The sequence below is a fragment of the Luteibacter sp. OK325 genome (assembly GCF_003050935.1).
GTDB lineage: Bacteria > Pseudomonadota > Gammaproteobacteria > Xanthomonadales > Rhodanobacteraceae > Luteibacter.
In genome coordinates, this window is sequence record NZ_QAOX01000002.1 from 806,402 (window position 1) to 864,072 (window position 57,671).

Consider the following 57,671-nt stretch of genomic DNA (forward strand, 5'->3'; position numbering starts at 1 on the left):
AGGTACTGAAGTCGGCCATGAGTGATCTCCCGATGCGGCGTAGTGGGCCCTGGTGGGATCACTATCGGTTCGCATCGGCACGCGCGGGATCGGGAAAACACTGATTACCGCGCGTGCGAATCCTGATCGCGTCATGTCATGGTTCGAGGGCGGTGAGTCCTTCGCGCAGGGCGTAACGCGTGAGCTGCGCAATGCCGTTGATGCCGAGCTTGGCCATGATGTGCTCGCGGTGCGTGCCGACGGTCTTGACGCTCACGTGCAGGCGCACCGAGATGTCCCGTGCACTGAACCCTTCGGCGAACAACTGGGTGATTTCCCGTTCGCGCGGACTCAACGGCTCGCGCGGCGCGAAGGAAGGTGAGCTCGTGCGTCGCATGCCATCCACCAGCAGATGGGCGATATCCGGGCTGATGAAGAAACGCGAACGCATGACGCTGTCGATCGCCTCGTGCAGCACCTCGAAACCGTCGCGTTTGAGCACATAGCCGTGCGCGCCGGCGTCGAAGGCGGCGCGTACCCAGCGTGAATCGTCGTACGACGATAAGCAAAGCAGCCGCGTACGTGGACATCGCGGCGCGATGCGGCGTATCGCTTCCAGGCCGCTCAGGCCGCGCATGGCGCAGTCGAAGACGATCAGTCCGGGCTGGCAGCGAAGCGCCACGCGCACGCAGTCGCGTCCGTCGGCGGTGCTACCGATCACCTCGTAGCGTGGCAGCGCGGCCAGCAGCGACGCGACGCCCTCGCGCAGCAACGCCTGCTCGTCGGCAAGCAGCACGGTCAGCGGCATCACCGGAAACACCCAGCCAGGGTGGGCACGCGGTCAAAACGTAAAACACCGCCACGAGGGGCGGTGGTGTGGTCATGCGAAGACATCCTGGACCCCCTTGAAGACCCTCTGCCAGCTCCCCTGCCGGATGGACGGCCGCCGGGCTCTCCCGGCGGCCGTTACGCGCGCGGGCGTCGGACCTTAAAGATTGCCGATGCCTGTCGTGATCTCGTCGACACCGTCCTGCTTGGCGAATTCCTTCCATAGGTCGCTACCCGATGGATTGATCGGCGAGATGCCGTCCGTCCCGCCACCGGCGAAAGCGGTGCTCTTGCCCACTTCGTCGAAGAGGAGGTCGCGCTTGGTGGCCAGCACGCGGGCGCCGGTATCGTTGGCCAGGCGTTGCGCGGGCGCCCACAGCTCGTTGGTGTCGCTCAGCGTGCCGCCGCTCTTGGTGACTGCGCTCTCGCAGTTGGCCATCACGACACGCTGGACGCCGAGTCGGGTCACGCACTGGGCGAGCGATTTCAGTATGTCCACCCCTTTGATCTCGTCGCGGTGGCCGACCACGATCAACAACGAAAATTCTTTCGAAGTGACGTTGCCGAGCGCGGATCCGTCGACCCAGTTCGATACTGCGGGATACAGCGCTTGCAATCGCTTCGCTTCGCGCTCGCCGTCGGCGGAGCCGCTCGGCCAGGTAATAAGAGTCTTTGCCATGGGACACGCTCCAGTCGGTGGGTAGGTGCGAGAACCGTAGTTCGGTGCACCCCACCGGCCGTATCGGCCAAATGCTGATTTTCGCGACGGGAACTACTTAGATGAGAACTGCGCCTCACATGTTGATGCGCGTGGCCTCGGCCGGGAGCACGGTCAGTTCGCGCCAGTCCAGTTGCTCGAGCAGGAAGTTGTAGTCATCGTCGCTGAGCTGGAATGCTAGCCGGCAGCGCTCCAGCTCGGCACGCTGGGCCGCCACCGCCGCCTGGGACAACGCGCAATGACGGTCGAAGGCCTCGGTGCGGGCCGGCTGATCCAGCGCATCGGCTTCGATGCGGTAGAGCGCTGCGAGGCGTTTGCCCTCCTCGTCCGCTTCGATCGCCATGCGCTCCAGTGCCGCCTTGACCAGTCCCAGCCGCACCGTCCGCAGTTCCTGCTCGCCCACCGATCGCTGGTCGAGCCCGAGCAGGCGGATCACCGGGGCGAGGGTCAGTCCCTGCACTACCAGCGTCACCAGCACCACCGCGAAGGCGCTGAGCACCACCGTATCGCGTTGGGGGAAGTCGTCCGGAAGGATGAAGGCGGTGGCTAAGGTGACCAGCCCACGCATGCCACACCAGCCGGCCAATGTCGCTTGTTGCCAGCTGGCGGGTGGCTCCTGTCCGCGACGTGCCCGGTACCAGACGACGGTGCGGTTGAAGGCCAGCGTAAAGACGACACGCACGACGACCACGATGGCGGTGACGATCCCCGCGAAGATCAGCGCCTGGCGAAGATGCTCGCCGCTCATGTCGCCGACGATGCGTCGCGCCTGCAGGCCCATCAGCAGGAACGCGGTGACATTGAGGACGAACACCACTGCACCCCACACCGCATACGACTGCACGCGCAGCCTTGGCGAACTCGGATCCGAGCGTCGGGCGGCGACGGTCATCGCCATGGCGACCACGGCCAGCACGGGCGAGACATGCAGGTGCTCGGCGACGATCCACACCAGGAAGGTCGTGATGAACTGGAACAGGTTGCTGTCCAGCGTCCCGGTGATGAAGCGCGTGGCGTATGGCAACAGCACTCCCACCATCATGCCGAACAGCACGCCTCCCGGCGCCGCCAGGCCAAAACCCAGCACCTGTGCTGTCGTGACCGCGCCCGCCGTCTGCACCGACAAGGCCACGCCGAACAGCAGTAGCGCCGCCGCGTCGTTGAACAGGCTCTCGCCACGCAGGACCGCGTCGGTGCTACGCGGAATAGCCATGCCGGAGAGGATCGCCGTGGCCGCCGCGGCATCCGGTGGCGCGACGATGGCACCGAGCACCAGCGCCGCGGCGAACGGCAGGCCGGCGAGCGCCCAGCCGGCCCAAGCGACGAACAACGCCGTCAGCAACACGCCGCCGAGGGCTAGCGCGAGCAGCGGCAACCAGAAGCGCTTCGCGCGGGAAAACGGGAAATCGAAGGCCGCATCCATCAACGCCGGCGCGATGAACAAGGGCAAGGCGGTGCGCGGATCGATCGGAAAATCCGGCGCACCCGGCAGCAAGGCCACTCCCACTCCCGCCAGCGCGAGCATGGACGGATACGGCAACGAAAGGCGTCGGGCCACTTGCAGAAGCACGATGGCCGCCGCGAGCAACAGAAGCAGGCTCTCGAATAGAGTCAAGGGCGGCGCCTCCCAAGGTACGGTGCTTGGAGGTTACGTCTCTGCGACCGATGAGGCTACTTCGCGGCAAAACCCCGCTTCACACCCCTGCCCAGCCACCAGCCGATCACGGCACCGGCGAGCAACCAGCCGAAGGCCTGCTCGATCAGGGTGCCGAAGGTAAACGCCGCGGGGAACCGGTACCAGTTCCAGAACGGCACGCTGAGCGACAGCCAGGCGAAGACGCCGAAGGCCAGGCCGGTATATAGCCCCCGGATGGCGTTGACCGTGGAGCGGATAAGGACCAGGGCGATCAGCAAGGCGGCAAGCGTGTCGGACAACCACTGATGGAACAGGTTGTAGCCCATCTGCATATAGTCGCGGCCATAGGGCGCATAGACGATGAAGGCGAAGGGCGAGGCTTTGGCCTTGGTAGAGAAAGCTTCGACGGCCTTGGGATCGTCGTGCTTGGCCATGTCGAAATACGGCAGGATGAAGATCGCATGCTCGTTCGGCAGGTTCTCGTGCAGTGCGGCCAGAACCTTGTCTTCGTTGAGCGGCGCCCGGACCGACATCTCGCCGATCGGCAGCACCATGTGCGCGAACGCACCCCACAGGAACATCACTAATCCGCCAAGCAAGGTGGCAATGGCAATGCGCATGATCCTTCTCCGTGGCCGTGGTGGGTCGAGGGTACGACCGGATCGGGCCTCGGGGATATCGGTCTTTTGGGAGGGTGTCAGGCACCCCGACGACGCGCCGCGGCAGCGCGCTTCCTGTAGGAGCCGATTCATCGGCGAAAGGGTGCTAGCCCCATCCCTGCCCGCTGCCGCGGGATCGCCGATGAATCGGCTCCTACAACTGCACGGGTGCGGGGAGGGTCGCGTCAGGACTTCTTTTCACGCGCCGCCGCGCGAGCCGCGCGCAACGCCGCCAGCTTCTCGCCCAGCTTCAGTTCCAGGCCGCGATCGACCGGCTCATAGAACGTCATGCCAACAAGTTCATCCGGCAGGCACTGCTGGTCCAGCGCTACACCACCCTCGGCATCATGGTCGTACTGATAACCGCTGCCGTAGCCAAGGCCTTTCATCAGCTTGGTCGGCGCGTTGCGCAGGTGCATCGGCACATCCAGCGTGCCCATCTGCTTCACCGTAGCCTTCGCCTTGTTGAACGCCATGTACGCCGCATTGCTCTTCGGCGAGATGGCCAGCCAGATCGCCAGCTGCGCGAGGCCAAGCTCGCCCTCAGGACTGCCAAGGCGCTCGAAGGTATCCCAGGCATCGAGTGCCATGCGCCACGCACGTGGCTCAGCAAGGCCGACGTCTTCGACGGCCATGCGTGTCATGCGGCGCGCGAGATAGAGCGGATCGCAGCCGCCGTCGAGCATGCGGGTAAGCCAGTACACGGCGGCATCCGGATCGGACGAGCGCACGGATTTGTGCAGCGCCGAGATCTGGTCGTAGAACTGCTCGCCGCTCTTGTCGAAACGACGCGTGCGATCGGCCAGCACCTGCTCGAGCGTGACATCGTCGATATGCCCGCCGTCGGCCAGTTCGGCGGCGATTTCCAGCAGGGTGAGCGCGCGACGCACGTCGCCATCGGCGGCGCTGGCAATCAATCGCAGCGACGCGTCTTCAACGGTGAGGTTGAGATCACCCAGGCCGCGTTCGCTGTCGGCAAGCGCACGACGGAGCGCGGCGACGATGTCGTCCGGACTGACCGAATCGAGCACGTGCACGCGGCAACGCGACAGCAGCGCGGAGTTGAGCTCGAACGATGGGTTCTCGGTGGTCGCGCCGACGAAGATGATGACGCCGCGTTCGATGTGCGGCAGGAAGGCATCCTGTTGCGCCTTGTTGAAGCGATGCACCTCGTCGACGAAGAGCACGGTGCGGCGTCCCTGCGCGAAGTTGCCTTCGGCTTCGGCGAGCGCCTTGCGCACGTCCGGCAGGCCGCTCATCACCGCGGAAATCGCGCGGAAGTCCGCGTCCGCATAGCGCGCCACCAGCAGGGCCAGCGTGGTCTTGCCGCAGCCGGGCGGCCCCCACAGGATCATCGAATGGACCTTGCCCGCTTCGAGCGCGCGGCGCAGCGGCTTGCCTTCGCCGGCCACGCGCTGCTGCCCGACGATCTCGTCGAGGCTGCGCGGGCGCATGCGCTCGGCCAGCGGCTTCAGGGCTTCGGGTTCGGCGAACAGGCCGGGGGACTGAAAGGACATGGGACTCGGTGCTGACGGTGAACGCCTAGTATCGCGCGTTCACCGTGCAGGCGGGCTCAAGGCGTTTCACGGGGGCCGCCAGGCGGCTTCCGCAGCAGGCTCAAGGCCATGCCGCCCACCACAAGCACGCCCAGGCCGAGGACCACCCAGAGGATCACTCGGGTCCAGTCGAAGGGGGCATTCGGCACGGCCAAAGCCTCTTCGCCCGCCATGCGCTCGGCTGGGCCGGTGCTGGCCTCGCTGGGCCGCCAGCCTTCCGGCTGCTGCTTGCGCAGGCCCGCCAGGGCATCGGCGACGGGCCACGCAGGGCGGCGCGCCAGGTGGCTGCCGGCGAGTAGCCGGTAAGGTGCCTGACCCTCCGGGAGGAAGACGAAGCGATCCGGCACCCACCCCAGCGCGAGATGCGGCGGATCGCGCAGCGGCGTGGCGGAGTGCAGGCGAAGCGCGTCACGGCGGCCGGCCGGGATCCTGAGCAGGGTGATCCCGTCGCCCTGCCCGGCGGTAACCACGAGCGTACCGAGCGACTCGCTCAGGTGATCGCCCTCGAGGGACATCGCATCGACGCGCGCCACCGCATCGCTACCGCGCTGCAGACGCAATGCGTTGATCGGCAGCGCGGCGGGAAGCTTGTAGTCGTAGTCGACACCCTGCCCGCTGGCCTGCGTGCTGGTCGGCTGCACCTCGACCCACTGGCGTGGGGCTTCGTCGGCGCTGAGTTTTTCTTCCACGCGGCCGTTGAGGGTCGCGGTGGCCTCGCCTGCCGTCGCCCAGTGCACGCTGCCGCTGACAATGCGCACACGGAAATAGCGACCCGCCGCACCTTCGATCTTCACCGTACTGACGTCCGGCGTGTTGCCGCTACGACCCATCGACAGGATCGTGGCCTGGCGGACCAGGCTCGTCCACGACTGCAGGTCGTCGCTGACGTCGATCGAGACGTTGTCGAGCTGGACATCCGCACCCTCGCTCACCTGGGTGGGCGGGAAGGTGATCTGCGAGAGGGTGATGGGTGTATGCGCATCGATCAGCCACTCCTTCACCGGGCCCGGCGCGTTGTCGTTGCCGGGCTGGATGACGATGTCGCCATTGGTGCTGCGCTCGATGCGCGGCCCGGGCGAGCCCGCTTCGGCCGGCGGCACGGCGAGCAAGGGCAAGCTCAGCGTTACCGGGCGCGATACGGACTGCAGCGGCTGGTACGGCGCCGAGGGCACTTGCTGCCCGGACGCATCGACGACCACGACGTCGCCCAGTGCCGCATCGGGCCGCGTCCACAGGTAAGCGTCCTGCGGTAGCGCTACGACATACGCCGGCGCACCGGGTGCCGCCTTGATCGGATACGCGAAGGCGAACTGGTCGGCGGGCGCGGCGGCATACGCGCAGGAGGCGACGAGGGCGAGGGCCAACAGACCGTGGCGAACGTCAGGACGCATGCGAGGACTCCGGAGGGGATTCGGCACTTTGCCGCGGCGGCGCAGGTGCGAGGTAACCGATGACGGTGCAGAGCAGGCCATAGGCGATGAACGAAGCAATGCCGAACAGGTTGCCCAGGTGCCCGCGATCCACCAGCAGCAGCTTCGCCAGTACGAGCGCCATGGTCGCCGCACCGGCGATCCACAACAGGCGCTGGCCGCGTTTCGAACCGAGTACCCAGGCGACGACGCCGATGATGCTCCAGACCACCGTGAGCGAAAGCTCGGCGAGGCTCGAGCCCGGCATGGCGTTATCCCACGGCACGCCGCCGAGATGATGCACGGAGCGCAGCGTCATGCTCGTGGCGATGATGAAGAACATCACCGCCAGCACCGCAGGGCGAACGCGACGCACGCTGGCCGGCATGCTCGCATCGGAGATGCCGCGCGCGGTGAGCAGGAGCACGGCGATCAGCAGCAGGTCGACCGGGTTGAGTACGGGGATGAAGACCAGCGGATTCGACGCGCCCGCCGTGCCCAGCGCGATGACGCCGGCGAAGAACAGGGCCAGCGCAGCACAGGCGCCCACGGCGTTGCGAATCGCCTCCGCATAGACACCCAGCGGCGCGGCGATGATCCGCGGGCGCCACAACACCAGCGCCGCCAGAAGCAGCGTCGGCATCGCGGCAGCGAGCACTTCCCAGCCCTGCCCCATGGTCTTCACGTAATCGAAGGCGAGCACGATGGCGGCCGTGCCAATGGCGAGCCAGCGCACCCAGCCAATCGTCGCGGCGAGGATCGACGCCACGCGATGCGCGGCGATGGCGCGCAGCGTAAACCAGCCTGTCACGAGCATGACCAGCACACCCGCGAGTGGCCACCCGGCAAGCGGCTGGATGCTCTCGTTTGCGACGGAGAGTCCCACCACCATGCCCGCGAACAGGAACAGCGGCGCACCGAAAGCAAGCACCACACCGAGATCGAGCTTGCGTACACGCTTGCACGCTTCAGCCAGCAAGCACGCGGTGACCGCGAGCAAGGCCAGCCAGTAACCAAAGGCCAGCGGCCGGTCGATCACGAAGGTATCGATCTCGTTGATGAAACTCACCAGCCACCAGATCACCGCCCAGATCAGCAGGCCGACACGTGCGAGACCGGACACGCCACGCGACATGCCATGTCGGTCGAACTGCCACACGCCGACGCCGGCACCGACTACCAGCAGCAGGCTGCCGATGAAAGCCGCATTGAGGATGGGAAGATCATTGGCGTGATGCGTGAAGAGCGCCGCAATGGCCCACGCCACACCGGCGGCCAGCTGCAGGAACACACCGGCCCAACGCGGCAGACGCCGCGCCTGACGGAAGCCCAGCCAGATCAGGCCCGCACCTTCGAGCGCGAACACGCTCGCGGTCACGCTGGCACTGAGTGCGAGCGGCACGGCAATCGTCGCGAAGGCCACGGCCAGCACGGCCCAGGTATCGCGCAGCAAACCCATGTCGTCGCGCTTGCGAATGGCGAACGCGATGGCGACATAGATCGCCGCGGCGACCAGTGCCCAGATAGCCAGCGGCATCGGCGCCCAGTCGAGCAAGGCACCTTGCAGCAACAGGCTGGCGATGGGGTTGCCGAACATCAGGCAGCCATCGAGGATCGCGCGGTCACGCTTGGGTGAACGCAGCACGTGCAGCCAGGGCACGGCGAGATAAAGCAGGAAATGCAGGATCAGGAACGGCTCGGTGCTGGCGAACAACGCCGGCCGATAACTCAGTACACCCCACGCGGTACCCACGCCAAAGGTTGCGATGAAGCCGAGCACGTTGAGCACGCGCCAGGCCTTCTTCCAGGCGATACCGAGAATGCCAAGGTTGAGGACGGCGTAATACGAGAACAAGGCGACGTGATTGCCCTGCCCCGTCGACGCGATGATCGGCGCGGCGAAACCGGCAATCAGACCCAGCACGGCAAGCGCCAGCGCATCCTGCAACACGGCCAATACGCCGAGGCCGGCAACGAAGACGATAAGCAAGGCAAACGTCGCCGTTGCCGGCAACAAGCCGTAAAGCCGGTACGCGGCAAACACCGTCATCACCAGCACGCCCAGCGCACCACCCTGCAACGACAACGCAAACGCACGTCGCTTGTCCCGCTGCATCCAGCCGAAACCCACACCCGCAATGGCAACCAGCGCCACCAAGCTAAGGCGAACCGACATCGGCATATGGAACAGCCCCTGGTCCGAGGCGTACTTCAGGAACGCAGCCACACCGGCAAACAACACCAGCATGCCCACCTTCACCGGCACATTACCCTCGGTAATCCACCGCTTCGCCGCATCCGCCAACCGCTCAAACCAGGTCGGCCCACTCGGCACCGCTGGATTAATGTGGGAGCCGGCTCCGCCGGCGATCGGAGAAGCCTCAGGCCTCATGTCCAGGCCGGCTCCGCCGGCAACAGGCACAGCAGGGGCAGGCTCTGTGTAGGAGCCGGCTCCGCCGGCAACAGGCGCCGAATCAGGCCACTCCGCCCGGGTATCCGGCAAGGCCTCCGACGAAGAAGACCTCGGCTCCATGTGGGAGCCGGCTCCGCCGGCGACAGGCACCGCAGCACCAGGCGTCAACTCAGCCAACCGCCCCCGAACCGCATCAAGGTCACGCTTGAGCCCCGACATCCGCCCCCAGAGCAACCCGATCGCAAAGCCCGCGACCGCGCCCTCCCAGCCCTGCGTAACCAGCGCCCCGACGATCGCGCCAATGATGGCCCAGACGACAATCATGCCTACCCCTCTCCCCGTACATCCTGTGTGCGGGGAGTCTGGCATGAAACGCCGGCTCCGTAGGAACCTGCGACTGGAAGCGGGGCCCCCTGATTACCGGCAGCTGGCAGGCAGGTACTGCTTCTGGATATCGTCCGACCCGCAACGCCAGTTCACCTGCGACCCGGACACCCACGGGGTCAGCCTGAGCGAATCATTGTGGATGTTCCGATTGGCATCGTTGGCGTAGATGACGACGATCGTGCCGTTATCCACCGTCACGCTGGCGGTGTACTTGCCACGGATGTCGTCAGGCAACGCAAGCCCGGCCGCCACGTTGTTCACGGGCATCTGGCCGTGACTGGTATAGAACTCCGCAACGGCCGTCTTGGCACGGTCGGCAAGAACCACGCCTTCGCTGACCTGCACACGCGTCAGATAGCTGTTGTACGCGGGGATGGCGATCGCCGCGAGGATCCCGAGCACGAACGGGAAGATCATCAGCAACCAAAAGACCCCCGTGGGTGCTTTGGGCACGGTCTGGCCGGTGTCCTTCCAGCGCGCCAGCCAGGTGAATTGGCCCTGGAGGTAGAACACCTGGAAAAAGAACAGCGTGATACCGCTGATCTCCACCGGCAGCCCGCGCCGCGCGCCTTCTTCCCGCAACGACCGCGCCACGGAGAAGCAGCCGACGATGACGACGATGCACGCCGCGATGGTCAGCAAGCCACCAAGCATCGGCGCCTTGAAGGCCGGGCCAGCGAACGCACCGACGATAGTGAGAACGACACCAGCCACGAACAGTTCCCTGGCGCTGCTCGACCGGTCGATCTTCTTCACCCAACTCGACTGCACGAACATCCAGACCCAGGTGAAGATGCCGATGGTCATCAGGCCCAACAGGAATACGAGGAACCAGTGCATCGACGGCGGACGGGGAAAGCTTGCGCGATCACCCTGCGGGGCCGAGGCGCCATAGGGCGCACCTGCTGATTGGAACGGCGGTGGGGGCGGGGGCGCAGACGCACCATCGACGACCGTATCGCCAAAACGAAATGTCGAAAGAGGCACCCAGTTCGTCATGCCGCTCCGCCATGCCAGCGTCTCGGGCGTGACCTGCCCTTCGCGAAGCCACTGGTGGATGTTTGCTTCGGTATAGGGACCGTATTTCTGGCCGTTGCGGCCGATCCAGATCGAGTCGTTGTTCGTCATGGCGATGTCGCATCCCTCTGAAGTCTGTCGTCCGATTGAAACGCGAGGCGAGCCCACGCGCGTCGCGCACACGGGCACGGCGGAGCACATTACTGAGAGTGCAGTTCGAATCAGCCAGAAAGGTGAGGTGGCGCAACGCGGCGAACCCTCGACGGGTGCCGCTCCTTCCCTGTTGCGTCTTCGCTTTCCCCTGCGACGCCCCTGCCGTCACCGGGATGTACTTTCAGGGCGAACAGCCAGCACGTCAACCCTGTGGGAGCCGATTCATCGGCGATCGGGTTTACTGGGGACCTTGCCCGCTGCCGCGGGATCGCCGATGAATCGGCTCTCACATTTCGCCGATGAATCGGCTCCTACATTTTGCCGCTGAAGCGGCTCCCACAGTTCTGCGGGTTATTTGACCGGCTGGGTCTGCAGTACCGGCGCGTCACCGATCACATCGGCGCCCTGCGGCGGCACGAAGTCGAATGTACCCGGCGCGACGGGACCGTTCTTCACCCAGCCGGCGAACTGGATCGTCGTGGTGTTGCCGAGCTGATCCTTGAACACCATGCGCGCCAGCCCACCCGTATCGAACCCGAGGTCGGCGAAATCGAACTGCGGATCTTTCCCGGTGGACTGCAGCCGCAGCCATACCAGGCCGTCGTGCTCGCCCTTCTCGGTGACCTTGAAGTCCTTGTCCATCTGCGACAGGTCGGTGAGCACAGTGAGCGGACTCTGTGCTTCTTCGCTGCTTTGCTTGCGCACGGTGACCTGCTCGAGGTCCGGGTCGTACAGCCACACGCGGCTGCCGTCGGCGACGATGGTCTGCTTGTACGGCGCCAGGGTTTCCCAGCGGAACTGGCGCGGCGCTTCGAGCGCCATGGTGCCCGTGGTGGTCTTGCCCGGGTCGCCGTTCGCATTGGTCAGGGTCTGGCTGAAACGGCCCGTGACCGAATGCAGCCCCTTGGAAAAGGCATCCAGCCGCTCACGCGCGGGGCCCGCGGCAGCAAAGGCCGGCAGGCTGAGGAGGGACAGGGTCGCGACAAGCAGGAAGCGTTTCATCAGGCGATTTCCGTAGGGTTCGGCGCGATTGTCAGCGATCGGTTTCGAACAGCGACTTAAGCATGTCGATGGCTTCGGCAGGGCTGATCTCCCCTGCCTCCATCTTCTCGCTGATATCGGCAATGGCCTTGCCGTCGCGATGCCAGAACGGCGCGGCGCGCGTGGCGTGGTGCACCGGGCGCGCTTCCTGGCCCAGCACGACGATCTCGGCGATCTCCTCCTGTTCGGCGAAGATCACTTCCAGCGCGTCGTCGACGCCGGCGGTGTGGCCGGTGGGATAGTCGCGGGTGACGAAGCAGGCGCGGCCATCGTCGGCGCGCAGTTCCAGCCCGGGAATGGACGGGTTGAGTTCGAAAATGCTCTCGACTTCGTCCAGCACCTCGGCGGTGGGCGCGAGGTCACCGGTAACGAGCAAGCCCCAGGGGCGCTGGCGTAGCGCACCCGGCTTCATGGCGTTCATCGGGTATCAGTCCTTCGGAGGCGGCGGCGCGAGGACTTCGCGGTTGCCGTTGTGCTGCGGCGAGCTGACGATGCCGTCCTGCTCCATCTGTTCGACGAGACGGGCGGCGCGGTTGTAGCCGATGCGCAGGTGGCGCTGCACGCCGGAAATGGAAGCGCGACGCGTCTCGGTGACCACGCGCACGGCCCGGTCGTAGAGGGCGTTGTCACTGTCGCTGTCGCCTTCGGCGTCCTGCGGCAGGCCGGAGTCGTTGATGATCTTGCCGTCGGAGGTGGACTGCACTTCCTCGAGCACGCCGGTGATGTAGTTCGGCGCGCCCTGCGCACGCAGCCACTCGACGACGTTATGCACTTCGTGGTCGTCGACGAAAGCACCGTGCACGCGCTCCGGCGTAGCCGTGCCCGGCGGGAGGTAGAGCATGTCGCCGTGGCCGAGCAGTGCTTCGGCGCCGGACTGGTCGAGAATGGTGCGCGAGTCGATCTTCGACGACACCTGGAACGCGATGCGCGTGGGGATGTTCGCCTTGATCAAACCGGTGATCACATCCACCGACGGACGCTGCGTGGCGAGGATGAGGTGCACGCCCGCGGCGCGCGCCTTCTGCGCCAGGCGTGCGATGAGCTCTTCGACCTTCTTGCCGACGATCATCATCATGTCGGCGAATTCGTCGATGATGATGACGATGTGCGGCAGCGGCTCGAGCGGTTCGGCGACCATGCCCGGCATGTCCGGGTTGGCGCGGAACAGCGGATCGAGCAGCGGCTGGCCGCTGTTCTCGGCGTCCTTCACCTTCTTGTTGAAGCCACCGAGGTTGCGCACGCCCACGGCAGCCATGAGCTTGTAGCGGCGTTCCATCTCGGCCACGCACCAGCGCAGGGCGTTGGCGGCTTCTTTCATATCCGTGACGACCGGCGCCAGCAGATGCGGAATACCCTCGTAAACCGAGAGCTCCAGCATCTTCGGGTCGATCATGATCATGCGCACGTCTTTCGGGCTGGCCTTGTACAGCAGGCTCAGCACCATGGCGTTCACCGCCACGGACTTACCCGAACCGGTGGTACCGGCGACGAGCAGATGCGGCATCTTGGCGAGATCGGTGACCACCGCCTTGCCGCCGATATCCTTGCCCAGCGCCAGCGCCAGCGGCGACTTCATCTGGTCGTACTTTTCCGAACGCAGAATTTCGGAGAGATAGACGATCTGCTTCTTGGTGTTGGGGATTTCCAGGCCGATGACGTTCTTGCCGGGAATCACATCCACCACGCGCACGCTGACCACGGAGAGGCCGCGCGCAATGTCCTTGTCGAGGCTGGACACCTGGCTGCCGCGTACACCGGCGGCGGGTTCCAGCTCGAAACGGGTAATCACCGGACCCGGATAGACGCCCATGACGCGGGCCTCGATGCGGAAATCCTTGAGCTTGAGCTCCACCTGGCGCGAGAGCACTTCGAGGGTTTCCTCGGAATAGCCCGGGCCTTGCGGCGGTGCTTCGTCGAGCAGCGACAGCGGCGGTACTTCGCCGTTCATCGATGCGCCGGTGAACAGGGGAATCTGGTTTTCGCGGGACGCGCGATCGCTCTTGACCACCATCGGGACCGGGGTCTCGATACGCACGGGCTCGCGCCGGGCCTGCTTGATCGCGTCAGCCTTCTTGACCACTTCACGTTCGGCGCGCGCGTTGCGTGCGGCCATGACTTCCGGTGCGCGACGCACCTTGCCGCCGAACCAGCCGCCCATGCGCACGACGCCCTGCCCGGTCAGGTCCATGAGCTTGAACCAGGACAGGCCGGTGGCGAGGGTGACGGCGATGAGGAACACGGCCAACAGCAGCAGCGGTGCGCCCTTGTCGCCAAGGGCGCTGTGCAGGCCGTGGCCCACCCACTTGCCGACGATGCCGCCCGGGCCTTCCGGCAGCACGGGGGAATCGACGTTCAGGTACACCAGCGCGGGGCCGGTGATGAAGAAGAACACAAACCCGATCAGGCGCAGCGAGGGCTCCCACGGCGCGACGAGTCGTTCGCCGCGCGCGCGGAGCACCTGGATGCCGAGGGCCAGCAGGAGCAGCGGAAAGCAGTAAGAAACCAGGCCGAAGATGTACCTGAGCAGGTTGGCGATGTTTGCCCCGACCGAGCCACCGAAGTTGGTGGCCCGCTCGGCAATGCCCATGTGACCCCAGCTCGGGTCCTGGTCGTTGTAGCTGAGCAGGCAGACGAGCAGGTACAGGGCGAGCGGCAACAGCAGCAACGCCCCGGCCTCGCGCAGGCGGCGCTTGAGCTCGTCGCTCAAGCCCTCGCTCTGGGCCTTGACCTGGCTTCTAGCCTGTTTCTTTACGACTTTCGCGCTGCGCGCCACTTAGCAGAGAACCTCGGATCGGGTTTTCGGCATCATGCCATGCCCTGAAGGGCCGGGTGCACGAGCTTGCCACCCTCGACGTTGATACCGCCGGCCAGGGCCGCGTGGTCGCGCCACTCGCTACCGGCGGCCAGGCGCTGCACGTACGGCAGGATGGCGGCCGAGATGGCGGTGGACGAGGTCTGCGGGACGGCGCCGGGCATGTTGGTCACGCAGAAGTGCGTCACGCCGTGGACGTCGTAGGTCGGCTCCTTCCAGGTGGTCGGACGCGAGGTTTCGAAGCAGCCGCCCTGGTCGATCGAGATGTCGACGAGCACGGAGCCCTTCTCCATCGTCTTGACCATGGCTTCGGTGACGACGCGCGGCGCCTTGGCGGACGGGATCAGCACTGCACCGACGACGATGTCGGCATTGCGGACTTCTTCGGCGACCGAGGACTCATAGGCGTACAGCGCGGTGACGTTCGGGCCCATCGCCATCATTTCGGCGAGGCGGTCCTGGCGCTTGTCGAACACGACCACGTTGGCGCCGGCCGAGGCGGCCAGGGCGGCAGCGTTACCACCGGCAGCGCCGGCGCCGAGCACGACGACCTTGCCACGCGGGGTGGAGGCCATGCCGCCGAGCAGCTTGCCCTTGCCACCGTTGGGCTGGTGCAGGAGGGTGGTACCGATCTGGGTGGCGATGCGGCCGGCGATGACGGACATCGGCAGCAGCAGGGGCAGCACGCCGTTCTCGTCCACGGACTCGAAGGCGATACCGGTCAGGCCGATGTCCAGGAGGCTCCTGGTCAGCGCCGGCTCGGCGGCCAGGTGCAGGTAGCAGAACAGCAGGTGGTGCTTCTTGAGCAGCTTGAGATCGCCCTCGATCGGCTCCTTGACCTTGACGATCAGCTCGCCCTTCTCATAGACGGCAGCGGCGTCGGCCACCACGGTCACACCCAGCAGGGAGTAGTCGGCGTCCGAGTAGCCGCTCTTGGTGCCGGCGCCGGACTGGATGAAGACCTCATGGCCACGGCGGACCAGATCGGCGGCCGCGGCCGGGATGAGGGCCACGCGGCCTTCGAGGGTCTTGGTTTCGGAGGGGATACCAATGCGCATCTTATGGAGGATCCTGAATGAGATAAAAGCCGCCCCGTGGGGACAAGGCGACAGCCGTCATTGCATCGATGTCTTGAATCACACCTCGGTCTTCCCCATTCTTCCGGGTCGACACGCCTCGCCACACCGAAACACGCCGCAGTAAACCTCAAGGATTATACATGAGCACCCCCAAGCACAGCCGCCTGCTGATCCTCGGCTCCGGTCCCGCCGGATACACGGCCGCCGTCTATGCGGCGCGCGCCAACCTCAAGCCGACCATGATCACCGGCCTGGCACAGGGCGGTCAGCTCATGACCACCACCGAGGTGGACAACTGGCCGGGTGACGAAAAGGGTGTTCAGGGTCCGGAACTGATGCGGCGCATGGCCGAGCACGCCGAGCGCTTCGAAACGCAGATGGTTTTCGACCACATCCACAGCGTGGACCTGGCCAACCGTCCGTTCCACCTGAAGGGTGACAGCGGCGAGTACACCGCCGACGCGCTGATCATCACCACCGGCGCCACCGCCAAGTACCTGGGCATCGCCTCGGAAGAGAAGTTCAAGGGCCGTGGCGTCTCCGCCTGCGCCACCTGCGACGGTTTCTTCTTCCGCGACCAGGACGTGGTCGTGGTCGGCGGCGGCAACACCGCCGTGGAAGAGGCGCTGTACCTGGCCAACATCGCCCGCAAGGTCTACCTGGTCCACCGCCGCGACAAGTTCCGCGCCGAAAAGATCATGCAGGACAAGGTGTTCGAGAAGGCCGCCGCCGGCAAGATCGAGCTGCTCTGGAACCACCAGGTGGACGAAATCCTCGGCGACGACTCCGGCGTGAACGGCGTGCGCGTCAAGGACGTCAACACCGGCGTGAAGCGCGACCTCGACGCCCAGGGCTTCTTCGTGGCGATCGGCCACACCCCGGCCACCGGCATCTTCGAAGGCCAGCTGGAGATGAAGGACGGTTACATCCAGATCCAGTCGGGCCTGCACGGCGGCGCCACGGCGACCTCGGTGCCGGGCGTGTTCGCCGCCGGCGACGTCGCCGACCATGTCTACCGCCAGGCGGTCACCTCGGCAGGCTTCGGTTGCATGGCGGCGCTCGACGCCGAGCGCTGGCTCGACCAGCAGCACCTGCTGACCTGACCGGAACCGGCCCCGCGCCTCGTGCGCGGGGCAATCGCCGCATGCCCGGCATTCGTTTTCTCGACAGCCTTGGCGGCATTCCGGCCGCCGACTGGGACGCGCTTGTCCCGGATGGCAACCCGTTCGTGTCGCACGCCTTCCTGAGCGGCATGGAAGCGAAGGGCTGCCTGCGCGAAGACTATGGCTGGAAGCCGTACCACCTGGGCATCTTCGACCACAACGAACGCCTGGTCGCCGCCGCTCCCACCTACCTCAAGGGCAACTCGCACGGCGAATTCGTCTTCGACTGGAGCTGGGCCTCGGCCTGGGAACGCGCCGGCGGCGAGTACTACCCGAAGATGCTGGTCGCCTCGCCCTACTCGCCCGTTCCCGGCCCGCGCCTGCTGGTGCGCGAGGGCGTGGAGGCGGAGATCCTGCGCAACCGGCTCACGGCCGCGCTGGTGGACGAAGCGGACCGTCTCGGCCTCTCCTCGATCCACGCCAACTTCCTCGCCGACGCCGACCTGCGCGCCTTCGACGATCGCTGGCTGGTCCGCGCGGATTACCAGTTCCACTGGCATAACCAGGGCTACGCCGATTTCGACGCCTTCCTCGCCTCGCTCAAGGCGAAGAAGCGGAAGAACATCCGCCAGGAACGCGCGCATGCGATGGACTCGGGCCTGCACATGGAAATGCGCGGCGGCGACGAACTCTCCGACACCGAGTGGCGGCAGATCCACGCGCTTTACGAACTCACCTTCGATTTGAAGGGCAACCACGCCGCGCTCACCGCGCGCTTCTTCCAGCACCTGGGCCGTACGCTCGGCGCCAGGGTGCAGGTAGCCATGGCACGCGACGACCACGACATCGTCGCCATGGCGCTGTTCCTGCGCGGCGGCGACGCGTTGTACGGACGCTACTGGGGCGCCAGCGTGGAAGTCTCCGGGTTGCACTTCGAGCTCTGTTACTACCGCGGTATCGACTATGCGATCCGCGAAGGCATCGGCCGTTTCGAACCCGGCGCCCAGGGCGAGCACAAACTGGCCCGCGGCTTCCTGCCGACGCTGACCCACTCGCGCCATTACATTGCACACGATGGCTTCCGCCAGGCCGTGGCCGGCGCGCTCGAACAAGAAGCGCTGCATCGCGAAGCGTATCGTGACGAACTGCTCGCTCATTCGCCGTACGCGGACCGATGATTCGCCTGCCGCAACTCAACCCGCTTCGCCCCGGTCTCTTTCCCGATCCGGAGGACGCGCTCGTCGAACCCAACGGCCTGCTGGCCTGGGGCGGCGATCTGTCGCCCGAGCGTCTGATCTCGGCATACGCGCAGGGTGTGTTTCCGTGGTTCAACGAGGACGAGCCGATCCTCTGGTGGTCACCGGATCCGCGCTGCGTGTTCCGTACCGATGGTGTCCACATCAGCCGCAGCCTGCGCAAGCAGCTGTCGAAGTCCAACTGGCGGATCACCGCCGATACCTCGTTCACCCGCGTGATGCGCGCCTGCGCCGCACCGCGTAGCGGCCTGGTCGGCACCTGGATCGGCGACGACATGATCGCCGCGTACGAAGAGCTGCACCGGCAGGGTCATGCGCACAGCGTGGAAGTGTGGGACCGCGGCTCGCTGGTCGGCGGCATCTACGGCGTGGCCGTGGGCCGGTTGTTCTGCGGCGAATCCATGTTCTCCGCGCGCACCGGCGGCTCAAAGGTCGCGCTGGCTGGCATGTGCCAGTTGCTGCATCGCTGGGGGTTCCCGTTCCTCGATGCGCAGGTGACCAACGACCACCTGTTGTCGATGGGCGCGGTGGAGATTCAGCGCCGTCAGTTCGTCGCGCAGGCGAAGCGTCTGGCGGCGATGCCTGGTCTGGTCGGGTCGTGGGTGCAGCATCCTATTGCCCTGCCGTGACCCGATCGCCGTGTGATCCTGATCTCTGTGGGACCTTGATCTCTGTGGGACCTTGATCTCTGTGGGAGCCGCTTCAGCGGCGATGCTTCTGTGAGGGGGAAAGAGCAAGAGCATCGCCGCTGAAGCGGCTCCCACAGGAAGCTCGGAGCTCCCACAGGAAGCTCGAAGCTCCCAGAGGAAGCTCGAAGCTCCCAGAGGAAGCACTCACAGAAAGCAATCCTACCGACCCCTGTGCCCGCTCATCTCAGCCCCGGCATTCCTCGGCAGCGCCAGACACACTGGCGCGGCAATCAACGACACGAACGTCACCACCAGAAACGCCACGCTGAAATCCGGCAGCTGCGCATGCTCATGCCCGTTCCACGTGACCGATACATGCAGCGCCGCGGCAGCCACGCAGATGCCCACGGACAGCATCAACTGCTGGAACGTCGTATAGAAACTGGTGGCGCTGGAGAACCGCTCGCTCGGAATATCCGCGTAAGCAACCGTGTTGTACGCGCTGAACTGCAGCGACTGGAAGAACCCGCTCAGCAGCAGGATCGTGTAGATCGTCCACAACGGCCAGTCCGGCCGGAAGGCCGCGCACAAGGCCACGCAGACCATCGACAGCACGCCGTTCCAGACCAGGGTGGCGCGGAAGCCCCACATGCGCAGCACCGGCGCGGCGGTAGCCTTCATCAGCATGGCGCCGAGCGCGGAAACGAAGGTCACCACGCCGCTGTGCGCGGCGGAAAAACCGAAGCCAAGCTGCATCATCAGCGGCAGCAGGAACGGCACGGACCCCGCCGTGATGCGCGTGAGCGAACCGGCGATCACCGAGAGGCGGAAGGTGGGAAAGCGCATCAACGACAGGTCGAGGATGGGGTTCGCCACGCGGCGCGAATGCCACACGTAGACGGCACCGACGATGAGCCCGCCAAACATGAGCCCCGCCGAAGCGGAACCGGCGGTACCGCCGCGGCTGGCCATCTCCAGCCCGAACACCAGGCATGAGAGCGATATGCCCGACAGCACGAAGCCCACACGGTCGAAGCGCTGCCGCTCGGCAATGCGCACGTCGGGCACGTACTTCGTCGCCAGCCACATGCCGGCGATACCGATCGGCACGTTGATATAGAAAATCCAGCGCCACGATGCCCAGGTGACGATGAAACCACCCAGCGGCGGCCCGATCACCGGGCCGATCAGTGCCGGCACGAGCAACCACGACATGGCGCTGACCAGTTCGGACTTCGGCACCGAACGCAGCAGCACCAGGCGACCCACCGGGACCATCATCGCGCCACCCATGCCCTGCAGAAGGCGCGAAAGCACCAGCAGCGGCAGGTTGCCGGAGAGCCCGCAGAGAATCGAACCGATGGTGAAAAGCGCGATGGCCGAGCGGAAGACGTTACGCGAACCGTAGCGATCGGCGATGGCGCCGCTGGCGGGAATGAACACCGCGAGGCTGAGCATGTACGAGGTGAGCGCCACGCTCATGTGCAGCGGCGACACGTCGAACGATTCAGCCATGGAAGGCAACGCCGTGGCCAGGATGGTGCCGTCCAGCTGCTCCATGAACATCGCACTCGCGATGATCAGGGCTACGGTGCGGAAGCCAGGGGCGGGAGTCATCCGGGGAGGGGTGGCGGGGGAAGCACATAGTTTGCGCCCGCAAGGATCAAAGGTCGAGTGAACGTAAACTTAGGAAGCGGCGCTCCTCGTCGGTGAAGGGATCGATGAAGCTGAGCTCGCGTGCCAGCAGCTGGAGCGGTTCGCTGAAGTCCGCCGCTTCGTCACGCAGCTCGGGATACATGGGATCCCCCAGGATCGGCGCACCCATGGCCGCCATATGCACGCGCAACTGGTGCTTGCGTCCGGTGACGGGTTCCAGGCGATAACGCCAGGCGCGGTCGCCCCGCTCGATCACGTCCACGTGGGTGGTTGAGTTCGCGGGACCTTCCACTTCGCGTGTGCGGAAGAACGGTTCACCACGTTCGATGCGGCTGCAGCGGGAAAGCGGAAAGGTGAGCCCGGGTAAAGGCGCCGCCAGCGCCTCGTAGGTCTTGGCAATGGCACGCTCGCGGAACAGGCGTGTATACGCGTCGCGACTGGACGGCCGTGCCGAGAACACGACCAGGCCGGCCGTCGCGCGATCGAGCCGGTGCAGCGCGACGAGATCCGGGTTGCCGAGGCGGCGGACCAGGCGCACCGACAAGGTCTCCTCGACGTAACGCCCGGCCGGCATCACCGGCAGGAAGTGCGGCTTGTCCGCCACGACGAGGTCGTCGTCCTGGTAGACGATGGTTTCCTCGAAGGGAATGCGCGGCTCGGCTTCGACCTCGCGCCGGTAGGTGACGATGTGCCCGGGCCGGTACGGCGTGAGGTGGTCGACCGGGTGGCCGTCCGCTTCGACGAGGCCGCGTTCCATGCGGTTCTCCCAGTCGTCGCGGCTGACCGCCGGGAAGCGCTCGCACAGAAAATCGAGCACGCTCGGCCAACCGCCGGGAGGCAAGGCAATCCTGCTGTGGGGCATGTGGTCCATGGGGTCATCCTAACCTCGCCAGCGCATGCGCCGCCAAGTGTTTCCCACCGGGCCGCGGCTTATACTGGCGCCGTCCCCCTATCGAGACACTCCGCGTGATCGGCCGGTTCCTCAGGAAGTTGTTCGGCGGCGGCAGTACGCCTCCCGCCCCTAAACTCGTGCCCGCACGCCCCGTCGTGACCATCGCGCCGGTGGTCGTCGACGTGCCCGTGGCCGTGGAGGCGCCCGTGAGCGCGCTGGCCCCCGAAGAAATCGAAGACCGCTTCTATCGCCTGATACTTGGCCTCTCGCCCTCGGACGATGCCGCCTTCTCCCCCGTCGAGCAGGGCGTGCTGCGCCGCGTGCGCGAGGCCTTCGGCGGCGAGCGCTTTGATGTCGGCTCCCTGCCCCGGCTGCCTTCGGTAGTGCCCCAGCTGATGCGCTCGTTGCGCAACGACGACAGCGACAGCCATGCGCTGGCCGAGCTGATCGCCCGTGACACCGTGCTGGTGGGTGAGATCGTACGCGTGGCCAACAGCGCTTTCTTCAAGACGGCGCGCCCGGTGACCGGCCTGCCCCAGGCGATCACCCTGCTCGGCCAGGACGGCCTGCGCCGCGTGGTGATGCAGCTGGTGATGCGCCCTATCCTGCGCACGAACATGGGCGGTGCCAGCCAGCACGCCGGCGAGCGCCTGTGGGAGCACGCCGAGCGCTGCGCCCGCGCCTGCATCTATCTGGGCCGCAACGTGTGCGACCCGTTCGAAGCCTTCCTTGCCGGCCTGATCAGCCAGACCGGCGCGCAGACCATCCTGCTCGAGCTCGAGGAACAGAACGACACCCGGGCCACGGCGCTCAGCCGTCCCCTGGTGGCCGCGCTGGCCCAGCAGATCGAACGCCTCTCACTGCACGCGGCGCGTCACTGGGCCTTCCCCTCGCGCGTGGTTCAGGCACTGGCCGAGCGCGCGGACCCCGCGGACGCAGGCGCGCGCACGCCGCTGGGACGCGCCCTGCTTGCCGCAAGCCGCGTGGCGATGCTCGATGTACTGATCGAACAGGGCCTGGCCGACCCGGACTCCGCCCTGTTGGCGAGCCCGGGCCAGACCTTCACCCAGGCCCAGTTGATCGCCTGCCGCGATGCCTTGCGAACCGCAGCCCCCGCCGAAGCCTGAGCCCCACGCAGAACCCGATGCCCCCGGCACCCGATCCACCTGTGGGAGCGTGGGAGCCGATCCACCTGTGGGAGCCGATTCATCGGCGATTGTGGGAGCCGCTTCAGCGGCGATTGTGGGAGCCGCTTCAGCGGCGATAGGTGCTCGCCACGCACCCACCTGCCGTCAGCGACGAACGCCCGTAGCAACCACATCCGCCCACAGCTGATCAGCCAGTTTGCTCGAGGCGCCGCTAATCAGACTCGGCACGATCGTATCCAGACGCGGCGGATCCGTCTGCACGGGCGCGGTCTGGCTGACGTGATAGACCTTCGAGGCGACGATGCCACGGGCGACGATGCGGCAATTCACCGTCAGCTCCATGGTCACGACCGAAGGCTCACCGTCCGGCGTATGCACCGCCGTGACCTGCTGCAGGCCGCGGCAGCCGATGATCAGGTCGGTGAAGTACTTCGGCTGCAGCGAGGTGCGCAGCCCGGCCTCGACCGCGGAGGCGATATCCGGCGACACCTGCACCTTGGCCGAGTCGGACAGGCCGCCGACGTTGATCACATGGTCACCCTTGTTTTCCAGGGTAAGCCACGGCGAGGCCGGGCTTGCCGCCACGGTGCGGCTCATGTCGCTTTCGATCATGGTCTTGCCGCCGCAAGCGGACAGCATCATTACCGCGGTGGCGGTCACCGCGAACTTCGTTACCGCAAACTTCATCACGTGCTCAAACCCCTGTATTTCCCCGAGACAACCCTCCCAATTTAGCGGGTGCGCGTCGCAGCGGCAACCGCTCACGAATGTGAAGACGCCTGTTTGACGGACTAAAGGCTGGTTCCGTGACGCCGATAACCTTTTAGACCCGACCGCGCGAGCGGTTATGATGCCGGACTGATCGCTGGCAGGACCTCGACAACGATGTTTTCCGCTCGACCGACTTCCGCTGCTGGAACAGCTGCGCTCGCGCGCCTGACCTGGCAAGATTTCGAGCACCTGCTTGCCGAGCATTACCGCGCCCAGGGTTACCGCGTGGAACACCACGCCCCCGCCACCTCGCTGAAGACACTCGCCGCCGGCGTCGACCTGCGCCTGACCCGCGGCACCGAGTCGGTGATTCTCCAGTGCAAGCACTGGGACGCCCTCGAGGTGGAGGTGCAGGAGGTCAACGAACTACTCAGCGTGATGCTCAACGAGGCGGCGACGAAGGGCATCCTCGTCACCCGCGGGCGCTTCAGCACCGAGGCGATCGGCATCCAGCGTCGCCAGCCGCGATTGCAGCTGATGGATGGCGACGTGCTGAGCGCGTTGCTCAAGCTTCCCGACCACCTCGACAGCCCCGTGGCGGGCAGCGCGGTGGCCTCACCGGTCGCGAAGAAGAGCGCAAAGGCGGCCCGCCGCCGCCGCACGTCGTCGCACGGTTCGCGCCTGCTGCCCGTCCTGCTCGGCGTCGGCATTCTTGTCCTGCTTGGCCTGTTCGCCTGGAAGACCATGTCTCGCCACGACACGGTGGCGGACACGGCGCCACCGCCGGCGGATGCGACGCCGGCAGCCGCGCCGCTGCCCGCTCCGATTCGCGATCTGCCGCCCGCGCCACCGGCGCCGCTCAGCGGCGCCTCGGGCATCGTGTCCGTGCCAGGGTCGTCTTCCCTGCCCCCGCCGCCGACACACGAGCTGATGGAACGCCAGCGCGCGCTCGAAAAATCCGAGCGCGAGCGCGCCTCTCGGCAAAAGAGCGAAGACGGCATGAAAGTGCTCGAGCAGAATACGCGCGAGCTTGGTTCGCACGACTGAGGGCAGCTTCGCCGAAGGCGATCGAAACGTCGTTTCGGCATGCGTGTGGCAAGTGATTCTTTCATCGCGTTTCCTCCCGAAAACGTGCCTGTTATCGGAGGCGATTCGTTCGTGCATTGTCACGAATGAATAACACCGAGCGGCCTAGCCTTTCCTATCTCAGGGACACGGGGAAACGTCTCACACGGAAGTGAAGTCATGGCCACCCTTTGCCGCCCCGCGGTAGCGGTTCCCGAGCACGTCATCACCCTCGATGACACGCTGCGACTCGCACGCGAGCTCCATGCAAAACACGAACAACTGCCGCTGGCCCTGCGCCTGATCAAGAACACGCAGGTGACCAAGCGCCATCTCGTCCAGCCGATCGAAGACACGCTCAGGCACCCGGGATTTGAACAACGAAACGCGGTGTACGTGCGCGAAGCGAAGGCCCGCGTGCCCGACGTCGTCGCTCGCGCCCTCAAGCATGCCGACCTGACGGCCGATCGCATCGATGCAATCGTCTTCGTCTCCTGTACCGGCTTCACCATGCCCTCGCTCATCCCATGGATGATCAACGAGCTCGGCTTCCGCGCCGACACCCGTCAGCTACCCATTGCGCAGATGGGTTGTGCCGCGGGCGGTGCAGCCATCAACCGCGCCCACGATTTCTGCCTTGCCTACCCCGGCGCCCACGTGCTCGTGGTGGCATGCGAGTTCTGTTCGCTGTGCTACCAACCCACCGATCTGGAAGTGGGCAACCTGCTGTCGAACGGCCTGTTCGGCGACGCTGTCGCCGCCGCGGTCGTGCGCGGCGAGGGTGGCACGGGCGTGCGACTGGCCGGCAATGGATCGCGCCTGGTGCGCGGCACCGAAGACTGGATTTCTTACGCGATCAAGGCGACGGGCTTTCACTTCCAGCTCGATCGCCGCGTACCGGGCACGATGGAACAGCTTGCCCCCGAACTGCGCTCCGTCGCCGCCGAATTCGGCTGGGATGCCGGCGCCCTGGATTTCTACATCATCCATGCGGGCGGTCCGCGCATCCTGGACGATCTCTCGCATTTTCTCGGCGTCGCGCCAGCCATGTTCCAGCACAGCAGGGCCACGTTGATGGAGTACGGCAACATCGCCTCCGCGGTCGTCTTAGATGCGCTTCGCCGCTTTTTCGAGGCCGGCGGTGCGTCCCCCGGCGCGCATGGCCTCATCGCGGGATTCGGTCCGGGGATCACCGCCGAAATCACCCTCGGCCACTGGTGCGGGCATCCGGAACGTCCCGCCCAGCAAACATCCCACCTCATCCGCAAGGAAGCGATGACATGAGCACGAACCCCGCCCTGTCCCAGCCGTTTCTTCTCGGCGGCGATCTCCCGGTCAACCGCCTTGGCTACGGTGCCATGCACCTCACCGGCTACGGCATGTGGGGACCGCCCGCCGACGAGCGCAACGCCATCCAGGTGCTACGCCACGCGGTATACGAGCTTGGCATCAACTTCATCGACACCGCTGACTCTTACGGCCCAGGGGACAACGAGGAGATCATCCGCAAGGCGTTGCATCCCTACCCCAAGGATCTGGTGATCTGCACCAAGGGCGGCATGCTTCGGTCAGGCAAGCTGGACTGGATCCATGACGCACCGGGGGCACCGTACATTCAACCCCTGGGCGATCCGCGATACCTGCGCCAGCAAGTGGAGCTGAGCCTGCGCCGGCTGGGCGTGGATTGCATCGCGCTGTACCAGTTGCACAGCATCGATCCGAAGGTGCCGCTTGCCGAGAGCCTGGGTGAACTGGTCCGCCTGCAGGAGCAGGGCAAGATCCGCCATATCGGCCTGTCGAACCAGCCGGGCGTAAGCGTCAGGCAGCTCAAGAGAGCGCAGGAGACCGCGCGCATCGTCGCCATCGAGAATCTTTACAACCTCGCCGATCGCGCGGACGACAACGTACTGGACTACGCCACAAAGCACGATATCGCGTTTATTCCGTGGTTTCCGCTCGGTCACGGCGGACTTGTCGGGATCGGTAGCGCGCTGGAACCCATCGCGAAGCGTTGGAAGATCACCCCCTCGCAACTCGCGCTCGCCTGGTTGCTACACCGCTCACCGAACATCCTCCTGATACCCGGCACCACCTCGGTCCCGCATCTGAAGGAGAACGCCGTTGCGACGCAAGTGGTCCTTAGTCGGGACGACCTGCGCTCGATCGCCAGGGCCGTCGATCAGGCAGGCCTACCCAGTTGGCGCCCCGTGCGGAAGGCGCCGGCGCGGTCCGCTGCCGCCGCCCACTGATGCCACCTGCCCGGAGCCTCCCATGTCGACACTGCATCCCAACATCGCCACGCTCAGGTCCATCTACGAGGATCTCCGCCGCATCGAACGCCATGCCGACGAGGACATGGTCCTGCATACCGCCCAGCGCCAGGCCGGAGACCCTGGCCGCATTTACGGCAAGGCCGCGGTGGTCGAAAAGATGCAGGCACTCCTTCGTGAGAGCGGGCGAACGTTGACCATGAGGGTGGACAGTATCGTCGCCAACGACTATTTCGGTGCCGTCCTTGGCAGCATTCGCGCCCGACGGGGAGGCAGCGAGATCGGCATGCCGTTCTGCGGCCTGTGGCGCTTTCGTGACGGATGCATCCTTGAGCACTGGGAGAACTCGTACGACATTGCGGAACTCGATGCCTTCATGCGTGGCGATGCCCCGGAAGAGAGTACCTGGGTACGAGGCTGACCCAGGGTTGTGCGGCGCAAATAGGGCCCGTTCTTTCACGCCGACGCAATCCCCTGCCGCATACGCTCAAGGGAGTCCCCGTCGCCTGGAAAGCTCCCCATGTCCGAGACGCTCGCGCCCGACCTCCTACGCCGCATGCACGCCTACTGGCGCGCCGCCAACTACCTCACCGTTGGCCAGATCTACCTCCGTGACAACCCCATGCTGGACGAGCCCCTCGCCAGGGAGCACCTCAAGCATCGCCTGCTCGGTCACTGGGGTACGACCACGGGCCTGAACTTCATTTACACCCATCTCAATCGCGCGATCGTCGAGCGCGATCTCAACATGATCTACGTGATCGGCCCCGGTCATGGCGGCCCCGGCCTGGTGGCACACACCTACCTCGAAGGTTCGTATACCGAGATTTATCCGCATATCGACCGCAGCGTAGCCGGCATGCGCGAGCTGTTCCGCCAGTTTTCCTGGCCTTATGGCATCCCCAGCCATGTGGCGCCGGAAACGCCGGGTTCCATCCACGAAGGTGGCGAACTCGGGTATTCGCTGTCACATGCCTTCGGCGCGGCCTTCGACAATCCCGACCTGATCGTGAGTTGTGTTGTCGGCGACGGCGAAGCCGAAACCGGCGCGCTGGCTACCGGCTGGCATTCGAACAAGTTCCTCAATCCCGTGCGCGACGGCGCGGTCCTGCCGATCCTCCACCTCAACGGCTTCAAGATCGCCAATCCCACGGTGCTCGCGCGCATCGAACCGGAAGAACTGCGTGACCTCATGCGCGGCTACGGCTATGAGCCGCACTTCGTCGAAGGCCACGAGTTCGAGCCGATGCACCAGGCCTTCGCTGCGGCGCTCGATACCTGCCTGGACGAGATCCGGCGTATCCAGACCGAAGCGCGCGAGGGCAAGGCCTCCGAGGCGAAGCGTCCGCGCTGGCCGATGATCGTGCTGCGCAGCCCCAAGGGCTGGACCGGCCCGAAGGTGGTCGATGGCAAGCCGGTGGAAGGTACGTGGCGCGCGCATCAGGTGCCCATCGACAAGTTCGACAACGAGGGTCACCTGAAGATTCTCGAAGACTGGATGAAGAGCTACGACGCCCACGAGCTGTTCGACGAGCGCGGGCAGTTCCGCGAGGAATACGCTTCGCTTGCGCCGCGCGGCCAGCGACGCATGGGCATGAATCCGCATGCCAATGGCGGCTTGCTGCTGAAGCAATTGCACATGCCGCACTTCCGTCCCTTCGCCGAGGACGTCAGGACACCCGGCGACCACAAGGCCGAAGCGACGCGCGTGCTCGGTAAGTTCCTGCGCGGCGTGATGCAGCAGAACATGCAGACCTTCCGCGTATTCGGTCCGGATGAGACGGCGTCGAACCGCCTGGAAGCGATCTACGAAGTCAGCGGCAAGACCTGGCTGGCCGAGTACGAAGGCGTCGACGAGAACCTCTCGCCCGAGGGCCGCGTGATGGAGGTGCTCAGCGAGCACCAGTGCCAGGGCTGGCTCGAAGGCTACCTGCTCACCGGCAGGCACGGCTTCTTTTCCTGCTACGAAGCCTTCATCCACATCATCGATTCGATGTTCAACCAGCACGCGAAGTGGCTCAAGGTCACGCGCAAGATGTCCTGGCGGCCGCCGATCGCTTCGCTCAATTATCTGTTGAGCTCGCATGTGTGGCACCAGGATCACAACGGCTTCTCGCACCAGGATCCGGGCTTCATCGACCATGTCGCCAACAAGAAGTCCGAGATCGTGCGCGTCTACCTGCCGCCGGATGCGAACTGCCTGCTCTCGGTCGCCGACCATTGCCTGCGTAGCCGGCACTACGTCAACGTGATCATCGCCGGCAAGCAGCCGGACTGGCAGTGGCTCGATATGGAAAGCGCCGTGCGCCATTGCACCGCTGGTGCAGGCATCTGGTCGTGGGCCGGTCGTGGCGAGGAAGATCCCGATGTCGTGATGGCATCCGCCGGCGATGCACCCACCGTGGAAGTGCTCGCCGCGATCATGCTGTTGCGCGACTACGTGCCGGACATCCGCATTCGCATGGTGAACGTGGTGGACCTGATGTCGCTGGAAACCCCGGACGAACATCCGCACGGCATGGACGACGACGTCTTCGACGACCTGTTCACCAGGGACAAGCCAGTCATCTTCGCCTTCCATGGTTACCCGGGCATCATCCACAAGCTCACTTACCGCCGGCACAACCACGACAACATCCACGTGCGTGGGTACAAGGAAGAAGGCACGACCACGACCGCGCTGGACATGATGGTGCTGAACAACATGGACCGCTTCCAGCTGGCACTCGACGTGATCAATCGCGTGCCGCGTCTTGCCGGCGAACGCGAGAAAGCCACGCAGCGCTACTGGTCGGACATCCAGCGCCACAAGCTCTACGTGAGTGAACACGGGCAGGACCTGCCTGATGTGCGCGACTGGCAGTGGAAAGCCGAGCCCGAGGAGCTCGCGGAGTGAGCATCGCCACAGGCCATGTGCTCGCCCTCAATACCGGATCTTCGTCGCTGAAGTACGGGCTGTATCGTGTCGATGGCGATACGTGCGAAGCCTTGTTGAGCGAGCAGACCGAATCGGCAGGCGCCGGCAGCGATCCGGTGGCCACCATTGTCGGCAGCCTTCGCGATCGCGGGCTGCCGGCGCCGGACGCGATTGGCCATCGTCTTGTGCACGGCGGGCCCAACGTCCGCGCGCATGCGCGTATCGACGAGCAGCTGATGGTGCATCTCGATGAAGCGCGTGCGTTCGCGCCGTTACATGTGCCGGCGGCGGTGCAGATGGTGAAGCGTTGCCGCGTGGCTTTTCCGGGTGTGCCGCAGGTAGCCTGTTTCGACACCGCCTTCCACGCGACCATGCCCGAAGTAACCCGTACCCTGCCCTTGCCTGCAGACCTGCGAGCGGGTGGCATCGAGCGTTACGGCTTCCACGGCCTGTCGTACGAGTCCATCGTGCGCCAGCTCGGCGATGCCGTGCCTTCCCGCCTCGTCATCGCGCATCTGGGCAACGGCGCCAGCCTGTGCGCGGTGCGCGATGGCAAATCGATCGATACGACAATGGGACTGACACCGACGGGAGGCATCGTGATGGGCACGCGTCCGGGGGATCTGGATCCGGGTGTGTTGCTTTATCTCATGCGCGAGCGCGGCTTCGACGCCAAGCGTCTGGAAACGCTGGTCGATCGCGAGTCGGGATTGAAAGGCTTATCGGGCGGCACGAGCGATATGCGCGAGTTGCACAAGATGGACAACACGGCGTCGCATCTCGCACTGGATGTGTTCGTGCACGTGGCACGCAAGCACATCGCGGGGATGATCACCTCGCTAGGTGGTATCGACCTGCTGGTCTTCACCGGAGGTATCGGCGAGAACGACGCGGTAACCCGCGATGCCATCCTCGCCGGCCTGCAGTGGATCGGCAACTTCGACTCCCGCGTCATCCCCACGGAGGAGGATGAACAGATCGCCCGTCACACCTGGAAGCTGGCCACCGCCTGACTGGTAGGAGGCTGTGCTTTTTGTGGGAGCCGATTCATCGGCGATGCTCTATGTGGGAGCCGATTCATCGGCGAATGGGTGCTCGCAACACCCTGGCGGCCGCTTCGCGGCCATCGCCGATAAATCGGCTCCTACATGGAGCCATCGCCGCTGAAGCGGCTCCCACACTGAGCTGGCTACGGAGCGGCTGTATGTGGGAGCCGATTCATCGGCGATGCCCTCAGACAACAACCACCGGAATCTTCCCGATCCGCGACTGCCATTCCTTCGGCCCGGAGATATGCACCGACGAACCAGCACTGTCGACAGCCACCGTCACCGGCATGTCCTTCACCTCGAACTCGTAGATCGCTTCCATACCGAGGTCTTCAAAGGCCAGCACACGCGAAGCCTTGATCGCCTTCGACACCAGGTAAGCGGCGCCACCCACGGCCATCAGGTAGACCGCCTTGTTATCGCGAATCGCGTCGATAGCGGTGGGGCCACGCTCGCTCTTACCGACCATGCCAAGCAGCCCGGTCGTCTCGAGCATCTGCCGCGTGAACTTGTCCATGCGCGTGGCCGTGGTCGGGCCAGCGGGACCGACCACTTCGTCACGCACAGGATCCACCGGACCCACGTAGTAGATGAAGCGATTGGTGAAGTCGACCGGCAGCGCTTCGCCTCGGTTGAGCATGTCGATCATGCGCTTGTGCGCGGCATCGCGGCCGGTGAGCAGCTTGCCGTTGAGCAGGATGGTCTCGCCCGGCTTCCAGCTCTGCACTTCTTCGCGAGTGATCGTGTCGAGGTTCACGCGACGACCCTTCGAGGAGTCGTAGGTGAGCTTCGGCCAGTCTTCCAGCGACGGCGGATCGAGCGCGACCGGACCCGAACCGTCGAGCACGAAGTGCGCGTGGCGCGTGGCGGCGCAGTTCGGGATCAGCGCGACCGGCAGGTTGGCTGCGTGGGTCGGGTAATCCTTCACCTTGATGTCGAGCACGGTGGTGAGGCCACCCAGGCCCTGCGCGCCGATGCCGAGCGCGTTGACCTTCTCGTACAACTCAAGGCGCAGCTCTTCGGCGCGGTTGGACGGGCCACGGGCGATCAGGTCGACGATGTCGATCGGCTCCATGAGCGCCTCCTTCGCCAGCAGCATTGCTTTCTCGGCGGTGCCACCGATGCCGATGCCGAGCATGCCCGGCGGGCACCAGCCGGCGCCCATCGTCGGCACGGTCTTCAGCACCCAGTCCACGATGGAGTCGGAGGGATTGAGCATGGCGAACTTGGACTTGGCTTCCGAACCGCCGCCCTTCGCGGCGACGATGACGTCGAGCTTGTCCCCGGGAACGATCGTCACGTTGACCACGGCCGGCGTGTTGTCACGCGTATTCATGCGCTTGCCGGCGGGATCAGCGAGCACGGAAGCGCGCAGCTTGTTGTCCGGATGGTTATAGGCGCGACGCACGCCTTCGTTGACCATGTCCTCGACGCCCATGCTGGCGTCGTCCCAGCGCACGTTCATGCCCACCTTGAGGAAGACGGTGACGATGCCGGTGTCCTGGCAGATCGGCCGGTGGCCCTCGGCGCACATGCGCGAGTTGATGAGGATCTGGGCGATGGCGTCCTTGGCAGCCGGAGACTCTTCGCGCTCGTAGGCGGCGGACAGGTTCCGGATGTAGTCGACCGGGTGGTAGTACGAGATGTACTGGAGGGCGTCTGCGACGCTCTGGATGAGGTCGTCCTGCTTGATCGAGGTCATGGCGCTACGGCTGGCTCGCGAGGCTGGCAAAGCACGGATTTTAGCGCACCTGCCGGTGTAAGGTGCCGGCAAGTTGGCCGGTCTATTCACGGCACCCAGAAAACACGGAGTTTCCATGCGTCAGATCCGCCTCGCTTTCCTCGCCCTGTTTGTCGCCCTGGCCGCCCTGGCCGCGGCCGGACCGGCGACGGCCGCCCAGACCGCGCCCGAGTTCACCGGGATTGCCAAGTGGCACAACTCCGCGCCGCTGACCATGAAGGGACTGCGCGGCAAGGTGGTCCTGATCGACTTCTGGACCTACTCCTGCATCAACTGCCTGCGCACCCTGCCCCACGTCACCCACTGGTACGACCAGTACAAGGACAAGGGCCTGGTGATCATCGGCGTGCATTCGCCCGAATTCCCGTTCGAGAAGCAGGAAGGCAACGTCCGTGATGCCATCGCCCGTTTCGGCATCAAGTACCCGGTGGCCCAGGACAACGACCTGGAAACCTGGGACGCCTGGGACAACAAGTACTGGCCAGCCGAATACCTGGTGGACCAGCGCGGCAACGTCGTCGCGCACCACTACGGCGAAGGCAATTACATGGATATGGAGAACGCGATCCGCACCCTGCTCGGGCTGCCGCGCCTGGCCGACGCCGACGCCAAGGCCGAAACCGACAAGGACGCCCCGGACTTCGCCCAGCTGGGCTCGCCGGAAATGTATTTCGGCGCCGATCGCAGCGAGAACAACGGCAGCCCCGAGGGCAAGGACACCGGCACGCGCGACTTCACCGCGCCTTCCCGCCTGGAGCTCAACAAGTTCGCCCTGGTCGGACGCTGGGAAATCGGCCGCGACAACGCCAGCCTGGTCGGCGCCTCAGGTGAAATTCGCCTGCACTTCAAGGCGAAGATGGTCCACATGGTCGCCAGCGCCAACGACCCGGTCACCGTTGACGTGGCCGTGGACGGCAAACCCCAGCCCGCCGTTACCGTGCAGGCCAGCAAGCTCTACACCCTGTTCGACGGCGACGGTTACAAGGATCACATCCTCACGATCAAGATCCCGAAGGCGAATTTCCACATGTTCACCTTCACCTTCGGCTAACCGCGAGGCGCGCATTTCTGTGGGAGCCGATTCATCGGCGATGCCCTTTGTGGGAGCCGATTCATCGGCGATTGGTGCTTGCGACACCCTGGCGGCCGCTTCGCGGCCATCGCCGCTGAAGCGGCTCCTACCGAGCAAAGGCATCGCCGCTGAAGCGGCTCCTACCGAGCAAAGGCATCGCCGCTGAAGCGGCTCCTACCGAGCAAAGGCATCGCCGCTGAAGCGGCTCCCACCAGAGCAAAGGCATCGCCGCTGAAGCGGCTCCTACCGAGCAAAGGCATCGCCGCTGAAGCGGCTCCCACAAGGCCGCCACGGCCCTGGCCACTTGCCAAGAGTGTTTCTTAAGATATATCGTACGATCACTACGTACGATACATCGGAGAACACCCATGCACTTTTTCCACGATGCCAAACACCGCTTCCACGACAAGATGGCCGCCATGGCCATGGGCCGCGGTGGTCGCTTCGGCGGCGGCCCGTTCGGCTTCGACGACCGTGATGGCATGCGCGGCGGGCGCGGTGGCGGGCGTTTCGGCGGCGGCCGCATGTTCGGCACCGGCGACCTGCGCCTGCTGCTGCTGGCCCTTATCGAAGAGCAGCCGCGCCACGGCTACGAGCTCATCCGCACCATCGAAGAGATGTTCGAGGGCCAGTACAGCCCCAGCCCCGGCGCCATCTACCCGACCCTGACCATGCTCGAAGAGCTCGGTTACGCCCGCGTGGAAGCCGAGACCGGCGGCAAGAAGCTCTACGCCATCACCGAAGCCGGCAGCAAATTCCTCCAGGAAAACCGCGACACCCTCGAAGCCCTCACCGAGCGCCTCCAGGTGATGTCCCGCCACATGCGTCGCATGGGCGTGCCGGATGGCATCCGCGAAGCCATGCACACGATCAAGCACCAGCTCATGAACCACCACAAGAGCTGGGATGACGCCGAAACCAAACGCGTCGCTGGCATCATCCACGCCGCGGCAAAGGCCATCGCGGAGCGCAACGCATGAGCGCAACCGAACGGCATGCCATCCAGCGCGTGCGCCACGAACTGAAGATGCGCCTGCTCGACGTCAAGCAGGTGACACGACTCACGCCGCACATGGTCCGCGTCACCCTCACCGGTGCAGACCTGCAAGGCTTCGTCTCCGCTTCGCCGGACGACCACGTCAAGGTGTTCCTACCGGTCGAAGATGGCGCGATCAACCGCCCGACGATGGGCCCGGACGGCCCCGTCTATCCCGAAGGCGTCACGCCGTCTCCGGCACGCGATTACACGCCGCGCCGTTACGACGCTGCCACCAACGAGCTCGACCTCGACTTCGTGCTGCACGGCGAAGGCCCGGCCTCCACATGGGCGGAGTCAGTCAAAGTCGGCGATAAGCTCGGCGTCGGCGGCCCGCGTGGATCCATGGTCATCCCCGACGACTACGACCACTACGTGCTGGTCGGCGACGAAACCGCCCTGCCCGCCATTGGCCGCTGGCTCGAGGAAATGCCGGCGAGCACGCCTGTCACGGTGTTTGCCGAAATCACCTCGCTCGAGGAGAAGCAATCGCTCCGTCGCGATGTGCGCTGGTTCGTTCGCGGTGAATCGCCCTCAATGGATGGGGCCCTCGCGGCGCTGCCGATCCCGGCAGGTGACACCTTCTGGTGGGTCGCTGTCGAGTCCATGCGTGCACGCGCGCTGCGTTCGCTGCTGGTCGAGAAGCGCGGCATCGACAAGGACTGGGTGAAGGCGACGGGGTACTGGCAGACCGATTGAGCGTGGCGCGGGTCGATCACACCAGCTACACGTCGCTTAACCGGCCCCTTCCGCAAACACATAACCTTGCCAGCCCACCGGTTACCTCTGTCACCGTTATGGGAGTGGAGGCGACATGATGCGGCGTGGAAGGAAGATAGTGGCGTGGGTGGTGGGGATCCTGGTCCTGCTGATCATCGTGATCATCCTGTTTATTGCCCTGTTCGACTGGAACAGGCTTAAACCGACGATCAACGAGAAGGTCTCCGAGGCCATCGGCCGGCCTTTCGCCATCAACGGAGACCTCTCCGCGCACTGGTCGCGCGAGCCCGGCGAAGACGGGCTGGTGAGCCTGATCCCGTGGCCGCACTTCACCGCGCTCGACATCACCGTGGCCAATCCCGACTGGGCGAAGACGAAACAGTTCGCCACGCTGCAGTCCTTGCAGTTCCGCCTTTCGCCGTTTCCGCTCATCTCCCATCGCATCGTCGTGCCGGAGATCCGCCTGGGCCAGCCGAACATCGACCTGGAACGCGTGAAGAACGGCGACAACACCTGGACGTTTAAGATGCCCGAAAGCTCCGGGCCGTCCGAATGGCAGCTCGAGCTGAATGCGATCGCCTTCGACAAGGGGCATATCGATTTCAACGATGCGACCAATCAGATCGCCATGGGCATCGACGTGACGCCGCTGGGCAAGGGCATTCCGTTCGACGAGATCATGGCCCAGCAGGAGAAAGATTCGCGCGCCCAGGCGGCGAAGACCAACGGCGCCACGACGAAAACGCTGGCGAAATCCGGTGCGGGCGATAAGGATCGCGAGGACGAGACCAAAAAGAAGCAGGTCTACCTGTTCGCCTGGGAGGCCAAAGGTACGTATAAGAAGTCTACCGTCAAGGCCAGCGCGAAGACCGGTGGCGTGCTTGCCCTGCGCGATGCCAATCGCCCCTTCCCCGTGCAGGCCGATGCGCGCTTCGGCGATACGCATATCGCCTTCGTCGGCACCCTGACCGACCCGCTCAATGTCGGCGCGCTCGATATCCGCCTGTGGTTCTCGGGCACGAGCATGTCGCACCTCTACGACCTCACCGGCGTGACCCTGCCGGATACGCCGCCGTTCGCGACGGAAGGCCATCTCAAGGCCAACCTCAAGAAAGGCGCGAGCGTCTTCACTTATGACCATTTCACCGGCAAGGTCGGCGGCAGCGACCTCGCCGGCAGTCTTACCTTCAACACCGGTGGCCCGCGCCCGAGCCTGACCGGCGCGCTGAAGTCCAACCAATTGCTCTTCAGCGATCTCGCCCCTCTGGTCGGTGGCGGTTCGAACGAAGAGAAGGCCGAGCGCGGCGATGCGGTGAAGCAGCCGGACGACAAGGTGCTGCCGGTTGAGCCGTTCAAGACCGATCGCTGGAACGCGATGGATGCCGATGTCGAATTTACCGGGGTGAAGATCATCCATGGCGATCGCCTGCCGGTGGATAACCTCTACACCCATCTCATCATGAAGGACGGAAGGCTTGCCCTCGACCCGCTGAAGTTCGGCGTGGCCGGCGGCACCGTCGGCAGCAACATCCATGTGGACGGCTCGACCACGCCGATGAAGGGCACGTTCAACATGGGCGCGCGCCACCTGAAGCTGAAAGAGTTGTTCCCGAAACTGGCGCCCGGCGATACGACGCTGGGTGAGCTCAACGGCGACGCCTCCCTGACGGCCGTGGGCAATTCACCTGCTGCCCTGCTCGGGAGCTCGAATGGTGAGATCAAGTTGTTGATCAACGACGGCGCTGTCAGCAGTTCGCTACTTGAACTTGCCGGTCTGAATGTCGGCAGCTACGCAGTGAACAAGCTGTTCGGCGACGAGACGGTCAAGATCAATTGCATGGCGGCCGACCTCGTCACCACCAATGGCGACATGAACTCGAAGCTGTTCGCCTTCGATACCGAGAAGGCGCTGATCAACGTCACCGGTGACATCGACTTCAAGAGCGAGAAGCTCAACCTCGATATCGTGCCGCACACGAAGGGCTTCCGCCTTTTCTCGCTGCGCTCGCCGCTGTATGTGCATGGGACGATGAAGAACCCGTCTGTCGGCGTGCATCCGGGACCCTTGATCCTGCGCGGCGGCGGTGCCGTCGCGCTCGCCGTCTTCGCCGCTCCGGTCGCTGCCATCGCCGCCCTCGCCGTCCCCGAAAGCGGCAAGGCCGACGCCACCCAGTGCAAGCCCCTCCTCGACGATCTCAAGAGCGCCCCGCCCAAAGCCCCACCCCCCGGCAAAACCCAGGCCCAGGCCGACGCCAGGAAGAAATAATGCCCACGGCCCTTGCCTCCCGTGGGAGCCGCTTCAGCGGCGATGCTCGTTGTGGGAGCCGCTTCAGCGGCGATGGGACCGCCCGGAAGATTGGCTGCCGCCGCGGCCTTCGCCGATGAATCGGCTCCCACAGATAGGGCCAGGAAAATCACGCGCTGGCTCGTAGCATCCGGTAGTCCTTCGACACGACCTCCTCCTTGACACGCTCCGTCAGGACATCCAGGTCGTCGTACACGGTGACATACCGTCCGCTCAGCCCGTCATACGCTCCCGACAACAACAAGACCAGCTTCTCAGCCGACTCCTCCGGCGAAGCCGCTTTGCCAGATTCAAGTTGCGCGCGACACCACGCAGCGACCTTCGCTTCAGCAGGACTCTTCGAAGCAAGCAACTCCATCGCTTCGGTTGCCAGCCCAAGGGGAAGGAACCCCGGATGGTACGCAAACACGCTCAGCGAGAAATCCCGGCACTCCGAGGCCAGGTTCTCGCTGAACTTGATCAGCGCGGCCTTGGAAACCGAATAGGCAGAGACCGTAGGCCAGCGAAACGCCCCCGCTTCGCTGACGATGTTCACTACACGACCCCGTCGGCGTTCTGCCATTTTCGGAATCACCACGTGGCTACACACGGCGGCGCCACCAAGGTTCACTTCGATAGCGCTCCACCAGGCATCCCAGTCGCACTCCCACGCATTACCGATGGGGCCACGGACGCCGGCGTTGTTTATCAACACATCGATCGGGCCGATCTTCTCTTCGATTCTTGCAACGACTCACCGCACCGCGGTCTTCCTGGTCACGTCCACCACGTAGGTGGCAACCTTTCCACCCTCGGCCTTTATCGATCTCGCAACGTCCTTGAGTTCAAGGGCGGAACGCGCGACAAGCACCACCACGGCACCCTCGGCCGCAAGGCGGCGTGCATACAAGCGACCGATGCCGCGGCCACCACCTGTAATAAGCACGATCGAGTCACGCAACGGACTTTCGGGCTGCTTTGCCATCACTCACTCCTTGAGAAAACCCATGGCGCTCATCACTTCCTTTCTTACCCATCGGTTGTAGCCGCGGCCGGAAACGTAGTTTCGATGTTTGTGGCCTAGATATCTGCCGAATCGGGCGCGCTGTAATGCCCTTTGTCAGAGGCTAGCAAGCCATTCCTGCTACAGGCGCGGCCTCAGCATCCGAAGGTCCTTGACACTATCTTCGATGGTGCGCCACCAGGCATCCCACTCGCATTCCCACGCATTGCAGATGGGACCAAGGGTGCCCGCGTTGTTTATCAGCACATCGATCGGCCCCTTTTCGCCGTCGATTCTTGCAACGATGTCTTGCGCGGAGGCCATGTCGGTGACATCTGCAGCGAGACGGAGTGCATAAGAACGGCCAATGTCGCGGCTGCCGCCTGTGATAAGCACGATCTCGTCGCTTAGCGAAGAGCTCCCGATGTGACATGGCGCCTCTTCGATGACATTCACGGCGCCTCTCCTTGGCTGGACCTACTTGCGTCCCGATGCTCAGACGCGCCGAACGTGGTCGCCGGCGAAGAATCCATATCACAACATATGAATTGGTATCAATGAGCATCGGCAGGCGATTTCGGCAGCTGCACGCCAACCTTTGGGGGTGTGCGCATTTTATGAAAGTGCGCGCCAGATGAAAACCTAACTACACTCCGGGCGGTGGCAGCCGACCGCCGCCCGGAGAAGTCATCCAACGGATAGGGGCGCGGGGCGGCCTAGAGGGCCTCGTATCCGCCTGCTCTATTGAGGAAATACTTCGTTCCGCAAGGCTCTCCATATGAGTTCTTGCAACCGCTCGACGACTCGTAGGATCCAGGCTTGTCGCTAACCCACGTGCCCATGGATTCTATCCCGCCTTCCGGGATCCGGATGAGCGTATAGACAACTTTCCTTTGAGTGTCACGCAATTGGTGATGCTGGTATTTATTGGTGTATTGATACCTCGCTGGGGCTTTTCGCTCGCCTCCCACCACGGGCAAGTCCACACTTGATGTTTCGCTACCGACATAGTCAGGGTTCGCCTTTCTTATGCACTTCGTGAAGGTCGCTGCAAATCTTGCATCGCCTACGTTGTACTCGACGTAGTCAGTAGGATTTTGAACGGGGACATAGAAACCCCCGTTCACACCCAGAGCATCCTCTGCCGGATGCACTCCTTCCTTATGCGAACTGCCCGCCGGTTCTTCCCGAAGCATCTGCACGCATTCTTCAATGGCGGCTTCGACGAGTTGTTGTCCGGATGGACTGCACGCTTGCTGGGCATGACTCGAGGAAGCGAGGAAGCAGATCAATAGAGTCGCAACAGCTGCGACATATGACTCGGAACAGATGGGCACGCCACGCTTGATATCCATATCATCTTTCCTTTCAGTGAGAAGTTCGCCTTCGGCGTGTGTAGGACGCGCCGCAAGCACGGTCACCTTTACTCCCATTGGAGAAAGAGTGAAATATGTTTCAAGCTATAGGGCAACCCTGAACATATTTCGGCATGCAGAATCGGTCGACGTGAAGCATCGGCTCGGGAATTTCGCCGTTTTCGACCAGAAAGCGGACTTAGCCGGTTCGCCAAACACAGCATTCGCGTCCATATAACAAGCTCCGGCGTATCTGCCCTCGGTGGGGAACGAAGGTTGGCTCAATGCACCAGGGAGGGTTAGCTATGTCCGTCCAGCACGTAGTAAAACAACGTCTCTTTCGCCGATCCCTATTCGGCGCGGCACTCCTCGTAGCCCTGCCATGCGTGGCAGAGCAGGCGGCATTCACCACCAACATCGAAATGTCGAATGCTGTGTCGGCTCCCGTCTTCGCGATGGCGTCCCCGGTTGCGGGCCTGATCAGACAACCGTGTCGTTCGGTGGTCTCGCTCCCGAGCAGCGGTGTAAGACGCCCGGCGTATGGCCGATCGACAATGCGCTCGCGTTGGCGCTGAAGCCTGTCACCCGCGTTTGCGTCGGACCTGCAGTCATCGGATTCACGAGCGTATTCGTCAAGGGCCTGGGCTACTTCGGCTGGGACGATGTGGGGCCCGGTCAGTGCAGCGATATCTATCCGACGGCACAGACGCTGGTTGCACTACGGGTCCGTCAATAACGCGGAGATGTCGTGAATTATGGTCGATAAGGCAGCTGATCATCAAGGAGAACTCAGCATGGAAACGATCAACAGGTTTTCACGTTTACCACTGGGACTGGCAGCGATCATTAGTACGTTAAGTGGAGTCTTCGCGGCTCCTGTGGCCGCCCAGACGGCATTCCCAAATCCGTCAGGTCAGGCACAATGCGAGGCGAATGACATCAACGATAGCCTCGGAGTGGCGGGTGGCTGCGTTCCGTCGAACGCCAGCGGATCGAGAGTGGCGACCTACGCCGCCGGTCCGGCAAGCATGCCGAGGATTCTTCAGGCATTGAGCGGCGGTCAGCCATGCACTGCAACCGGACTCCCGAACAACAATACGCTGATTGGATCATGCGAAAACGCCGGCGGCGTTGTACTGGGCGTGATCTGGCTCACCCCGGAGAGTACACCGGTCACGTTGTCCCCCCTGCCGGCTCTCAAGGGAGCCCTGACGCAACTGGTCTCGGATGTCGCTTCCTCTCCGATGGCCTACAACCAGAACGGCGCGGTGGTCGGTGCAAGCACATCCCCTGGTGGCATCGACACCGCGGTGCTATGGCCACCGCAAACAGGCTCCGGTGCTTCCATGGTGGTTGTTTCATCGTATGGCGATAATTGCGAGGCAGTAGACGTCAACGGAGTCAACGTCAACGGTTATCCTACGATAGCTCTTAACTGTCCCGCAGGCTTTTCGTCAGGCCGCGCCGGCACACGCGTGGGGAAAGTTGCAGTCAATAATGCGCTGCTCGGTGGCTATCAACTGGTTCAACTACCGTTGCCAGCCGCTGGACTTAACTGCACGGCGGGAGGAATCAATGATGCGCTTCAGATTGTCGGCACTTGTCACTTCGCCGGGACGGATAATCCTCGAGCTGCGTACTGGACAAGCCCGACCAGCACACCGCAACTTTTGACGGCATCCGGTGGCGCGCGGAACGCCGGACGCTTCATCAATGCCAGCGGCAAGATCGCATTTAGCTATCAGAAGAGCACCGGTGAGGTGGAATCAGGCCTTTGGGATCCCGTTCCTAACGTGACGACGTACGTTGCCGACCTGCCGGGCGGCTCTCGCTGCGAAGCTGTAGGACTGGGTGATAACAACACGATGGCGCTCAACTGTGAGAACGCAGACGAGCAGGTCCAACCGGCAAAATGGACGGCGGCAGGCGGCACTGTAGCGCTGGGGTACCTCAGCGGAGGCGAGGCAGGTGCTCTTACCGCATCTAACGAGGCCGGGACAGCCGCATCCGTAAGCGGGGAAGACTCTGCCGAGAATGAGGTAGGCGGAGAGGTGGGCCTCTAACTAACGCGAGCATTTCCAGGAGGGATTAGTCATGAATCGTTTCCAGGCCATCTGGACCAACCTTGCCGGCCTGCGCGGGTCGATCGTTACATCCGGTGTCTTTCTTGCAGCGGCGGCGGTAACCACCCTTGTGAGCACGCTAGCGCCCGAGATCGCGGCCGCAAAGACGAATCACATCTTCGTCAGGAGTCAGGAAGACTTCGATCGACTGCACGCTACCCTGGGCGACAATGACGACGGCAAGGCAGCACAGAAATATTGCGAGAAGATGTCACGTCACAAGATTTGCATTCGTGTATTTAGTACCGAGTACTCGCGTTACAGACCTCAGGCTCGTTCAGGCCAGACCGTCGTTCCGTGATGTACTGTGATGTGATGCCAGATGGTGCAGGCGCCTTGATGATAGATCGCCTCCGACGTGAACAGCGTCACGGGCGATCTGTCTTACATGGCTGCCGAGCAGGCGAAGCTTGTGGTTCAACGACGCGCCCGGCAAGCTTCTCCCTATGCTGCCTTCCCGAAAAGCCCACCTCCAGATCCACTTCTGCGTCCTGCTCTGGGGCTTCACGGCCATCCTCGGCAAGCTGATCACCCTGGAGGCGTTGCCGCTGGTTTGGTGGCGCATGTTGCTGGTGTCGGCCACCCTGCTCTGCGTGCCACGTGTGTGGCGAGGGCTGCGTGCGTTATCACCACGCCTGCTCCTTTCCTACGCGGGCATCGGTGTGATCGTCGCCCTGCACTGGCTCACGTTCTACGGCGCGATCAAGCTCGCCAACGCGTCCGTGGCGGCGACCTGCATCGCCTTGTGCCCGGTGTTCCTTGCCATCGTCGAACCCTGGGTAGCCGGCCGTCGCTTCGATCCACGCGAATTGCTGATCGGTGCTGCGGTCGTGCCGGGCGTGGCGCTCGTGGCGGGTGGCTTGCCTGGCGAGATGCGCCTGGGCCTGGCGATTGGTGTGCTCTCGGCGCTGTTCGTCGCGTTTTTCAGTGCGTTGAACAAGCGGCTGATCGATCAGGCGGATGCGCTTACGGTGACCTGCGTGGAGCTGGGTACGGGGACGTTGTTCCTTACGTTGCTTGCGCCGTTCATCGCGACGCCGGCGTTCGTTCTGCCGAGCCTGCACGATGGGGTGTTGATGGTGATTCTGGCGTATGGCTGCACCTTGCTGCCGTTCGCTCTGGCGCTGGCGGCGCTACGCCACCTGACGGCGTTCGCGACGCAGATGGTGACGAACCTGGAGCCGGTCTACGCGATCGTGCTGGCGATTCCACTACTCGGCGAGCAGCGGGAATTAGGGTGGACGTTCTATCTGGGTGTGGCGGTGATTATTGGTGCGGTGTTCGCGCATCCGTTGTTGCATCGGGGCGAGGCGGCGGCGCCGTCGGATCTGGTTGCACCGTAAGCCTCGTGTGTGGGAGCCGATTGATCGGCGACGCCGCGCCAGCGGCGAAGAGCATCGCCGGCGGAGCCGGCTCCCACATAGAGCGAAGAGCATCGCCGGCGGAGCCGGCTCCCACATAGAGCGAAGAGCATCGCCGGCGGAGCCGGCTCCCACAGGGGAGCGAAGAGCATCGCCGGCGGAGCCGGCTCCTACATTAGCGGCGGCCGCCGCGGGACGAGACGGTGCGCTGGCGGCGCGCGCGTTCCGCCGCAGACCTTGCAGTGCCTTTCTTTCGCGAATTCGAAGGTGACGAACGCTTGGCTCGCACTTGCGGGCTGGATGACTTCACGAGGTGCTCCGGAAACAGAACCGGGAGGGTCGATGCTCCGACCCTCCCGGTGAAAAACCCGCTAAGGGTTCGTCAGATGAGTTTGATTTCGCGCAGACGCTCGAGCAGGTATTCGTGAGCCGTGATCGGCTCCGGGTAGCGCCTGGGGTTGTCCGGCGTGACACAGGAAGGCAGCACGTCGAGGACGACGTCCGGGTTCGGGTGCAGGAAAAACGGCACCGAATACCGGGGCTTGCGCGCATTTGCGTTCTGCGGATTGATCACGCGATGCGTCGTCGACGGGTACACGTGGTTGGTCAGCCGCTGCAGCATGTCGCCGATGTTGACCACGATGGCGTCGCCTTCGGTCGTGATGGGCAGCCAGTCGCCCTCACGCGTGAGCACTTCCAGGCCTTCGGCGCTGGCGCCGACCAGCAGGGTGATGAAGTTGATGTCCTCATGAGCGCCTGCGCGCACGTTGGGGACATCTTCCTGCACGATCGGCGGGTAGTGGATCGGGCGCAGGATCGAGTTGCCGAAGTCGATCTTGTCGTCGAAGAACGACTCCGGCAGGTCGATGTGCAAGGCCAGGGCGCGCAGCACGCGCGCGCCGAGCTGGTCGAGCGCTTCATAGATGCCGTAGCCCTTGTCTTCGAAATCCGGTACTTCGGCCGGCCAGACATTGGGCGGCATGACGTCGGCGAACTTCGAGTCGCGCGGAATCTCGCGACCGATGTGCCAGAACTCTTTCAGGTCCGCGAACTTGCTGTCTTTCGCGGTTTCGACCTTGAACGGCGTGTAGCCACGCGCACCACCGCCACCGGGGATGTGGTACCTGCGCTTGGTGTCGTCCGGCAGGGCGAAGAAACGCTTGAACGCGTCGTAGGCGCCGTCGACAGCCTCGACCGGAATGCCGTGGCCGCTGATGCAGCAGAAACCGAATTCGCGATAGGCCGCGCCCAGCTCGGCCACGAAGGCTTCGCGGTCGGTGTCGTAGCGGCGGATATCGAGGGTGGGAACCTTTTTCATGCTCTGTCCGGTGGAGGCGTCAGGCGGTCGCCTGAGCCGCCGATTTTACGGCGTCCGCCAGCCTCGCCGCCAGCCGTTCCACTTCGGCGGCGTCGGCCGCCTCGATCGTCACGCGGACCAGCGGCTCGGTGCCCGAGGCGCGCAGCACCACGCGGCCGCGCCCTTCCAGCACGGCTTCGACCTCCTCCAGCACCCGCTTCACCGAATCACTGCCCAGGGCCGCCTTGGCGCCCTCGACGCGGACGTTGAGCATGGTCTGCGGCAGCTTGACCAGGCCGGCGCGGGCGTCCGCGAAGCTCTCGTTGTCGTCGGCCAGCGCTTCGAGCAGGGCCAGCGCGGCGACGATGCCGTCGCCGGTGGTGAAGCGGTCCAGGCACAGCACGTGGCCGGAGGTCTCGCCACCCAACACGCCGCCGTGCTCCTTCAGCTGCTGCAGTACGTAACGGTCGCCGACGTTGGCGCGGATGAAGGGGATATCCATCTGTTTCAGGGCGCGCTGCAGGCCGTAGTTGCTCATCAGCGTGCCGACCACCGGGCCCGGCAGGCTGCCGCGGCGCTTCCAGTGACGGGCAATGACGTAGAGCATGTCGTCGCCGTCGGTCACCGTGCCGTCGCGATCGACGATGCGCACGCGGTCGCCGTCACCGTCGAAGGCGATGCCGAGGTCCGCGCCGCGCTCGACCACGGCTTTGGCCAGGGCGTCGGGGTCCGTGGAACCTACGCCGCGGTTGATGTTGAGGCCGTCCGGCTCGACGCCGATGGCGGAGACCTCGGCGCCCAGCTCACGAAACACTTTCGGCGCGACCTGGTAGGTGGCGCCATGCGCGCAGTCCAGCACCACGCGCAGGCCGTTGAGGGTGAACTCGTCGGCCACGGTGGACTTGCAGAACTCGGCGTAGCGGGTCACGGCGTCGTCGATGCGGCTGGCCTTGCCCAACGCGTCGGAGGCGACGGTGACGAAGTCGGCCTCGATCTCGGCTTCGATCTCGGCCTCCAGCTCGTCGTCGAGCTTCTCGCCCATGGCCGAGAAGAACTTGATGCCGTTGTCCTGGTGCGGGTTGTGCGAGGCACTGATCACGATACCGGCGTCGGCACGCAGCGAGCGGGTGAGGAAGGCCACCGCAGGCGTCGGCATCGGGCCGAGCAGGCGCACGTTGGCGCCCGAGGCGACCAGGCCGGCTTCCAGAGCCGACTCGAACATATAGCCGGAAACGCGTGTGTCCTTGCCGATGACCACGGTGACCTTGCGGCCATGGTCGCGGCGGTCCGGACCGGCCCCGACACCACGGCTGTCGGCGGCGCGACGGCGCGCCAGCACGGCTCCCAGGGCCCGGCCGAGGCGGAGGATGAAATCCGCGCTGATGGGATAGGTGCCCACGTGGCCGCGGATGCCGTCGGTGCCGAAGTATTTGCGCTCGCTCATGCTGATCATCCTGCCGGGGACGGAGAAGCATACTCCGACAGCCGCTTTAGCCAGATATTCCAAAGGCCTGTAGCACTTTCGTCAGACGCGTCGAAGGGGTCGGCGCTTTCTGTGGGAGCCGGCTATGCCGGCGATGGGGACATGAGGCAACCTGCCATCGCCGCTGAAGCGGCTCCCACAGGGTTCAATCGTCGTCGGGCCAGCGGGGCATGGAGGGTTTGTCGATGCGGGGCGCGGTGTCCCCTGCCTTTACGGCGGCCCAGACCGCCAGGGCGTCGACCGTGGGGCCGACGTCATGGACGCGGACCAGGATGGCGCCTCGCTGGGCGGCGATCAGGGCCGCAGCCACCGAGCCATGGACGCGCGAGGCGGGGTCGCTTCGGCCGGTCATGGCGCCGATCATCGACTTGCGGGAGACGCCCACGTAGGCGCCGGCGCCCAGCTCGGCGAAACGCGCCGTGGCGCGCAGCAGGGCGAGGTTGTGCTCGAGGTTCTTGCCGAATCCGAAGCCCGGATCGACCAGGACACGGCGCTTGTCGATGCCGGCCAGCTCGCAGGAGAACAGGCGGTCGGTGAGGAAGCGATGCACATCGCCGACCACGTCGTCGTAGTCCGGCGCGTCCTGCATGCCCCGCGGCTCGCCCTGCATGTGCACCAGGCACACCGGCACGCGCAGTTCGGCGGCGGTGTCGAGTGCGCCTTCGCGGCGCAGCGCGTAGACGTCGTTGATCATGCCGGCGCCCGCGCCGATCGCGGCGCGCATCACTTCCGGTTTGGAGGTATCGATGGACAAAGGCACGGTGGTCGCCGCGGCGAGGCGTTCGATCAGCGGTACGACGCGCCGGATCTCGTCCTCGGCGGATACATCGGCTGCCCCGGGGCGGGTGGACTCGCCGCCGATGTCGAGCATGTCCGCGCCCTCCTCCACCAGCTTCAGCGCATGCGCATAGGCGGCGTCCAGGCTGTCGTGCTGGCCGCCGTCGGAGAACGAATCCGGCGTGACGTTGACGATGCCGACCACGCGCGGCCGGTCGAGCACCAGGGCGCGGCCGTTGCAGTCCAGTACGTTGGCGAAGGGGTCGTTCATGCGTTCAGCCCTGCTGGGTGCCCGCCATCGGGCCCATGAAACGGCGGTAATAGCGCAGCTCGTCGATCGAATCGCGGATGTCGGACAGCGCCGTATGCGCGGAGTCCTTGTTGAAGCCGCGCGCGATGTCCGGCGACCAGCGGCGCGAGAGCTCCTTCAGCGTGGAGACGTCCAGGTTACGGTAGTGGAAATAGCGCTCCAGTTTTTGCATCTCGCGGTGCAGGAAGCGGCGGTCCTGGCAGATGGAGTTGCCGCACATGGGCGACTTGCCGGCCGGCACCCACTTCTTGAGAAAGGTGATGGTGGCCTCTTCGGCCTGCTCGGGCGTGGCGTCCGATTCCACCGCGCGGCCCCAAAGGCCCGAGCGCTGGTGCTGGTTGCGGTTCCAGGCGTCCATCTTCTGCAGGCGGGCATCGCTGTGGGAGATGGCGAAGACCGGGCCTTCGGCCAGCACGTTCAGATCCTTGTCGGTCACGATCGTGGCGATCTCCAGGATGGAGTCGTTGTCCGTGTCCAGGCCCGTCATCTCCAGGTCGATCCAGATGAGGTTGTCCTCGTGTGCGGGCGTCATGGGTTCTCCTTGGAAGTACTGCGCAGTCTAGCCTATGCGATCATGCCCCGATGGCCGAACCGACCTTCTTCTGGCACGACTACGAAACCTTCGGCGCCGACCCCCGCCGGGACCGCCCCAGCCAGTTTGCCGGCATCCGCACCGATGCCGACCTGAACGTGGTTGGTGAGCCGCTGATGATCTACTGCAAACCGCCGCGGGACATGCCCCCGCAACCGGCCGCCTGCCTGATTACCGGCATCGCCCCCCAGCTGACCGAGCGCGAAGGCATGCGGGAAGCCGAGTTCGTCGCGGCGATCCACGAGCAGCTGGCCATGCCCGGCACCTGCACCGTCGGCTACAACTCGCTGCGCTTCGACGATGAGTTCACCCGCCACCTCCTGTACCGGAACTTCTACGACCCCTACGGGCGCGAGTGGGAAAACGGCAATTCACGCTGGGACCTGATCGACCTGGTGCGCCTGTGCGAGGCCCTGCGGCCGGACGGCATCGTCTGGCCGACGCGTGAAGACGGCAGCCCCAGTTTCAAGCTGGAGCACCTGGCCACCGCCAACGGACTGAAGCAGGACCGCGCGCACGACGCCCTCTCCGACGTAGAAGCGCTGATCGCCCTCGCCCGCCTGATTCGCCAGCACCAGCCGAAACTGTGGGACTGGTACTACGGGCTGCGCCGCAAGCAACGCGTGTTCGAGCTGCTCGACGTGGCCGCGATGACGCCGGTGGTGCATGTGTCTTCGCGCTACCCGGCGAGCCGTCATTGCCTCACCGTTATCGCGCCGTTGGCTGCGCATCCGTCGCGCGCCGGCGAAGTGATCGTCTACGACCTCAGCGCCGATCCTTCCGACCTGCTCGCGCTGGACCCCGGCGATGTGGCCGACCGGGTCTTCACCTCGCGAGCCGACCTGCCCGAGGGCGTGGAGCGCATCGCCCTGCGTACCGTGCGCGCGAACCAGGCGCCGGCACTCGCGCCGCTCTCGGTGCTCAAAGGCGCCGACCACGGCCGCCTTGGCCTGGACATGGCCGCCGTGGAGCGCCACCTCGACATGCTGCGCAACGCCGAAGGCCTCGCCGAGAAGCTGCGCCAGATCTATGGCCAGGCCGCCGCGCTGCCGCCGGCCGAGGATCCGGAGCTTGCCCTCTACGGCGCCTTCCTGCCCGACGCCGATCGCCGCCTGCTCGGCGACGTGCGCGCAACGCCACCGGACCAGCTCGGCACGCGCGCGTTCAACTTCCGCGATCCGCGCTACCCGGAACTGCTGTTCCGCTACCGTGCGCGGAACTGGCCGGAAACGCTGAGCCCCGAAGAGCGCGACCGCTGGGAGGCCTTCCGCGTGGACCGCCTCACCCGGCACAGCGCGCTGACCACGCTCACCCTCGACGACTACAACGCCGAGCTCGCCACCTTGCGCGCCCTGCCCGGCTCACCCCTCCCGCTGCTCGACGAGCTGGAAGCCTGGGGCCTCGAACTCGCACCGAACTGACCCGACCCATGGCCAAGACCTATTTCACGCCCGCGACCTTTCGCTTCTTCAAATCACTCATGCGCCACAACAACCGCGAGTGGTTCCACGAGCACAAGGACGATTACGAAAAACATGTGCGCGAGCCCTTCCTTGCCTTGATCGGCGACCTCGATGCACCGCTGAAGAAAATCAGCCCGCACTACCGTGCCGACACGCGCAAAGTGGGAGGCTCGCTGTATCGCATTCATCGCGACACGCGCTTCGCCAACGACAAGCAACCGTACAAAGGCTGGCAGGGCTCGCGCTTTTTCCACGAACGCCGCCACGAGATCCAGGCACCGGGCTTCTACCTGCACATCCAGCCGGACGAGTGCTTCGCCGGTGGCGGCATGTGGCATCCGGAACCGCCGGTCCTGAAGAAGCTGCGCGACTTCCTCGCCGATAACCCGGATTCGTGGAAGCGTGCGACGCATGGGAAGGCGTTCCGGGAGCGCTTCGAGTTCTGGGGCGAAAGCCTCACCCGCCCGCCGCGCGGATTCGATCCGAACCACGAGTTGATCGACGACCTGAAGCGGAAGAACTTCGCCGCCGGCCAGAACTTCGACGAGGCGCTGGCGTGTTCACCTGAGTTGCTGCCGTTCGTGGTCGACACCTTCAAGCGGCTCGCGCCGATGGTCGACTACCTGTGCGCCGCCCAGGAACTCGAATTCTAATGTAGGAGCCGCTTCAGCGGCGATTGTGGGAGCCGATTCATCGGCGATTGTGGGAGCCGATTCATCGGCGATAGCCAGGCCGCCTCAACCCCATCGCCGGCATAGCCGGCTCCCACACAAATCAACAGCCCCACCTCACCGCTCATACAACTCAATCGGCAAATCATCCGGATCAGCGAAAAACGTAAACCGCTTCCCGGTGAACTCGTCCACCCGAATCGGCTCGCACACGACGCCCCGCTCGCCCAACGTCGCCACCACCGCGTCGACATCGATCACGACAAACGCCAGGTGCCGCAACCCCTGCGCTTCCGGCCGTGACGGCCGCTTCGGCGGCGACGGGAACGAGAACAGCTCAAGCTGCACACCCGGGCTGACTTCGAGATCGAGCTTCCAGGAATCGCGCGCTTCGCGATAAACCTCGTGGACGATCTTCAGGCCGAGGGTTTCCGTGTAGAAAGCCTTCGACCGCGGGTAGTCGGAGCAGATGATGGCGATGTGGTGAACGGATTCAAGCATGCCAACCCTTTTTGTAGGAGCCGATTCATCGGCGATTATGGGAGCCGATTCATCGGCGATTATGGGAGCCGATTCATCGGCGATTGTGGGAGCCGATTCATCGGCGATGGCCGCGGCGGCGGCCGCCAGCAGGCAAAAGCATCGCCGCTGAAGCGGCTCCCACACGAGGCAAAAGCGTCGCCGCTGAAGCGGCTCCCACACGAGGCAAAAGCATCGCCGATGAATCGGCTCCCACACGGGGCAGAAGCATCGCCGCTGAAGCGGCTCCCACAAGGGACAGAGGCGGCTCTCACACGGGGCAGAAGCATCGCCGATGAATCGGCTCCTACCGAGCAGGGTCACGCTTGCGAGAACGGAAACGCCAACACGTCCGCAATCGCATCGGTATCCGCCAGCACCATCAGCAACCGTTCGATGCCCAGCGCCACCCCCGCACAATCGGGCATATCGTCCAGCACCGCCAGCAAACGCTCGTCCATCGGCACCTCCGCATCGCCCCGCTCGCGCCGCTTGGCGTTATCGCGCTCAAAGCGCACACGCTGCTCGGCGGCATCGTTGAGCTCGTGGTAGCCGTTGGCGACCTCATACTTTCCCACATACGCCTCGAACCGCTCGGCCACCGGTGGGTCGCTCTTGCGGATGCGCGCCAGGGCGCACTGGCTTGCCGGAAACTCCGAGACGATGGTGACCCGGTCACGCGGAAACTCGGGCTGGATGCGATGCGTCAGCAACAGATCCAGCCAGTCGTCACGTTCGAGGCCTTCGCTGCTGATGTTCGCATCGGCGAGCGGCTTCTTCAGCACCTCGATCGGATCCAGCAGAGCGTCCACGCCGAGCGCATCGTGGAACAACCCGCGATACGTCGTTTCGACGATCTCGAACGTGCGTCCCGCTCCCAGCAACAGGCGCTCGAGAAGATCGATCACCTCGCGCGCCAGCCGGTTATGGTCCCAGCCCACGCGATACCACTCGAGCATGGTGAATTCCGGATTGTGCCGGCCACCGGCTTCGCCATTGCGGAACACGCGCCCCAGCTCATAGCAGTCGCCCACGCCCGCTGCGAGCAGTCGCTTCAGCGGAAACTCCGGTGACGTACGCAACCAGCGCTCGCGCGCGCCGGCGTCCACGTGGCCGCTGAAGGTCGCATGGAAGCTCTGGATGTTCGGGTCGGTATTGCCCGCGGCGGAGAGAATCGGCGTCTCCACTTCGAGCACGTCGCGCTCGTTGAAAAACCCGCGAATCGCGGCGTAGGTCTGCGCACGCAGTCGCAGCTGCCCGATGTCGGTCATGGCGCCACACCGTGTTCGGTCAGCAAGGCGAGCAGGTCCGCTTCCGTATATACGGGCACGCTGAGTTCGTTGGCCTTGTCCAGTTTGGAGCCGGCCGCATCGCCGGCAAAGACGCCCGTGGTTTTCTTCGAGACCGAGCCGGCCACTTTCGCGCCAAGCGATTCGAGCCGCTCGGTGGCGTCGTCACGCTTGAGCGTTTCCATCGTGCCGGTGATCACGTACGTGAGGCCTTCCAGCGGCAGTGCGCTCGCGGCTTTCGCTGGCAAGGCAGCTGCTAATGCGCGCATGGCTTCGTCGGCGTGACGCAGTTCGGCCACGCGTTCGGCGTCGCCCAGCAAGGCGCTGAGGTTCGACGCGGCGGCCTGTGGCACGCCGGCAATGATCCACTGGTGCTCGCCCGCTTTTACCAGCGCGTCGAGGCTGGCGTAGTTCTTGGCGAGGATGCCCGTGCTCTTCGGACCGAGCTTGGCGACCTTGGCGGCATCCAGAAGCACATCCAGGCCGAGCCGCTCGCGAAGCTTCGGCGAGGGCGCGCCTTCGTCGGCAAAGGTGATGCCTGCGTCGATCAACGCGTCGACGACTTTCTGGTTGCCTTCCTGCTCGAAGAAGGCGGCGATCGATGTCGCCACTTCGTCGCCGATATCCGGCAGCACGCGCAGCACCGGCGCGGGCGTGCGGCGCACGAAGTCCAGCGAGCCCAGCCACAAGGCCAGCGTCTTCGCCGTGCTCTCGCCAATGTGCATGATGCCCAGGCCGAACAGGAAACGCGGCAGCGTGGACTTCTTGCTCGCCTCGATCGCCTCGACCAGGTTCTCGGCCCACTTCGTCGCAACCTTGCCCTGCTTCACCGTCTCCGGCGTGGAGCCGTCGCGTTCGTCGGCCAGCGTCTTCATCTTCACGAAGCGGTCGACAGTGAGCGTGTAGAGATCGGCCGGCGTATGCACCATGTCGAATTCAACCAGGGCGTCGACGAAGCGATCGCCCAGGCCGTCGATATCCATCGCGCGACGCGAGGCAAAATGAATCAGCGCTTCCTTACGTTGCGCAGCGCAGATCAGGCCGCCCGAGCAGCGATATGCCGCGGCGCCTTCTTCACGCAACAGTTCGGAACCGCACACCGGGCAGACCTCCGGCATCTTCCAGGCCACGGTCCCCGCCGGACGGTTCTCCTCGACCACGCGGGCGACTTCCGGAATGACGTCACCCGCGCGACGCACGATCACGGTGTCGCCGACACGCACGTCCAGGCGCGCGACCTGGTCGGCGTTATGCAAGGTGGCGTTGGTGACGGTGACGCCGCTCACCTGCACCGGCGTCAGGCGCGCGACGGGCGTTGCTGCCCCGGTACGGCCGATCTGGATTTCAATCGCCTCCACCGTGGTCATCTGTTCCTGCGCGGGATACTTGTGCGCAATGGCCCAGCGCGGCGCGCGCGAGACAAAGCCCATTTCGCGCTGGCCGGCGTAATCGTCCAGTTTGTAGACCACGCCGTCGATGTCGTACGGCAGACTGTCGCGCTTGTCGCCAATCTTGCGGAAGTAGGCCAGCAGGCCGTTGAAACCCTTCGCAGTAGACACTTCAGGCGACACGGGGAAACCCCAGTCGCGCAGCTTCGCCAGGGTGGCCGAATGCGTATCCGGCAGTTCGCCACCTTCGACGACGCCTACCGCGTAAGCGAAGAAAGCGAGCGGTCGCTTCGCCGTAATCGCCGGATCGAGCTGGCGCAGCGATCCGGCCGCACCATTGCGCGGATTGGCCAGCGGTTTCTCGCCGGCGGCGCGTGCGCGCTCGTTGAAGGCCTCGAACCCGGCACGCGGCATGATCACTTCGCCACGCACCTCGAGTACGCGCGGCCAACCCTCGCCGCGCAGGCGCAACGGAATCGCCTTGACGGTGCGCAGGTTGGCGGTGACATCTTCACCGACCGCGCCATCGCCGCGCGTCGCGCCCTGCATGAACACGCCGCTTTCATAGCGCAGGCTGATCGCGAGGCCATCGAGCTTGGGTTCGACCGAGAACACCGGCTCACGACGGTCCAGCGTCTGCTCGATGCGACGCTCGAAAACGGCCACTTCGCGATATTTTTCGCGGTCGGTGTCGCCTTCCTGTTCGAACGCATTGCCCAGCGACAACATGGGCACGACGTGCGTCACCTCGGCAAAGCCACCCTGCGCACGAGCGCCCACGCGCCGCGTGGGCGAATCGGCGATGGCCAGTTCCGCATGTTTCGCTTCCAGCGCCTCGAGTTCGCGCATCAGGCGATCGTATTCGGCGTCGGCGAGCGTGGGATCGTCGAGCACGTGATAGCGATAATTTGCGTCTTCGAGGCGTCGGCGAAGCTCGGTGGCGCGCTCGACGGCATCGGCCGGGGCGGGGGCTTGGGGCATGTGCGGGGTCCGTCAGGCTCTGATCGTCTATAATGTTACAGCCATGCCACCCCACGACGTCATCGACAGCCTCCCACCAACCGACGTCCACGCTCTCTCCACCGACCGCCCGGCACTCGCGCCGGCGGAGCCGTCGAGCAGGGCCCGCTACCGCGGCCTGATCTGGCTCGTATCGGCTGCGTTCTTCATGCAGGCGCTGGATTCGACGATCGTCAACACGGCCGTGCCCACCATCGCCGGCGCGCTCGATGTGAGCCCGCTGAGCATGCGCACCGCCCTGACCAGCTACGTGCTGACCCTGGCGATCTTCATCCCGATGAGCCCCTGGCTGTGCGACCGCTTCGGCACGAGGCGCGTTTTCGGCGGGGCGATCACGGTTTTCGCGCTGGGCTCGCTGCTCTGCGGCCTGGCACAGACGCTGCCGGAGCTGGTCGCCTCGCGCATCGTCCAGGGCCTGGGCGGCGCCGCGCTCATGCCGGTGGGCCGCTATGTGCTGGTGCGCAGCATCGACCGCCGTGAGTTCGTCAGCGCGATGACCACCGTGGCTACCTTCGGCCTGCTCGGCTCGGTCTTCGGCCCCCTGCTCGGCGGCGCGCTGGTGGAATTCACCAACTGGCGACTGATCTTCCTGATCAACGTGCCGGTGGGCATCGTCGGCCTGCTGCTCAATCGCCGGGAAATGCCCGAGTACCGCCTCGATCAGGCCAACCGTTTCGACACCGCCGGTTTCCTGCTTTTCGCCGGTTCCTCTGCCTTGTTCCTGATGGCCGCGGAAACCGTGGGCACGTCGGGCCACTGGTTGAGTGTCTCCGGTTACGCGCTCGCCGCGGCGGGCCTGGGCGTGCTCTACGTGCGTCACAGCCGTCGCACGGAACACCCGGTGAGCGACCTCTCGCTGCTTAAGGTGCGCAGCGTGTGGGTGTCGCTGGCCGGCAACCTGTTCACGCGGCTGGGCGTGTCGGGCATGTACCTGCTGCTGGTGCTGTTCCTGCAGATCGGCTGCGGCTGGTCGCCCCTGCATGCCGGCCTGATGATGGTCCCCCAGGCGATCGGCTCGATCACGGTCAAGCCCTTCATCCACCGGCTACTCACGCACTTCGGCTATCGCCGCCTGCTGCTGGGTAACACCATCGCGGTCTCCATCGTGCTGTGCTCGTTTGCCCTGCTCACGCCGGAAACGCCGATGTGGATCATCGCCAGCTTCGTCTACGTCTACGGCGCCTTCATGTCGCTGCAGTACACCTCGATGAATACCCTGGCCTATGTCGACCTGGACGTGCGCCATGCCGCCATGGCCTCGTCCATGGCCTCGACCGCCCAGTATCTCTCCATGAGCTTCGGCATCGCCCTGGCCTCCCTGCTGATGGGCGGCTTCCTCAGTTCGCATAGTGCACAGGGTTATGTGTGGGCCTTCCGCTGGTCGGTCATCGTGCTGGGCATGATCACCCTCGCCGCCAGCTGGATCTTCAGCCGCCTGCGCGACACCCGGACGGGAAAAGTGGTCGACGCCACGGCATAAAGCGTTACTCTCGGCAACACCGCACCCTCCTCGGCGGCGTCGATCAGGAACGATCCCATGCACGATTCTGCAGGCATCCTGCTTACCCTCTTCATCATCTTCGTCGCCGCGCAGATTGGCGGAGAGATCGCGCAACGCCTGCGTTTACCGGCCGTCGTCGGTGAAATCGCCGCCGGTTGCGTGGTCGGTCCCTCGGCGCTGGGCTGGGTGACCGTGCCGGATATCGCCACCGGCACACCGCTGGACGTGCTCGCCGAAATCGGCGTGATCCTGCTCCTTTTCTCAGTCGGCCTGGAAACGCGGCTCGACGATCTGAAAAAGGTCGGCGCCAGTGCCTTCATGGTCGGCGTGCTCGGCGTGATCATCCCCTTCGCATGCGGCGCGGTGTGGGCACACGGCTCCGGCTTCGACTGGATCCGCTCGATGTTCGTCGCGGCGGCCTTTGTCGCCACCTCGGCCGGTATCACCGCACGCGTGTTGCAGGAACTGGGCGTGCTGCAACGGCGCGAGGCGCGGATCATCCTCGGCGCCGCCGTGATCGACGACATCCTGGCCATGCTCCTGCTGGGCATCGTCTCGTCGCTGCAAGGCGGCGGTGAGGTGAACGTCGGCAGCCTCGTCGGCACCCTGGTCGGTGCGATCGGCTTCGTCGCCGTGATCGGCTGGGGCGGCACGCGGGTCATGCGTCGCGGCTCCGGCTGGCTGGATAAACCAAGCAACCCGATGTCGCCGCTGGCGATCGTGCTGGCCCTGTGCCTGGGCCTCGCCTTCCTCTCGATGAAATTCCACCTGGCCGCGATCATCGGCGCCTTCCTCGCCGGCATGATCGCCTCGGAAACCAGTCAGCGGCATCAGCTCGAAGAGCAGACCGCGCCCCTGCTGGCCTTTCTCACCCCGTTCTTCTTCGTCGTTACCGGCGCCAAGGTGAACCTGTCCGCCCTCGCCAGTGCGAGTGCGCTGGGCATGCTCGCCGTGGTCACCATCATCGCCATCTTTTCCAAGCTGGCCGGTGGTTACCTCGGCTCGATGTCGCTGGGCCGGCGCGGTGCGCTTATCGTCGGCTTCGGCATGGTGCCGCGCGGGGAGGTCGGCGTGGTGATCGCCTCACTGGGCCTCGCGGCCGGCGTGTTCGACGAGAAGATCTACGCGGTCATCGTGGCGATGTCGTTGCTCACCGCCATGGTCACTCCTCCGGTGCTCGCCCTGCTGCTGAAGGAGCGCCCCGCGCCGACTGATACGCCGTAAGCGCATCCTCGCGGCTGCGCTTGAGGTCGACCAGCGGCCGCGGGTACCCCGACTGTTTCAGGAAGGCCTCGTCCTCCCACGGCGCGTGGACGAGGCGGCCCGGTGCGTTCGCGAGCTCCGGCACCCATCGGCGGATATACGTGCCGTCCGGGTCGAACTTCTCCGACTGCGTCACCGGATTGAAGATACGGAAGTACGGCGCGGCATCCGCGCCACTACCGGCCACCCACTGCCAACCCATCGCGTTGTTGGCCAGGTCGGCGTCGACCAGGGTGTCCCAGAACCACTTCTCGCCGAGCAGCCAGTGCTGGCGAAGGTTCTTCGTTAACAGGCTCGCCACCAGCATGCGCACGCGGTTGTGCATCCAGCCCGTGGCCCACAGCTCGCGCATGCCGGCATCGACGATGGGGATGCCGGTCTTACCCTCCTTCCAGCGTCTCAGCGCATGGGCGTCGCGCTTTTCCCAGCGGAAGGCATTGAACTTCGGATTGAAGTTTTCCTTCGGTGTTTTCGGAAAGTGGTAGAGCAGATGGTGGCCGAACTCGCGCCAGCCGAGCTGACGCAGGTAAGGTTCGATGTCGGCGCCGTTCTTCCGTTTCCTGACGCGCTCACGCAGGCCTTCCGCCACCTGGAGGGGCGAGATCTCGCCGAAATGCAGGTGTGGCGAGAGGCGCGAGGTACCGTGCCGGGCCGGTATGTCGCGGCCTTCCACGTAGTGGCCCACGGCGTCATCGGCGAAGAGGTCGAGCATCTCCAGCGCGCCCTGCTCGCCCGGCGACCAATCGGCGAAGCCGCGTGCCCAGTCGAGCGTTGGCAGCAGGCCGAGTGCATCGACCGACAACGTTTTCGGCAAGGTCGTCAGGTGCATGGGCTTCGGTTCGGCCACCGGCGCGACCTCGTCGATGCGCGTGCGCAGGTTGCGCCAGAACGGGGTGAACACCCGGTAGGGTTCGTTCTGTTGAGTGGCGATGTCCCAGGGCTCGCACCAGAGTGCGGCATTGAACGAGGCGACCTCGACGCCGTCGCCTTCGAGCGCACGTCGCACCGCCTTGTCCCGGG

The 57,671-nt window shown here is 64.9% G+C and carries 48 protein-coding genes and 1 pseudogene (2 of these 49 running past the window's edge); 21 read left to right on the forward strand and 28 right to left on the reverse strand.

The genetic code is table 11. From position 1 onward, the window contains the following. From C8J98_RS07385 to C8J98_RS07445, 13 genes are all read right to left on the reverse strand, one after another. A protein-coding gene (locus C8J98_RS07385) for a glycosyl hydrolase 108 family protein (RefSeq protein ID WP_107912457.1) crosses the window boundary here: on the reverse strand, window positions 1–19 show its 5' portion. It extends 542 nt beyond the left edge of the window; 19 of the gene's 561 nt are visible here — the first part of the coding sequence; the start codon lies at window positions 17–19; its stop codon lies off the left edge, out of view. Between the two features lie 117 nt (window positions 20–136). After that, window positions 137–787 carry a response regulator transcription factor gene (locus C8J98_RS07390; RefSeq protein WP_107912458.1) on the reverse strand — a complete coding sequence of 217 codons (651 nt, stop codon included), beginning with the start codon at window positions 785–787 and terminating at the stop codon, window positions 137–139. 180 nt (window positions 788–967) lie between these two features. Then, entirely contained in the window at window positions 968–1,486 is a 519-nt protein-coding gene (locus C8J98_RS07395; RefSeq protein WP_107912460.1) for a hypothetical protein, read from the reverse strand. A 115-nt stretch (window positions 1,487–1,601) separates the two neighbouring features. After that, window positions 1,602–3,140, reverse strand: coding sequence for a sodium:proton antiporter (locus C8J98_RS07400; protein ID WP_107912462.1), 1,539 nt, complete (start codon window positions 3,138–3,140; stop codon window positions 1,602–1,604). 56 nt (window positions 3,141–3,196) lie between these two features. Then, window positions 3,197–3,781: a hypothetical protein gene (locus C8J98_RS07405; protein WP_107912463.1), complete on the reverse strand. Its 585-nt coding sequence runs from the start codon at window positions 3,779–3,781 to the stop codon at window positions 3,197–3,199. A gap of 224 nt (window positions 3,782–4,005) precedes the next feature. After that, window positions 4,006–5,337 carry a replication-associated recombination protein A gene (locus C8J98_RS07410; RefSeq protein ID WP_107912465.1) on the reverse strand — a complete coding sequence of 444 codons (1,332 nt, stop codon included), beginning with the start codon at window positions 5,335–5,337 and terminating at the stop codon, window positions 4,006–4,008. 56 nt (window positions 5,338–5,393) lie between these two features. After that, window positions 5,394–6,767 (reverse strand): DUF3999 family protein, encoded by a 1,374-nt coding sequence (locus tag C8J98_RS07415; RefSeq protein WP_158272646.1) that lies wholly within the window; start codon window positions 6,765–6,767, stop codon window positions 5,394–5,396. Then, a complete protein-coding gene (locus tag C8J98_RS07420) occupies window positions 6,757–9,051 on the reverse strand; it encodes a DUF2339 domain-containing protein (RefSeq protein WP_233260149.1) in 2,295 nt (764 codons plus the stop codon). Before C8J98_RS07420 ends, C8J98_RS07415 begins: the two co-directional genes overlap by 11 nt. 564 nt (window positions 9,052–9,615) lie before the next feature. Further along, on the reverse strand, window positions 9,616–10,713 hold the full coding sequence (locus C8J98_RS07425) for a pilin (protein ID WP_158272647.1): 1,098 nt from the start codon (window positions 10,711–10,713) through the stop codon (window positions 9,616–9,618). Window positions 10,714–11,106: 393 nt separating this feature from the next. Further along, on the reverse strand, window positions 11,107–11,757 hold the full coding sequence (gene lolA, locus C8J98_RS07430; protein ID WP_107912473.1) for an outer membrane lipoprotein chaperone LolA: 651 nt from the start codon (window positions 11,755–11,757) through the stop codon (window positions 11,107–11,109). 31 nt (window positions 11,758–11,788) lie between these two features. Then, window positions 11,789–12,217, reverse strand: a complete 429-nt coding sequence (locus C8J98_RS07435) for a hypothetical protein (RefSeq protein WP_107912475.1) — start codon at window positions 12,215–12,217, stop codon at window positions 11,789–11,791. A 6-nt stretch (window positions 12,218–12,223) separates the two neighbouring features. Then, a complete protein-coding gene (locus C8J98_RS07440; protein ID WP_233260150.1) occupies window positions 12,224–14,503 on the reverse strand; it encodes a DNA translocase FtsK in 2,280 nt (759 codons plus the stop codon). 98 nt (window positions 14,504–14,601) lie between these two features. Then, window positions 14,602–15,666 (reverse strand): alanine dehydrogenase, encoded by a 1,065-nt coding sequence (locus C8J98_RS07445; protein ID WP_107912479.1) that lies wholly within the window; start codon window positions 15,664–15,666, stop codon window positions 14,602–14,604. Between the two features lie 161 nt (window positions 15,667–15,827). On the opposite strand from C8J98_RS07445, the gene trxB reads away from it, so the two are divergent. From trxB to aat, 3 genes are read left to right on the forward strand one after another with little or no spacing between them, the layout of a single operon-like run. Next, the gene (gene trxB / locus C8J98_RS07450) at window positions 15,828–16,790 is read left to right on the forward strand and encodes a thioredoxin-disulfide reductase (RefSeq protein WP_107912480.1); all 963 of its coding nucleotides are present in this window, start codon (window positions 15,828–15,830) and stop codon (window positions 16,788–16,790) included. A 41-nt stretch (window positions 16,791–16,831) separates the two neighbouring features. Continuing rightward, window positions 16,832–17,968, forward strand: coding sequence for a GNAT family N-acetyltransferase (locus tag C8J98_RS07455; protein WP_107912482.1), 1,137 nt, complete (start codon window positions 16,832–16,834; stop codon window positions 17,966–17,968). Next, window positions 17,965–18,675: a leucyl/phenylalanyl-tRNA--protein transferase gene (aat, locus tag C8J98_RS07460; RefSeq protein WP_107912483.1), complete on the forward strand. Its 711-nt coding sequence runs from the start codon at window positions 17,965–17,967 to the stop codon at window positions 18,673–18,675. The genes C8J98_RS07455 and aat overlap by 4 nt, the downstream gene beginning before the upstream one ends. Window positions 18,676–18,894: 219 nt before the next feature. Here aat and C8J98_RS07465 read toward each other — a convergent pair whose 3' ends face one another. Beyond that, window positions 18,895–20,292: a DHA2 family efflux MFS transporter permease subunit gene (locus C8J98_RS07465; protein WP_107912485.1), complete on the reverse strand. Its 1,398-nt coding sequence runs from the start codon at window positions 20,290–20,292 to the stop codon at window positions 18,895–18,897. Between the two features lie 46 nt (window positions 20,293–20,338). Then, the gene (locus C8J98_RS07470; RefSeq protein WP_107912487.1) at window positions 20,339–21,202 is read right to left on the reverse strand and encodes a pseudouridine synthase; all 864 of its coding nucleotides are present in this window, start codon (window positions 21,200–21,202) and stop codon (window positions 20,339–20,341) included. Window positions 21,203–21,297: 95 nt separating this feature from the next. On the opposite strand from C8J98_RS07470, the gene C8J98_RS07475 reads away from it, so the two are divergent. Continuing rightward, the gene (locus tag C8J98_RS07475) at window positions 21,298–22,350 is read left to right on the forward strand and encodes an HDOD domain-containing protein (protein WP_107912489.1); all 1,053 of its coding nucleotides are present in this window, start codon (window positions 21,298–21,300) and stop codon (window positions 22,348–22,350) included. Window positions 22,351–22,515: 165 nt separating this feature from the next. On the opposite strand, the gene C8J98_RS07480 is transcribed toward C8J98_RS07475, so the two are convergent. After that, window positions 22,516–23,061 (reverse strand): hypothetical protein, encoded by a 546-nt coding sequence (locus C8J98_RS07480; RefSeq protein WP_146171597.1) that lies wholly within the window; start codon window positions 23,059–23,061, stop codon window positions 22,516–22,518. Between the two features lie 195 nt (window positions 23,062–23,256). On the opposite strand from C8J98_RS07480, the gene C8J98_RS07485 reads away from it, so the two are divergent. The 6 genes from C8J98_RS07485 to C8J98_RS07510 all read left to right on the forward strand — a co-directional run bounded on the left by C8J98_RS07485 (window position 23,257) and on the right by C8J98_RS07510 (window position 30,347). Further along, on the forward strand, window positions 23,257–24,129 hold the full coding sequence (locus tag C8J98_RS07485; RefSeq protein WP_107912493.1) for a restriction endonuclease: 873 nt from the start codon (window positions 23,257–23,259) through the stop codon (window positions 24,127–24,129). Window positions 24,130–24,327: 198 nt separating this feature from the next. Continuing rightward, window positions 24,328–25,431 (forward strand): type III polyketide synthase, encoded by a 1,104-nt coding sequence (locus C8J98_RS07490; RefSeq protein ID WP_107912494.1) that lies wholly within the window; start codon window positions 24,328–24,330, stop codon window positions 25,429–25,431. Continuing rightward, a complete protein-coding gene (locus C8J98_RS07495) occupies window positions 25,428–26,396 on the forward strand; it encodes an aldo/keto reductase (protein WP_107912496.1) in 969 nt (322 codons plus the stop codon). Before C8J98_RS07490 ends, C8J98_RS07495 begins: the two co-directional genes overlap by 4 nt. 22 nt (window positions 26,397–26,418) lie before the next feature. Continuing rightward, window positions 26,419–26,838 carry a nuclear transport factor 2 family protein gene (locus C8J98_RS07500; RefSeq protein WP_107912498.1) on the forward strand — a complete coding sequence of 140 codons (420 nt, stop codon included), beginning with the start codon at window positions 26,419–26,421 and terminating at the stop codon, window positions 26,836–26,838. A 99-nt stretch (window positions 26,839–26,937) separates the two neighbouring features. After that, on the forward strand, window positions 26,938–29,313 hold the full coding sequence (locus C8J98_RS07505; RefSeq protein WP_107912499.1) for a phosphoketolase family protein: 2,376 nt from the start codon (window positions 26,938–26,940) through the stop codon (window positions 29,311–29,313). Beyond that, on the forward strand, window positions 29,310–30,347 hold the full coding sequence (locus tag C8J98_RS07510; RefSeq protein WP_199229843.1) for an acetate/propionate family kinase: 1,038 nt from the start codon (window positions 29,310–29,312) through the stop codon (window positions 30,345–30,347). The genes C8J98_RS07505 and C8J98_RS07510 overlap by 4 nt, the downstream gene beginning before the upstream one ends. A gap of 220 nt (window positions 30,348–30,567) precedes the next feature. Here the strand turns inward: C8J98_RS07510 and C8J98_RS07515 are convergent, their stop codons facing one another. Further along, entirely contained in the window at window positions 30,568–32,085 is a 1,518-nt protein-coding gene (locus tag C8J98_RS07515; RefSeq protein WP_107912501.1) for a fumarate hydratase, read from the reverse strand. Window positions 32,086–32,200: 115 nt separating this feature from the next. Here C8J98_RS07515 and C8J98_RS07520 point away from each other — a divergent pair, with 115 nt between their 5' ends. From C8J98_RS07520 to C8J98_RS07535, 4 genes are all read left to right on the forward strand, one after another. Continuing rightward, window positions 32,201–33,175: a thioredoxin family protein gene (locus C8J98_RS07520; protein WP_107912503.1), complete on the forward strand. Its 975-nt coding sequence runs from the start codon at window positions 32,201–32,203 to the stop codon at window positions 33,173–33,175. Window positions 33,176–33,564: 389 nt separating this feature from the next. Further along, the gene (locus tag C8J98_RS07525; protein WP_107912504.1) at window positions 33,565–34,176 is read left to right on the forward strand and encodes a PadR family transcriptional regulator; all 612 of its coding nucleotides are present in this window, start codon (window positions 33,565–33,567) and stop codon (window positions 34,174–34,176) included. Next, window positions 34,173–34,931, forward strand: a complete 759-nt coding sequence (locus tag C8J98_RS07530; RefSeq protein ID WP_107912506.1) for a siderophore-interacting protein — start codon at window positions 34,173–34,175, stop codon at window positions 34,929–34,931. The genes C8J98_RS07525 and C8J98_RS07530 overlap by 4 nt, the downstream gene beginning before the upstream one ends. Before the next feature lie 118 nt (window positions 34,932–35,049). Then, complete coding sequence (locus tag C8J98_RS07535; RefSeq protein WP_107912656.1) at window positions 35,050–37,218, forward strand: AsmA family protein; 2,169 nt, start codon at window positions 35,050–35,052, stop codon at window positions 37,216–37,218. A gap of 148 nt (window positions 37,219–37,366) precedes the next feature. Here C8J98_RS07535 and C8J98_RS07540 read toward each other — a convergent pair. The 3 genes and pseudogenes from C8J98_RS07540 to C8J98_RS07555 form a co-directional block, all read right to left on the reverse strand. Beyond that, a pseudogene (locus tag C8J98_RS07540) lies at window positions 37,367–38,221 on the reverse strand (SDR family oxidoreductase). 159 nt (window positions 38,222–38,380) lie between these two features. Continuing rightward, on the reverse strand, window positions 38,381–38,695 hold the full coding sequence (locus tag C8J98_RS07550) for an SDR family oxidoreductase (protein WP_107912511.1): 315 nt from the start codon (window positions 38,693–38,695) through the stop codon (window positions 38,381–38,383). A 260-nt stretch (window positions 38,696–38,955) separates the two neighbouring features. Further along, complete coding sequence (locus C8J98_RS07555) at window positions 38,956–39,594, reverse strand: hypothetical protein (protein WP_107912513.1); 639 nt, start codon at window positions 39,592–39,594, stop codon at window positions 38,956–38,958. A 794-nt stretch (window positions 39,595–40,388) separates the two neighbouring features. Between C8J98_RS07555 and C8J98_RS21930 the strand changes: the two genes are divergently transcribed. The 3 genes from C8J98_RS21930 to C8J98_RS07570 all read left to right on the forward strand — a co-directional run bounded on the left by C8J98_RS21930 (window position 40,389) and on the right by C8J98_RS07570 (window position 43,060). Then, window positions 40,389–41,657: a hypothetical protein gene (locus C8J98_RS21930; protein ID WP_146171598.1), complete on the forward strand. Its 1,269-nt coding sequence runs from the start codon at window positions 40,389–40,391 to the stop codon at window positions 41,655–41,657. 31 nt (window positions 41,658–41,688) lie between these two features. Next, the gene (locus tag C8J98_RS07565) at window positions 41,689–42,018 is read left to right on the forward strand and encodes a hypothetical protein (protein ID WP_107912516.1); all 330 of its coding nucleotides are present in this window, start codon (window positions 41,689–41,691) and stop codon (window positions 42,016–42,018) included. A gap of 145 nt (window positions 42,019–42,163) precedes the next feature. Then, complete coding sequence (locus tag C8J98_RS07570) at window positions 42,164–43,060, forward strand: DMT family transporter (RefSeq protein WP_107912657.1); 897 nt, start codon at window positions 42,164–42,166, stop codon at window positions 43,058–43,060. A gap of 400 nt (window positions 43,061–43,460) precedes the next feature. Here C8J98_RS07570 and C8J98_RS07575 read toward each other — a convergent pair whose 3' ends face one another. The 4 genes from C8J98_RS07575 to orn form a co-directional block, all read right to left on the reverse strand. Then, entirely contained in the window at window positions 43,461–44,396 is a 936-nt protein-coding gene (locus C8J98_RS07575; protein ID WP_107912518.1) for a 2-oxoglutarate and iron-dependent oxygenase domain-containing protein, read from the reverse strand. Window positions 44,397–44,415: 19 nt separating this feature from the next. Then, a complete protein-coding gene (gene glmM, locus C8J98_RS07580; RefSeq protein ID WP_107912658.1) occupies window positions 44,416–45,819 on the reverse strand; it encodes a phosphoglucosamine mutase in 1,404 nt (467 codons plus the stop codon). Between the two features lie 184 nt (window positions 45,820–46,003). Beyond that, the gene (gene folP / locus C8J98_RS07585; RefSeq protein WP_107912520.1) at window positions 46,004–46,906 is read right to left on the reverse strand and encodes a dihydropteroate synthase; all 903 of its coding nucleotides are present in this window, start codon (window positions 46,904–46,906) and stop codon (window positions 46,004–46,006) included. Window positions 46,907–46,910: 4 nt separating this feature from the next. Continuing rightward, window positions 46,911–47,477, reverse strand: a complete 567-nt coding sequence (gene orn / locus C8J98_RS07590; RefSeq protein WP_107912522.1) for an oligoribonuclease — start codon at window positions 47,475–47,477, stop codon at window positions 46,911–46,913. A gap of 50 nt (window positions 47,478–47,527) precedes the next feature. Here orn and sbcB point away from each other — a divergent pair, with 50 nt between their 5' ends. Both sbcB and C8J98_RS07600 read left to right on the forward strand, forming a co-directional pair. Then, the gene (gene sbcB, locus C8J98_RS07595) at window positions 47,528–48,958 is read left to right on the forward strand and encodes an exodeoxyribonuclease I (RefSeq protein ID WP_107912523.1); all 1,431 of its coding nucleotides are present in this window, start codon (window positions 47,528–47,530) and stop codon (window positions 48,956–48,958) included. Between the two features lie 8 nt (window positions 48,959–48,966). Beyond that, window positions 48,967–49,653 carry a DUF2461 domain-containing protein gene (locus C8J98_RS07600; protein ID WP_107912525.1) on the forward strand — a complete coding sequence of 229 codons (687 nt, stop codon included), beginning with the start codon at window positions 48,967–48,969 and terminating at the stop codon, window positions 49,651–49,653. Between the two features lie 135 nt (window positions 49,654–49,788). Here C8J98_RS07600 and C8J98_RS07605 read toward each other — a convergent pair whose 3' ends face one another. The 3 genes from C8J98_RS07605 to ligA form a co-directional block, all read right to left on the reverse strand. After that, window positions 49,789–50,172: a VOC family protein gene (locus tag C8J98_RS07605; RefSeq protein ID WP_107912527.1), complete on the reverse strand. Its 384-nt coding sequence runs from the start codon at window positions 50,170–50,172 to the stop codon at window positions 49,789–49,791. 338 nt (window positions 50,173–50,510) lie between these two features. Then, window positions 50,511–51,461, reverse strand: a complete 951-nt coding sequence (gene epmA, locus C8J98_RS07610; RefSeq protein ID WP_107912529.1) for an EF-P lysine aminoacylase EpmA — start codon at window positions 51,459–51,461, stop codon at window positions 50,511–50,513. Beyond that, window positions 51,458–53,848, reverse strand: a complete 2,391-nt coding sequence (gene ligA / locus C8J98_RS07615) for an NAD-dependent DNA ligase LigA (RefSeq protein WP_107912531.1) — start codon at window positions 53,846–53,848, stop codon at window positions 51,458–51,460. Before ligA ends, epmA begins: the two co-directional genes overlap by 4 nt. A 43-nt stretch (window positions 53,849–53,891) precedes the next feature. Between ligA and C8J98_RS07620 the strand changes: the two genes are divergently transcribed. After that, the gene (locus C8J98_RS07620) at window positions 53,892–55,367 is read left to right on the forward strand and encodes an MFS transporter (protein WP_107912533.1); all 1,476 of its coding nucleotides are present in this window, start codon (window positions 53,892–53,894) and stop codon (window positions 55,365–55,367) included. A 57-nt stretch (window positions 55,368–55,424) separates the two neighbouring features. Beyond that, window positions 55,425–56,612: a cation:proton antiporter gene (locus tag C8J98_RS07625; RefSeq protein ID WP_107912535.1), complete on the forward strand. Its 1,188-nt coding sequence runs from the start codon at window positions 55,425–55,427 to the stop codon at window positions 56,610–56,612. On the opposite strand, the gene C8J98_RS07630 is transcribed toward C8J98_RS07625, so the two are convergent. Beyond that, window positions 56,551–57,671, reverse strand: partial view of a deoxyribodipyrimidine photo-lyase gene (locus tag C8J98_RS07630; RefSeq protein ID WP_107912536.1) — the 3' portion only. It continues 328 nt past the right edge of the window; only the last 1,121 of its 1,449 coding nucleotides appear in the window; the start codon falls outside the window, past its right edge; the stop codon is at window positions 56,551–56,553. The genes C8J98_RS07625 and C8J98_RS07630 overlap by 62 nt on opposite strands.

Coding starts and splice junctions, on each gene's coding strand:
- C8J98_RS07390 (WP_107912458.1), bottom strand. CDS start 787: ATGCCGCTGACCGTGCTGCTTGCCGACGAGCAGGCGTTGCTGCGCGAG.
- C8J98_RS07395 (WP_107912460.1), bottom strand. CDS start 1,486: ATGGCAAAGACTCTTATTACCTGGCCGAGCGGCTCCGCCGACGGCGAG.
- C8J98_RS07405 (WP_107912463.1), bottom strand. CDS start 3,781: ATGCGCATTGCCATTGCCACCTTGCTTGGCGGATTAGTGATGTTCCTG.
- C8J98_RS07410 (WP_107912465.1), bottom strand. CDS start 5,337: ATGTCCTTTCAGTCCCCCGGCCTGTTCGCCGAACCCGAAGCCCTGAAG.
- C8J98_RS07415 (WP_158272646.1), bottom strand. CDS start 6,767: ATGCGTCCTGACGTTCGCCACGGTCTGTTGGCCCTCGCCCTCGTCGCC.
- C8J98_RS07425 (WP_158272647.1), bottom strand. CDS start 10,713: ATGACGAACAACGACTCGATCTGGATCGGCCGCAACGGCCAGAAATAC.
- lolA (WP_107912473.1), bottom strand. CDS start 11,757: ATGAAACGCTTCCTGCTTGTCGCGACCCTGTCCCTCCTCAGCCTGCCG.
- C8J98_RS07435 (WP_107912475.1), bottom strand. CDS start 12,217: ATGAACGCCATGAAGCCGGGTGCGCTACGCCAGCGCCCCTGGGGCTTG.
- C8J98_RS07445 (WP_107912479.1), bottom strand. CDS start 15,666: ATGCGCATTGGTATCCCCTCCGAAACCAAGACCCTCGAAGGCCGCGTG.
- trxB (WP_107912480.1), top strand. CDS start 15,828: ATGAGCACCCCCAAGCACAGCCGCCTGCTGATCCTCGGCTCCGGTCCC.
- C8J98_RS07455 (WP_107912482.1), top strand. CDS start 16,832: ATGCCCGGCATTCGTTTTCTCGACAGCCTTGGCGGCATTCCGGCCGCC.
- aat (WP_107912483.1), top strand. CDS start 17,965: ATGATTCGCCTGCCGCAACTCAACCCGCTTCGCCCCGGTCTCTTTCCC.
- C8J98_RS07465 (WP_107912485.1), bottom strand. CDS start 20,292: ATGACTCCCGCCCCTGGCTTCCGCACCGTAGCCCTGATCATCGCGAGT.
- C8J98_RS07470 (WP_107912487.1), bottom strand. CDS start 21,202: ATGGACCACATGCCCCACAGCAGGATTGCCTTGCCTCCCGGCGGTTGG.
- C8J98_RS07485 (WP_107912493.1), top strand. CDS start 23,257: ATGTTTTCCGCTCGACCGACTTCCGCTGCTGGAACAGCTGCGCTCGCG.
- C8J98_RS07490 (WP_107912494.1), top strand. CDS start 24,328: ATGGCCACCCTTTGCCGCCCCGCGGTAGCGGTTCCCGAGCACGTCATC.
- C8J98_RS07495 (WP_107912496.1), top strand. CDS start 25,428: ATGAGCACGAACCCCGCCCTGTCCCAGCCGTTTCTTCTCGGCGGCGAT.
- C8J98_RS07500 (WP_107912498.1), top strand. CDS start 26,419: ATGTCGACACTGCATCCCAACATCGCCACGCTCAGGTCCATCTACGAG.
- C8J98_RS07505 (WP_107912499.1), top strand. CDS start 26,938: ATGTCCGAGACGCTCGCGCCCGACCTCCTACGCCGCATGCACGCCTAC.
- C8J98_RS07515 (WP_107912501.1), bottom strand. CDS start 32,085: ATGACCTCGATCAAGCAGGACGACCTCATCCAGAGCGTCGCAGACGCC.
- C8J98_RS07520 (WP_107912503.1), top strand. CDS start 32,201: ATGCGTCAGATCCGCCTCGCTTTCCTCGCCCTGTTTGTCGCCCTGGCC.
- C8J98_RS07525 (WP_107912504.1), top strand. CDS start 33,565: ATGCACTTTTTCCACGATGCCAAACACCGCTTCCACGACAAGATGGCC.
- C8J98_RS07530 (WP_107912506.1), top strand. CDS start 34,173: ATGAGCGCAACCGAACGGCATGCCATCCAGCGCGTGCGCCACGAACTG.
- C8J98_RS07535 (WP_107912656.1), top strand. CDS start 35,050: ATGCGGCGTGGAAGGAAGATAGTGGCGTGGGTGGTGGGGATCCTGGTC.
- C8J98_RS07555 (WP_107912513.1), bottom strand. CDS start 39,594: ATGGATATCAAGCGTGGCGTGCCCATCTGTTCCGAGTCATATGTCGCA.
- C8J98_RS21930 (WP_146171598.1), top strand. CDS start 40,389: ATGGAAACGATCAACAGGTTTTCACGTTTACCACTGGGACTGGCAGCG.
- C8J98_RS07565 (WP_107912516.1), top strand. CDS start 41,689: ATGAATCGTTTCCAGGCCATCTGGACCAACCTTGCCGGCCTGCGCGGG.
- C8J98_RS07570 (WP_107912657.1), top strand. CDS start 42,164: ATGCTGCCTTCCCGAAAAGCCCACCTCCAGATCCACTTCTGCGTCCTG.
- C8J98_RS07575 (WP_107912518.1), bottom strand. CDS start 44,396: ATGAAAAAGGTTCCCACCCTCGATATCCGCCGCTACGACACCGACCGC.
- glmM (WP_107912658.1), bottom strand. CDS start 45,819: ATGAGCGAGCGCAAATACTTCGGCACCGACGGCATCCGCGGCCACGTG.
- folP (WP_107912520.1), bottom strand. CDS start 46,906: ATGAACGACCCCTTCGCCAACGTACTGGACTGCAACGGCCGCGCCCTG.
- orn (WP_107912522.1), bottom strand. CDS start 47,477: ATGACGCCCGCACACGAGGACAACCTCATCTGGATCGACCTGGAGATG.
- sbcB (WP_107912523.1), top strand. CDS start 47,528: ATGGCCGAACCGACCTTCTTCTGGCACGACTACGAAACCTTCGGCGCC.
- C8J98_RS07600 (WP_107912525.1), top strand. CDS start 48,967: ATGGCCAAGACCTATTTCACGCCCGCGACCTTTCGCTTCTTCAAATCA.
- C8J98_RS07605 (WP_107912527.1), bottom strand. CDS start 50,172: ATGCTTGAATCCGTTCACCACATCGCCATCATCTGCTCCGACTACCCG.
- epmA (WP_107912529.1), bottom strand. CDS start 51,461: ATGACCGACATCGGGCAGCTGCGACTGCGTGCGCAGACCTACGCCGCG.
- ligA (WP_107912531.1), bottom strand. CDS start 53,848: ATGCCCCAAGCCCCCGCCCCGGCCGATGCCGTCGAGCGCGCCACCGAG.
- C8J98_RS07620 (WP_107912533.1), top strand. CDS start 53,892: ATGCCACCCCACGACGTCATCGACAGCCTCCCACCAACCGACGTCCAC.
- C8J98_RS07625 (WP_107912535.1), top strand. CDS start 55,425: ATGCACGATTCTGCAGGCATCCTGCTTACCCTCTTCATCATCTTCGTC.